Here is a 57,671-nt window from a genome sequence, read left to right as displayed (position 1 = left end):
TGACTTTGATCCGTTCCGAAATAAGAGAGCTGAAGAAAGAAGCCGCCGATAAGACCTGTCCAGACGGTGTACTGATTATCTAAATCGAGGGTAAAGTCTATCGCGTTGGTTTTTCCCGATTTCCCTGCGATATGGAGAGCCTCCGTAAAACCTATATGTTCTGGGAGGAGTTGCACCACCAATACGCCTGCTAAAAGCAATCCGCCGAAAATGATGGACATCTGCAGCAATTGCGTATAAGAAACAGCTTTCGTTCCGCCGTAAACTGTATAGATCAACAGGAGGGCCCCGATTGACAAGGTTGTCACGGTCAAATCGATGTTCAGTATGGTGGATAGGATAATGGCAGGGGCGAAGATGGTAATTCCGGTCGATATACCTCTTTGTATCAAAAAGAGGATAGCCGTTAACACCCTAGTTTTGACGTCGAACCGCTTCTCGAGAAATTCATAGGCGGTATAGACCTTAAGCTTATGGAAGATGGGGACAAAAGTGACACAGAGTACAATCATCGCCAAAGGAAGTCCGAAATAGAATTGGACGAAACTCATTCCGGAAGAGTAAGCTAATCCTGGGGCAGAAAGAAAGGTGATTGCGCTGGCTTGGGTCGCCATGACCGAGAGTCCTACGGTGTACCAGGGTAAAGAGCGGTCACCAAGGATGTAGCCGTCAATGTTTTTGACGTTCTTGCTTTTATAGAGTCCATAAAGCACTATAGAAAGCAAGGTGAGGATGAGTACTATCCAGTCGATACTACTCATCCAAAGTATCTAGTGAAAAAATACATGAGGACTATACATACGAAAAGCCAGAGTACAATTATCCAATAGAATTGTCTCCAATTTCGTACGAAAGGAGGAAGTCCCTTATCTGTCATGCTTTTTGAACGGTAATAAAACCGAAATAAAGAAAATTGCGAAGATTAAGCCAGCGACTGTACCGGTAATTACGCCTAAAAAAGTACCTGTTGCAACCCAAGCAGTTAAAGCAGCTAATACAACACCAACCAATAAAATAATTCCTTTTACGTTGATTCCGTTAGAGTTTTCGATTTGATTTTCCATTATATGTTATTATTATTTTTCTTCGTTAGCTAGCAAATTTACAAATAATCTATAAGCTCCGGGCACACCCGCCGGTAATTGTCGGAAAAACGCCAAAGAAGTATAGACAAATTTGCCTTTTCCATATTTTGTGACCAATAAAGAACCTTTATGTTGCTTTTCATTCTGATCGGCGAAGGATAATGGTGTGCGATATTGTTTATCAATGTTCTCTGCAAAATATAATCCACGCTCTTGTACCCAGCCGTCGAAGTCCTTTTGTGTTATCTTATTCGGAAAGTTGAGCACAGGATCCTTCGGCTCAACAAATGTTACCTTCGCATCTTCCTCCGTTACACGCGCTCTACTAATGTTAAACGGATAGGGTCCGAACTGATCGATGCCAGTCCGTGAGTTGACATTATACTGCACGATCGCTGTACCGCCTTGCTCCACATAGCTCATCAGCTCCGGAAACCAGCGCGCTATCGATCGACTTACATTATAAGCTCTAACCCCTAACACAACGGCATCATATGCCCGCAGATTCGAGGCACTAATTTGTGATTCCGACAATTGATCGACCTCTATCCCGATATTCGACAGGGAACTTGGAATAAGGTCACCCGCTCCTGCAATATAGGCGACGCGCTTAATTGGATTATTCAATTCTAAAGCCTTTACCTGCAATTGTACAGGCGGGAACCAAGTAATCGGGGGCACATGCGGGTATAGAAGACGTTTATAGCCATAGAGCGGCATGCCGTTCGCAAGAAGGTCAATGCTAGACGAAGCACTGTTCTTCGGATTACTTATCTCCACCGTCTTTATAATCTCTTGATTCGGCTCGAATGTGATCGCATAACTACTCGGACTCATCTCGCGCCCATCTGACTGCTTGAAAGTAAGGTCAATTTGTTGCTTTTTTGTCGAGTTGTTTTTTAGAGTGATGATCAAAACCTTCTTTTCACCTTGTTGGAGCAAGATATTGGGATGGTTGATGGAAGCTGTAATAACCGGGCTAATGCTTAGCGGTTCATAAACCTCGCCCTCGACAGGATCAACATATTTGTATTTAATCTGTCTTTCCACAGGAAATGTAAAACCGTTTATATCCAGGGTGAAAGTAGAACTCGGCAAGTTGCTATTCTCAGGATTGCCATAATCTTTGGTATCTACGGCAAACTTCCCAAGACTATGCGGTTTTTCCAACCAATAAGGCTGTGTCCATGATGAGAAGTTTTTGCTATCCTCAAATTTCTTTACTTCATTCCATGGAAGTTCTTGATCGATCGATTTGCCATTAATAGATTTCACCCGCACTTTGATTCCTGGATTGCGAAGGATAAGCTCGTTGGAAACCGGGATCTCTTCATTGACCACATAGTTGAATTTACTGGCAGTAGCTTCAATCCATAAACCTGAGCAAGCAATAATCAACTCTTCAACATCTTGTAGCTTTTGCGTTTTGTAAACAGAAGGCTTAAGCTTTGAAATAGAATTATGCAGGTTGATCAGTTTATCAATGGACGCCTCAGGGGCTTCTGCTTGAAAGGTGTTTTGAATATCGTTGATAGTCTGTTCGATGGCTGAAGTAGGCTCACCAAGGCGCTTCCAAGTGGCATCAATGCCGTCGAATAGACTCTCTTTAGCCTCTTCGCCAGCAACAGCCTCAAAGTACTCAATAGACTTGCCACGACCAGCAGCAGAACCAAATCCCTGACTCTTATGCTGTGAGCGACTCAAGGCGGCTATTTCTCCGTAAGAGTAACCCAATAAGGGATTATAAGCGCCAATATCGACTTTTAGCTGATCTTCGCGTGTATTATTCATTCCACCAAAATTGGCAGTATTCCATAGCAAACGTTTCGCCTTCCATGGTTTTAGGTCTTTTAACTGTTCTGGAAATCTCTTCGGATCTGCGGCAGCTTCGAATGCTTCCTTGGCGAGGATAGCAGACGCTTGATGATGACCATGTCCGCCACGAGCGTCAGGAGGGAAGCGATTGATGATGACATCAGGTTGTAGCTTACGGATTAGATAAACAGCCTCACGTAGTGTTTCTTCTTTCTGCCAAAACGAGAAAGTCTCTTCATGTGTTTTCGAGAAACCAAAATCGTAAGCGGAACTGAAGTATTGTTCTCCTTTATCGATCGCACGAGCTGCTAATAGCTCCTGGGTCCTGATTAAACCCAATTCAATGCCCTGTTCTGTACCTAATAAGTTCTGTCCGCCATCTCCTCGTGTTAAAGATAAATATGCCGTTCTGTAGTTCTTTTCATTGGCTAACCAGGCTATCAATCGCGTATTTTCGTCGTCCGGATGTGCAGCAAAGTACAACACTGTACCCAAGGTAGAAAGTTTATCTATTTTAGACTTGATCAGCGAGGATGAGTAGCTTTGCTGACTGTAGGATATTGTGATTGAACATAGGTATAGAATGACTAGGAATAGGGTTCTTTGCATCATATCTTAAAAATAAAGAAGTTTCAGTACAAAATAAAAGGAATCAAAAATAATTTGATTCCTTTTACCAACAATTAAAAATCTTTGACTTCAAACCCTGATTATAAACCTATCGGTTCGATTTGGCAGGATAAATTTGCTTCGGGTCTAACCTTTAACGATTATAAAAGTACTATAAAATAGATGTAATCGGGCAGACCCCTTTAAAAAAACTTTTCCACAAAAACCAAGTTATACACAAGGTTTCTGTGGAAAAGAATAATAAATATAATAGTGCAGGCGTTACGCCTACGGAGTTTATTTGTCGATAGACCCTAATACACGCTTCATGAAGCTATTCAAGGCCTCTTTTTGTGGCATTCCCTCTTGTACCAACTTGTTAACTTCAACCGCACCGTACATATTGGAAATCAATTCGCCGATAACATCAAGTTCTTCATCCTTTAAGGAAGGAACTTCTGTTAGTGCTTCCAAGGTCTCAATGGTTTCTAAGACGAAGTCCACATCGTTCTCGGCAATAAATTCTGTAAGGTGTTTAATTACTGGTAACTTCATTTAATAAATCTGTTAATCCTTCGATTTTATTTGTTTGTACTTGGTTCACCAATTTGCCGTTTTTGAAAGCAGCGAAAGTAGGTAGGTTATTGACGTTAGCAAGCTTTCTTGACTCTGGGAATTTCTCCGCATCGGCAATGATGAAAGTAACTTGCTCATTCTCACCAGATAGTTTTTTAAACTTAGGCTTCATGATACGGCAGTTTCCGCACCATGAGGCTGCATATTGAACCATCACCGTTTCATTGCTGTCGATGATAGCTTGTAAATTATCTTCTGTTAATTCTTGTAACATTTTGCTTCTATTTAAGTTTGGAAAACAAAAGAGGAGACTGAACGCCTCCTCTTGAATAAGCGTTTATTAGTTATTTGATAAGTAAGACGCTACTCCGTCGCGTGTTGCGCTCATAGCCTCTTTACCTTCTTCCCAGTTTGCTGGACAAACCTCACCGTGTTTTTGTACGTGAGTGTAAGCATCGATCAAACGGATATATTCTTTAACGTTACGACCTAATGGCATATCGTTTACTGATTCGTGGAATACTTTACCAGTCTCGTCGATTAAGTAAGTCGCGCGGTATGATACTGCAGAACCTTCTACTAATGTACCGTACTCTGGGTGCTCAACTTCTTTCATCTCTAAAATACCTAACACGCTTGATAAGTTGCGGTTAGTGTCAGCGATCAATGGATATTCAACTCCTTCGATACCACCGTTATCTTTTGCAGTGTTTAACCAAGCAAAGTGAACCTCAGCAGAGTCACATGAAGCGCCTACTAAAATGGTATTTCTTTTTGCGAATTCTGCAGCTTGCTCTTGGAAAGCGTGTAACTCCGTAGGACACACGAATGTAAAGTCTTTTGGATACCAGAATAACAAAACTTTCTTGTTCTCTTTCTGTGCTTTTTCAAATAAGTTTAAAGTGAAGTTGTCACCTAAATAATCAATCGCATCAACTGTAATGTTCGGGAAATTTTTACCTGTAAAACTCATAATATTATTCTTTTCTTTTGTGCTACAAAGGTACACAATTTTAAGCCTTCTTTTTATTGATATTTTTTATCTACTATTGGTTTTGTCTATATGGAGCAAGGGTCATTTATAAGCGTGATTTATATCATCAAATGAGACTTGTTGGTAATCAGAGCGCAAGATTTGTCACTCCTAAAAACGCTGTATTTTTAAAAAATTGCCAGTGGATGCGCTAGGGTATAGACTTTGAAAATTATTGTTTGCACAAGTTCTATAAAATAGTAGTTTTGTTTCTCGGCCCCGTAGTTCAACGGATAGAATAGATGTTTCCTAAACATTTGATAGCAGTTCGATTCTGCTCGGGGCTACTTAAGGAGACGCCACATCCAGGTTGTCTCCATTTTTTTATACTATTAAAACTCTGTGAACCCCGCTGTTATAATCGGGTTATTATAGTTGGATATATACGCGTCAGTTCTCTAATGTATTGTGTCGTGTTAGCTGAAAAACCGAATTCGTAATCTTGTTATGGCCTTTTCTCCAGCGTTCCATTTCTCATTCGGTTGTTTTATTTCCCGCTAGAAATTAAAAGACGTCTTTAAATCTTGTAATGAAGGGGGTATACAGTAGAAAATGTCGGTTGTAAGGTGAAACAAGCAAGCTTTTCGATATATTTGTTTATCAACCTTTAAAACCGCCCAACATGAAACTTAAATTCCTTTGCATAGCCTGCTTGGCTCTGTTTGCTGCAAACGTGAAATCGCAAACCCAGGATTCGGCCTTTGTCTTTTCTTATTTTAAAGGAAATGGTGAAGACGGTCTGCACCTAGCTTATAGCGAGGACGGCTTGGAATGGACGGCGCTTAAAAATGACCAGTCCTTTCTAGCTCCACAATTAAGCCCCGATAAGTTGATGCGCGACCCTTGTATTATTCGCGGCGGCGACGGAAAGTTCCACATGGTATGGACAGTGAGCTGGACGCAAAAAGGGATAGGCTATGCCCATTCGGATGATTTGATACATTGGTCTGAGCAGACTTATATACCGGTTATGGAGCATGAGGAACAGGCTCGCAACACCTGGGCACCTGAGATAACCTACGATCCGCAAAACAACCTGTACTTGATCTATTGGGCGACCACAATTGCCGGAGCCTTTCCGGAAACACAGATCAATGCCGATAACGGCTATAACCACCGAATGTATTATACCACGACCTCGAACTTCAAAACCTTTACAGAGACACATCTGCTTTACGATCCGGGATTCAATTCCATTGACGCAACAATTCTTCCCTATAAAGACAAATGGATGATGGTATTGAAGGATGAAACTCGAGAGCCCGCGGAAAAGAATCTGAAACTGGCTTTTGCAGACGAGCTCGAGGGACCTTATGGCGAAGCAAGCAAGCCTATTACTGGCGATTATTGGGCCGAAGGCCCAACAGTATCGTTTGAGAATGGCGTTTGGTCGATTTACTTTGACAAATATGTAGACAAAAAGTTCGGGATGATACAGTCTACGGATTTAAAGAACTGGAAGGATGTTTCCGATAAACTAAGCATGCCGAAGGGTATTCGGCATGGCACAGTGTTAAAAATATCGAAAAAGGAACTAGCCAAATTAAAGGCTGTAAAACCCTGATTATTGGTTTTTGAAGATTTTCAGCCGGCTGCACATGATGAACATCAAAAGGCCGAAGATCGAAAACAACGCAAATGAATAGCGTAGGCTGAACAGCTCGGCAATATAACCGATCAAAGGCGGCCCCATTAGGAAGCCCAGGAACGAAATACTGGAAACCATCGCTAAAGCTACGCCGGCAGGGATGCTCTTATGTTTGCCGGCAACAGAATACACGGTAGGAACATTACAGGCAACGCCTAATCCGACCAGCATAAACGCTAACGTACCGACCCATAGATTCGGAAATATCACGGAGGCTAACATCCCCACGAACATCAGGATGCCCGATACCTGTAAGGTACGCTGTCTGCCGAATCGTCCTACCACAAAGTCGCCGATAAAGCGGCCCGTAGCCATCATGATCATAAAGGAAGCATAACCCAGAATAACCAATTCCTCCGGTGCCTTCACCACATCATGGAAATAAACACCACTCCAGTCGAACATGGCGCCCTCGGTAGCCATAGAAAGAAAGGCGATAATCCCCAATTGTATAATGACTGCGTCGGGTTTGTATTTTGTCTTCCGCTCGCCTGTTTCTGTTTTATTTTGCTCCGCCAGCAAGTATGGACGGTTCCACAAGATATTGACAATTAATAGCGCCACGATGATCAGGAAGTGGGTCAGCGTATTAAAACCGATATTCGTCATCAGCAGCCCGATCAAGGCGCCCGTAAATCCTGCCAAGCTCCAGGCCCCATGGAAAGAGGACATAATCGACTTGCCGTACATATCTTCCGCCAATACGCCCTGCGTATTCACCGAGATATTACATACGTTGCCCGCTACCCCATACAAGAAAAGGGATGCCCCCAAATACCAGGCATTCGGCGATAAGGCAATAGGAATCAGAATCAAGGCATAAATAATTGCAACGAAAGGAAGCACCAATTTACTTCCAAAGCGATTGACCATCGCCGCCGAGAGGGGCATGGTGATCAGCTGCCCAATAGGCAACATCAAAAGGATGGTTCCCAGCTGTGCTTCCGAAAGTCCCAGCGCTGTTTTGATCGTCGGAATACGGCTTGCCCAAGACGCAAATCCCAACCCCTGACCAAAATAAAATAAAGCAACAGCAAGACGGATTCTACTTTTTTCAGAAGTGGTTATCAGTTGACTGCTAGGTGATAAGCTTGTCATTTGTATTAAAATTTCGACAAAGGTAGAATAAAAATCATTAGCAATTCCCTGCTTAGTGTAAAAAAGACACCTGGGGCAGATTTTAGATATGAGAAATTAGATTTGAAACATTAGACATTAAATTTAAGACTCTATCGTGTCTATTCTTCTATCCTTCCTTCTTGGCTAAAGGGGTGAAAAAAAATGTTTTGTCTGAATCAGGAAATGAAGAATGCATGGGTGTGTCAACTGTCTAATATTTCATGTCTAAAATCTAATTTAACATTCGCATAATCCCTTGTTAAACCTAGAAGCCTAGTTTTGCCCTATCAACAACCAAGAAATATGAAAAAACTATATTGGTCCTTGTTGGCATGTCTTTTATATGGGACAGCCGTAGGACAGGATTTTGCAAAGGGGACGGTCTATGTAGACGAAAATGGCAATGGTCGTCAGGATAGAAAAGAGGCTGGATTGCAGGGGGTCAGTGTGAGTAATGGCCGTGAGGTGGTATTGACTGACAAGAACGGGAAATACGAGCTTCCGGTACAGAACGACAACATTATTTTTGTGATTAAGCCTTCGGGTTATGCTTTGCCTTTGGATCAGAACAACTTGCCGAAGTTTTACTATATCCATAAGCCACAGGGCTCGCCTCAGTTAAAATATGCGGGGGTAGCACCGACAGGGCCCCTTCCGAAAGCGATAGATTTTGGATTGAAAAAACAGGAGGAACCTAAGTCTTTCTCAGCCTTTGTTTTTGGTGATCCACAGGCTTATAATGATGATGAATTAGGTTATTTCCTGAATGGCGTTGTTAAGGAGGCTAATCAAAAGAAAGGCCCTTTATTTGGAATCAGCTTAGGGGATTTGGTAGGCGATAATTTGACCTTGCATCCTGGATATCAGCAGGCGATCGGACAGATGGGGCTGCCATGGTTTAATGTGATGGGAAACCATGATATGAACTATGACGTGGAACAGGACTCCTTAGCGGATGAAGGATTTGAGCGTGCTTTTGGACCGGCGAATTATGCATTCAACGTTGGAAATGCGCATTTTATCGTGTTGGATAATATCATCTATCCGCATCCTAAAACTGGCAAGGGCTATCAGGGTGGTCTGCGTGCGGATCAATTGGATTTTGTGGAGAACAACTTGAAACAGGTTCCGAAGGATAAGTTGATCGTATTGGCATTTCATATTCCTTTGAATGTGGAGAACAATGCTTCTTTCCGCAATGAGGACAGACAGCGCTTGTTCGATCTGTTAGCGCCATATGCAAATACGCTTTCCCTGTCTGCTCATACCCATTATCAGCAGCAGAATTTCTATACCGAAAAACATGGTTGGAAAGGTGAGAAGCCGCATCATGAGTATAATGTAGGGACGACTTCGGGCGACTGGTATTCCGGTATCTTGAATGCAAAGGGTATTCCTACTTCGACAATGCGCGATGGTACACCAAAGGGGTATGCGATATTAGCGATCGATGATAATAAGTACACGTTCAGCTATAAAGTGGTCGATCAGGCGGATGATTATGCAATCGCCTTATTCGGTCCTTCCGTTGTTAAACAGAAGTACACTGGCCGTTATTCGGTTTTTGCAAATTTCTTCTTAGGTTCTGCAAATGATCAGATTCGCTATCGAATCGATAATAAGGAGTGGAAAACGATGCAAAGAATCGAAGCAGAAGATCCTGCTTATATGAAAGAGTTGCTGGTTTACGATGGGGCAACTGTTTTAGTTCCCGGAAGAAGACCGAGCAATGCAGTGAAATCTGCACACCTTTGGAAGTTGGATTTACCGAAACTAAAAGCCGGAAAGCATAGCATTGCAATTGAAGCGGTGGATATGTTCGGAAGAACAAATACGGCGACAAAAGAGATTGAGGTTGTTGAATAAAATAACTATTAAAAAAAAGGAGTCATAGAGGGCAGTTCATTAGTAGAAATGTCCTTAGTAAGAAAACTATGAATTGGGGTTGGTTGTTGCGCGGATGCAGCGAACGTTTCTACCTTCTGATTTCTTTTCTGAAGTGAAGGTAATCGAGCTCCAGCTAAACAGCCAAAGTGTGTTGGTAATAGGTTGATTGATACCGAAAAGTTTGTTTTGGAATAAGCTTGGGGTGATCGATACGATACACGGCCAATGCTTTTTCTATCACAAAGAAAGGGATAAGAAGCTTGGAAAGATGTTTGCTGTTTCTTATCCAGAGAAGTTATAAATTCAGGCAGCTACGGCGCTGCTGAGCAGAAATAAGGAGGATAAATCGCAGACGACTAATTTTCCTGCTTCTTTCGTGCCCGTGTTATTTGGTGGGGAGAATTATCTGTATATCGAGCTGGAGCTAGCAAATTCTTGGAAACAGGGATTGGGATATTGGCTTGGCGGTGTAGGTTGTGCTGCAATAGTGCAAAGCGCGATCAAAGGGAAAGGCATCGTTTGGGATTTTAAAGCGCAAGAGTTTAATTTTTTTAGAAACTGCAAGGACTTTAATGAGTTTATCGCAGATAAGTATCCGGAAGGAGTGCAGGATTGTGAGGGTCAGCAATCAGATATGTTGAAGGTAAGGGAAACGGTGGAGAAAGTGATGTAGGGAGGGATGTCGATTCGGCAAAAAATATGATTATTTATTTGATTTTTTTGCGAGGTCTTGTACCTTTGAAGTGTTAATTGACTTCGTAGCTCAGTTGGTAGAGCAACAGACTCTTAATCTGTGGGTCCTGAGTTCGAGCCTCAGCGGGGTCACTTCTCGGGACAAGTCTAAAAACGATAGACTTGTCCCATTTTTTTTACCCTGTAACTTGCTGTTATTCTGATAAATAAGAGCAATCGCAGAATTTCGTCTTGGAGTTTGATGTCTTGTTCCGTCAAATTCCAAAAATTCGGGGAACATCGAAACCACTATAAGCCTTTTTTCTTCAATATCGCCGTTTTCATAGCGTCTATCAATGTCTGCGACCTTTTTTAAGGTGGAAGCCACTAAGTCTTTAATCTCTGTTCCGACTACTGCCAAGTCGTTAATCTTCTTTCCAAAACTATTCGTTCAGCCCTGAAAGGCAATTCAAATGTTTTCAATTTTTAGATTAGTATGAATTACCAATTGTACGGACTTTAAAAAATATCGGATTTAAGCGACAAGTAATTTATCTACCGTTAATTCTGCTTGAAATGGATATCTGCTTGCGGAAAGGGTATCTCAATACCTGCATTGTCAAGAGCTTCTTTACAGCTGATGATAAGCTGCTCCTGCATCGTCCAGAAGTTTTCATTATTGGTAGTAACCCGAATAGAGAGATTGATAGCACTATCTCCAAGGTTCGTTACGACTACATCCGGCGCAGGGTCCGAAAATGCATGTTCGTTTTTATTTATGATGTCCAATAAGATCGTTTTCGCTTTTCGCAAATCAGCTTCATACGACACGCCGATATCAAACCAAGTTCGTCGTGTCCCGAGCTCAGTATAGTTGGTAATATTACTATTCGAGAGCTCCCCATTTGGGATGACAACCAACTGATTTTGAGGCGTCACGAGTTTGGTGTTAAAAATATCTATGACCTTAACCGTTCCATCTACACCAGTTGAAGAAGAGATATAATCACCGACTCTAAAAGGTTTGAATAGTAAGATCAATACCCCGCCAGCAAAATTAGACAATGATCCTTGTAAAGACATGCCAATTGCTAGGCCGGCCGCACCAATCACCGCAATAAATGTCGAAGTTTGCACACCCAATTGGCTAACGACCACAATAAAGAGCATTACTTTTAGTATCCAGTTAATCAAGTTACCAAGAAATGTCCGAATGCTCGGTTCAATATCTCTTTTCACGAAAATCCGATCCACTAGCTTTCGAACCATACGAATCAGCCATAATCCTAGGAACAGTACCAGTGCTGCGGACACCAATGAACTGATTAAAATGGGAGCATATGCAATAGCACTATCTATAAATTTCTCGATTTTACCTTCTACATTTTCCAATTGTTCTACTTTCATGTGTCTTAATTTTAAACTTCGTTAGTGTTGTTACTCTCCTCAAGTTCTCTTACAAAATCCTCCCCCCAGTAATGAATGTCATAGTGCTTAATTTGTTGAAGAGACCTTTTAATTCGCAAATGTGCTTCATCTTCCTGCATGGTAAGAGCCTGATGTAAGGACTCAATCATGCTTCGGCGATCATATGGATTTGTGGGGACACAATATGGTAGTTCGACGGATGCTCCCGCAAATTCCGAGAGGACCAAAACACCCGACTGGTTCAAGAGCCCATGTGTGGCGATAAACTCTTTGGAGACTAGGTTCAGACCGTCTCTTAGCGGGGTAATCCATGCCACATCGGCCAGGGCATACTGAATAAGAACCTCTTCAAATGGAAGTGCTTGGAAGAAATATTGGATTGGCGTCCAGTCCAACCTAGCATACTTACCATTGATTTCTCCCACAGCCTGATTAACTTGATCCCTGATCTTATCATAGATACGCATGCCCTTTGATGGTGGAGTACAGACGTTGATCAGTTCGACCTTTCCTTGAAATTCTGGGTATTCCTTCAGAAATTCCCCAAAGGCCAGTACCTTTTCTAACGGCCCCTTCACATAGTCCATCCTCTCAATAGACACAATACGTTTGATTTCTTTATTTGCGACCTCCAATTTGTAAGTTTCAATTCGCTTGGCGATTTCTTCTTTAGCTAACAAACCTTCTATCAGTCCATAATTCACACCAACCGGTTGTGCACCCAATCGAATCGTTCGTCCTTCCACCGAAATTATTTTGGTCATCTCCTCGACTCCAAGCGCCATGCTGTATGTAAGAAATTGTTTGGAAACATTTATCGTTTTTAATCGCTTAAACGGAGTATGGCTGCGAAGTACATCAATAAAGTTCTCGACATACCGCGGAATATGAAAACTGATAAAGTCACACATCAGCAAGCTCCCGATGATTTCCCGTCTCCATGGTATCGTGTTAAAAATATCCGCCGCAGGAAATGCCGTATGATGAAAGAAACCAATTTTGAGATCTGGACGCATCGTTTTCAAGTACGATGGAACCATCCACAGGTTATATTCGTGAATCCAAACCAACGCTTCAGGTTCAGCTTCCTGCGCTATTCGCTTAGCAAATAATCTGTTGATTTTCAAATAATGTTCCCAGTCCAGATGGTTAAATTTAGCCTTATCGACAAAGGAAAATATTGTTGGCCAAAATGCCTCCTTGGAGAATACCCTATAAAATTTATCAATATCCTTTTGGGAAAGTGAGATAGGTGAAACATCTAGGTTAGGGAATTTATCAACATCAACCTTATTCCTCACATCCTTATTTCCAACCCCCAGATCTACTTCCTCACCAATCCAAATGCCGGATCTCCCCTTTTCAAAGAGTCCTAATAAAGAAGGGATTATGCCATTGGGGCTTTGGGGAGGAACTTGCTTAACTTTTCCATCGACCATCATACGTTCATATGGAAGCCGGTGGTAAACCATGACCAGCTGTCGATCATTTGAATTTTGCCGAAGAATTGGTTCTTCAATGACATCATTTACATAGGCTGCAAATTCCTTATTTTTCTTCATGGATTCAAGAATTCCACCAGCACCAGCATGGCGTGCCTGATATACATTCAATAGATTAGCAGTCGCTTCTAGGAGTGCAATTTCCGACTCTCCTACGACAACACCTTGAAACTCTGTATGAAACAGAGATAGGTCGTTCAATGTGTCTCCAGCGACCAACACCCTATTGGCAGGAATACCCAAAAGAGTCACCAATTTTTTTAGTGTACTTCCTTTATTTACACCTTTAGGAAGAATATCCAAATATTTATCCACGGATGTAACTACATCACAACCTCGTTTCTCAGCAATTTTTTGAACTTTAGCAAGATCGGTACTTGTATCGTAATAATACGAACAACGCCGCTGTTGAGGAACTCGTTGGTATATTAAACTAGGAATTCCTCTGAAATCCTCCTGAAGTTCATACACAGAGGGCCAATTGCGTTCGATTTCATGTTGAATGGAATCAATAGAAGTGAGTGTAGTACCATCACAAATGGTGGCCCCTACGTCGGCGATTATAAAATTTGGGGTTGGGATTATCGGATCATTTAGCAAAGGGATAACCGATTCCAATCCGCGCCCTGTTACAAAAACCAATTGGATATCCTTATTTTCTTTAATAATCTGATAGAGTTTTAAGCGATCTTCGATTGATCCGCCAAGAAAAGTTCCGTCTAAGTCTGTAGCTAATAGCATCATATTAATGTTTCCTCCAATTCCTTAAATTTAGATTCGACTGATTGGTTTCGGTATAGGATTTCATATATAGATTCCAGTATAGGTAAATTCAACCCTTGCTCGTTCGCATAGCCAAAAAGTCCCTGTGCTGCCCGGTAGCCTTCAGCCACCATTCCTAATTTATTTACTGCTGCTTCAGCCGAGTGGCCTTGGGCTATTAATTCTCCAAAACGTCGGTTTCGACTGTTGTTCGAATATCCGGTAACCAACAGATCACCTGTGTAAGTAGAATTTAATATTTCCCTTTGCTTACCGAGTGTAGAATCAAGAATATTTTGCATTTCCAACAGAGCATTGCTAACGAGTACTGCCATGAAATTATCTCCATAACCTAAACCTTTGGCCATACCGCTAGCTATACCCAATACATTTTTATAAATAGATGCATAGCCGAGCCCAATTGGGTCGCTGTTACTTCGAACTTGGATGTAAGGTCTTCTGAACAACATACTTAATTTATCAACTGTATCTTGGTTTACGCACGATAAACTCAGGTAAGTTGGTTTGCTTTCTGCAATTTCTTCCGAATGGCAAGGGCCTGCAATTGAAACGATTTCATCCATTGGTATTTTCAACGTTCTGCTTAGAAAACTACTAGGAATTTCATTGCTCTTTCCAACAGTTCCTTTCATCGCAGATAAAACAATCTTATTTTTAAAAAGGGAAGGGTCAATGCCATTACATACTTGTTGCAAGGCGTCGCTTGGAACAGCAAAAATGATAATTCTTGCTCGAGATACCACTTGCTGCAGGTTATCAGATGGAAAAGTAAATAAAAGATCTAGCTTAACCTGCGGAAGATAACTTGGATTACTTCCATGCTCCATGATATGCTTAACTTGCTCCTTTCTTCGAAGGTACCAATAGGTTGGGATTTTATTTTCGGTCAATATTTTTACTAAAGCAGTAGCCCAACTTCCACCGCCAACAACACTTACTTCAATCAATATTTCGGGATTTTTTGCAGAATAGAATATAGGTCTGGATTCTGCCGTTAAATAATTAATGAGCAATAAAGTTAGGTAAAAATAAACTAATAAGCAAATATTAGAGAGTATTAATTTCATTTTAGGGAACTAAGCATGATTTTATAACTTTGAATAAACCGAAGAGATTTGAAGAGATTCTACAACCCCGCGCAACCTTTTGCCGGCAGTTTTATTTTTCTGATTATGGCGGGGACTTTTTTGTTGTCCCTTCCAATTTCCAGCTCCCATCCTATCGCTTGGGTCGACGCACTCTTTACAGCCACAAGTGCAGTATGTGTAACAGGACTGATCGTGGTCGATACGGCATCTGCATTTACTCCCTTGGGTAAGCTCATCATAATGTTCCTCATACAGCTTGGTGGACTGGGAATATTGACATTTGCCTCCTATTTTGCTTATTTCTTTAAGGGCGGGTCATCCTATGAAAACCAATTGGCCAGTAGGGACATGGCCAACTCGGAAAAATTGGGAGAGGTATTCCTGTTGTTAAAGCGTATCATCCTCATCACTTTCTCCATCGAGGCAGCTGGCGCACTCTTACTTTATATCTGTACACCAGAATTCAAAGTTTTGGGAGTTGGTCGACACCTTTTCTTTTGTATTTTCCACTCTATCTCTTCCTTTTGCAACGCCGGATTTTCGACCCTTCCGCTTGGACTGGCAGAAAAGTCCGTCCTGTTCAACTACCCTTTTCAACTGATAATCATTGGGCTGTTTGTAATTGGTGGCTTGGGTTTCCCGATTGTCATCAACCTGCTGCGTTACCTCTAGCATTTGGCCAACAGAATAATCAAACGGTATGTCGAAAATCAAAATACATACAAACCATGGGTGATCAATATCAATAGTAAGATCAACCTAGTAACAACCCTGGGCATCACTGTATTTGCCACTATTCTTCTTTGGCTGCTGGAAGGTGAAGCGGCTTTCAGCGAACACGGAACATTTGGACGTTGGGTAACTGCATTGTTTACGGCCAGTACACCACGAACGGCGGGATATAACAGCATTGACTTTGCGCAGCTGCAAGTTCCCAGCATTCTCTTTATCATCTTTTTGATGTGGATCGGAGCATCTCCTAATTCAACGGGCGGCGGTATAAAGACCAGTACATTTGCTGTTGCAGTATTGAATATCCTCAGCTTGGCACGCGGAAAAGAGCGGTTGGAAATATATAGAAGGGAAATTGCAGATATAACCCTAAAAAGAGCATTTGCCACGATGACTCTCTCCTTATTTATTATTGGTATGTGCATTTTGCACATCAGCGCATTTGAAAAAGAGTTCACGCTGATGCAGATTGCCTTTGAATGTTTCTCGGCTTATAGCACGGTAGGCCTCACACTAGGGATTACCTTTAAGCTTTCCACGGCGAGCAAAGTTATATTAGTTGCTTTAATGTTTATTGGACGGGTTACCATGCTTTCTATTATGATCGCAATCTTCAAGAAAGTAAAATTCACCAATTACCGGTACGCGAAAGAAGAACTTACCATAAATTAAAGATATGAAATTCATCATTATAGGATTGGGAAATTTTGGGGCATCACTGGCTATAAAACTCACGGCTCAGGGAAACGAAGTCATTGGTGTAGACATCAAACTTGAGCGCATTACCGCGTTGAAGGAACACATCACACATACCATAGCAATCGACGCGTCCGATCCCGTTGCTTTTACCTCCCTCCCTCTTAAGAATACCGATATTGTCGTTGTGGCCATAGGAGAAAACGAGGGAGCCAACATCATGGTCACCGCGCTTTGTAAAGAAGCACGGGTCAAACGGCTCATCAGCCGTGCGGTGAACAATCTGCATGAAAAGGTTCTGAACGCGATAGGAGTTTCAGAGATCGTACATCCCGAAGAAGAAACTGCAGAGCGTTGGTCAAAAAAATTGAGCTAAATTCGAATTATAGCATAGTGGAAGCTGTCGTTCCTGAAAAGTATGTTGGCCGTTCAATCCAAGAAATTGGGTTCCGGGAACATTATGAAATTTTGGTACTTACCATACTCAAAAAAACAGAGCGCGATTCATTGATTGGAAAAAGTAAGATCGTGACTACGGTCTTACATGGAATACCAAAACCAGACACTGTATTGCAACAAGGTGAAATCATTGTGATTTATGGCGATAACCGAAACATTAAGGAATTTCTGAAACGTTAATTACAAAATATTATTGCAGGTATTAAACTTTATAAATATAATCTATATAATAATTCTACTTAATCGGTCATCTTTTTATATTTTGCAGCCATCGTCTATGGAAATACTGCAAAAAATCGTTGATAATATCTATAAGTTGGTTTGGTCGGAATTATTGGTTTACCTCTGTCTTTTGACAGGAACCTATTTTACAATTCGTTTCCGATTGCCTCAATTGCGCTACCTCAATGAAATGATTCGTCTATTATTCTCGGGTAAAGCATCGTCAAAAGGCATTTCATCTTTCCAAGCTTTTTCCTTGGCAATATCTGGCCGGGTAGGAACAGGAAACATTGCCGGAGTAGCAACAGCCATAGGGATGGGAGGCCCAGGAGCAATATTTTGGATGTGGGTCATAGCCTTTGTTGGGAGTGCCTCAGCCATTGTCGAGGCCACATTAGGTCAGCTATATAAACAAGAAATTAATGGCGAATATCGAGGCGGTCCAGCTTATTATATTCACTATGGCTTGAAAAACAAAGCTTTTGCTATAATTTTTGCAGTTGTAACCATCGTAAGCACAGGCTTCCTATTACCTAGCGTCCAATCAAACAGCATCGCTGTAGCCATGGATACTGCATTTGGCACTTCAGGATTTGTAACCGCTGGGATATTAATTATTCTCATGGGACTCATTATAGTTGGAGGGGTAAAACGCATTGGGAAGGTTTCTGAATTAGTCGTTCCTTTTATGGCAGGTATTTATATTTTAATGGCACTCGTGATCATTGGCATCAACTATCAAGAAATTCCATCCGTATTTTCTCTGATTTTCCGATCTGCCTTCAGTTTGGACGCTACCTTTGGCGGTATCGTAGGCGCCGCCATTTCTTGGGGTGTAAAGAGAGGAATTTACAGTAACGAAGCTGGGCAAGGCACCGCACCGCACGCTGCTGCGGCGGCTGAAGTAGATCATCCCTTCAAACAGGGGCTTGTTCAAGGATTTTCGGTTTATGTCGACACACTGTTCGTATGTACGGCCACGGCCTTGATGATATTATTTACGGGACAATACAACGTTCAGGGTGCAGATGGTAATTTTATCATTGAAAATTTGAAAGGTATTGAAATGGGCCCCACATTTACCCAAATGGCCGTTTCTCTCCACTTTCCGCTATTAGGAAGTTCTTTTGTAGCGATTGCCTTAGCATTTTTTGCATTTACTACCATTATGGCGTATTATTATATCGCCGAAACAAATGTTAACTTTCTATTCCAGGAACAAAAGAACAGCCTATATATTTGGGGATTACGCTTCTTGCTATTAGTTTCAATTTTCCAAGGCTGTATAACGACAGCATCTACAGCATGGCAATTGGGCGACATCGGTGTTGGGTTGATGGCCTGGCTCAACATTCTTGCAATTCTATTACTCCATAAAAAAGTAGTTCTTTTAGAACAAGATTATGCTATGCAAAAAAGCGTAGGTCAAAATCCTCGATTTTATAACAAAACCTATAATATACCGAATGTTCCTATTTGGGAATCTAAAAAATAAATTATGCCTCAATTGATTAACCTCAACGTATTTAAAAATTTCCTCCGTTCTAGTAATGCAGGAGGTACCTTGCTATTTTTCGCTGTCATTATTTCTATGATTGTAGCCAACAGCAGTTTTGCTCAACCTTTGCAACAACTACTTGATCGACAATTGGGATTTGAAAATGAGTCGATTCACTTGAAATATTCCATCCTCTTATGGATAAACGATGGATTGATGGCCATCTTCTTCCTAATGGTAGGGCTGGAAATCAAACGAGAAATTGTCGAAGGAGAACTATCTTCACCTAAGAAAGCCTCTCTACCCATATTGTGCGCATTGGGGGGAGCTGTTGTTCCAGCATTAGTCTATTTAAGCTTGAACGCCGGATCTGAGGCCGCGTCGGGATGGGGAATTCCAATGGCGACAGATATCGCATTCGCTCTAGCCGTAATCAGTTTGCTCGGCAACAAGGTGCCAGCTAGTCTGAAAATATTTTTAGCTGCATTAGCCATTGTTGACGACCTTATCGCGATTTTAGTCATTGCGTTTTTCTATTCGTCGGGTATCGAGACAACGTACCTTGGTTATGCCGCAATAGCATTAGCCGTATTAATCGCTATGAACAGACTAAACATACAAAATCCTTACCTTTATTTAATTCCAGGGGTTTTTGTATGGTATTTTGTTCATCACTCGGGTATTCATGCAACTATAGCAGGTGTATTAGTAGCCTTGACCATCCCTACCAACGACACGGACATAGAATCACCGTTAGAACGACTGGAGCATGCATTGGTAAAACCGGTTAACCTTTTAATCATCCCTATCTTTGCCTTCGCAAATACAAATATTACCTTAGAAAGTTCTATGGTACAGGGCTTAACTTCATCTTTGGGATTGGGAATATCCCTAGGCTTATTATTAGGTAAACCTATCGGGATTTTACTCACCGCTTTTCTATGTCAAAAATTAAAGCTGTCTACATTACCCGAAAATTCAACTTGGAGACATATTCTTGGAGTTGGGTTATTAGCTGGTATAGGCTTTACCATGTCTATTTTTATCGCTTTACTATCCTTTGAATCTGTCATTCATATCGCGGAAGCAAAATTAGCAATTCTGCTCACTTCGCTGCTCGCGGGTGTGGTTGGATATTTAGTTTTGAGGTCTGGAAAAAACTGGAACGCTATCTCTAGAACCGCAATTAAATAAACGATAACTATTCAATCTAAGAAAAGAAAGTAATTCTCATTTTATTAATCATCGTTCTATAATCAATTGGGCGATGATTTTTTTATTATAAATAACAGTGAAAACACATTTTAACGCGAATAATTAAAGAAATGTTTAGGGATTTAATAAAGCGTATGTTGATTTTAGTTAAATAGATACTTTAAGCATTGCCAAATCATCACAAAAGTAGATATCGCAATAAAAATTGAAACCATCAGGGTACAAATCCGCCTATTTTCTTTCATTGTCAGATATTTTCCACTTAAAATTCAGCAAGTGCCAGATTAACTTTCCTCTTCACTGTATAAACCCATTACTACAAGACGAGGATAGTCTTGGCTTGACCCAAATCATAAAAGATCTAGTAGATCGTTTTGCGCATTTACGTAACACATCTATGTTTCACGTAAAGAAAAAGCAAACCATCTTAAGTTAATTATCAAACCATAGAATAAAAATTCACCAAAAACAAATTCAATATTTAGAAAAAAAGCAAAATATTGACCAAATTTTCCATTGAATAATTTTGCCATAATAGGTGTCCCCTCCCTTGCAATAAGGTCAACTGTACTGGTCTAAATTAGCACAACGATCAATCAGCACTTTGCATGACCAAGACGCTGTCTGATTTCAACTTCACACTAAGCCAAGACGACAAGCGATTTAATTGTTCTTTCGGGAGCTCTTTATCAGCATCATACAGTAGTACCGTCCTATTGAAGCTGCTATCGGCATTCACGAAAACAGTCTGCTTACCAATTGAAAATGGAGCAAGGTCAGGGTACAGAGCGGTAATCTCTTTAATGGTTTCTCTATCTTTAAATGTATAAGCTGCTAGCTCATTTCGGAGGTTCTGAATCGTAATGTCTTTCTCAGAAACATGCTGTGATTGCTTTTGTATTTCAGCAAGAATATCCCCTTTCAAGTCGCTGGTATCCTGCCGAATTAGTAACTCAGTTCCGTCAAGACGGTAGCTACCCAAACGGGCTTGAAGATCTTTAATTTCATCGTTGCCGAATCGCTTATCAAGAAAGGCTAGTTCAATTTTTTTGGCTCTATTGTTAAAGTGCGTCTTTTCATAAATTAGTGTATACCCTTTATTGGTAAATTCATTTTCGATAAAAGCGTTAACCTGTTGGACAAACTTACGTTCCTGCAAAAGACTATAAGCCAAGTAAAAGCTAGGAACAAGCATAATAACAATAAGTGCAGAAATCGTTCGAGTAATTCTCTTTTCACGTAAGGTATCTACAAATTTTACCTTAGGATATTTAAGCAGTTTGACAATCAGGAAAGTGGATATACAAATAAAAAAACAGTTAATTGTATAAAGGTAAATTGCTCCTCCAAAATAACTGAAATTTCCAATAGCAAGGCCGTAACCAGCAGTACAAAGAGGAGGCATTAATGCTGTTGCAATCGCGACACCTGGAATGGGATTGCCTTTCTCTTTCCGTGTAATGGCAATAACGCCGACCAAACCTCCAAAAAAGGCAATCAGCACATCATAGATATTTGGAGAGGTACGCGCTAGGAGTTCTGACTGCGCTTCCTTAAATGGACTTAATAGAAAATATAAAAAAGAAACCAGTAAACTAACTGCAGTAGCGATAGCAAGGTTTTTAGCGGATTTCTTCAACAAATCAAAGTCATATGTTCCTAATGCGAATCCTGCGCCTACAATAGGCCCCATTAAGGGCGAAATAAGCATTGCTCCGATAATAACAGCAGTTGAATTAACATTTAAACCTACAGAAGCAATGACGATGGCACAAGCCAATATCCAAAGGTTTGCTCCACGAAAAGAAATATTGGAAATAACATTTTCCAAGACCTTTTCCTTCTCGTCCTCACCATAATGAAGATTGAAAAAACGTATAAATTTAATCATATATATTAAAGATAGCTATACATAAATGCTTCAAATCTATTACAATAATTCAATATAAAAAACATAAGAGATAATACAATGTAGCTTTTTATCTAACTATAATTATTTTTAAAAAATTTATAAATAACAAACCATTTCAAAATCTTTCAAATAGTTTCAGAATTCGCCAGTAATCTCTCTATAAAATTTCCCTATTAAATTTTCAACTCATCAAGAAAAAACAAAATTGATTTTATGTTTTCACTCCTCCTCATTTTCTCTATATCAGTTTTCTTTTTCAAATTAATTTATGCTTAGAAGCCGAAAGGAATTCACAGTTTTCATTTTGGATTACATCTTTTTTCAACTTATTCAATCTCCTCAAATCTTCTAATAAATGGTTCGAGTTTTGCACCAGCGGGTTCACTACTTGGGGTAAGTTTAGAAAAATAAACTTGTCCCATTTTTATTACTCAGAATTTACTTGCCTTATGATTGATGAGCGTGATGGCTTAATCGAGTTTTGAGGCTGGATGTGGCGTGCTGTGAAATACCAAAAATTCAGGGAACATCGAGTCAATTATCATATGTTTCCCTTAACAATATTGTTTTCAGCTAGATATAAGAACTCTTGTTCGTGCGAAATTAAACAGGGATGGAATCCGCTCTTTGAACGAGGAGTAGAGCAAAGAGAGGCCGGTACGCTTCGCATTAATTATTTAGACTTTTTTATTATTTGAGAATGTCTTTCTCAAGCGTGCATTTATTTGTAAATTGCTTATGCTGTTAGAAGTCATCCGATAAACTAAAGAGGTACTCGATGAAAGAAGATAAATTGGCGGTATTGATCGACGCGGATAATGTTCCTTATTCCAACGTGAAAGAGATGCTGGAAGAAATTGCGAAAAATGGGACTCCCACCATCAAAAGAATCTATGCGGATTGGACGACCTCCAGAGTTTCCGGATGGAAAGCGGTGTTATTGGAAAATGCGATTACCCCAATTCAGCAATACAGTTACACGATAGGCAAGAATTCTACCGATAGCGCGATGATCATTGACGCGATGGATATCTTGTATTCGGAAAAGGTTACTGGTTTCTGCATTGTTTCTAGTGACAGCGATTTTACGCGATTAGCGACCCGACTACGAGAGGCAGGCATGCGTGTGATCGGCTTTGGCGAGAAAAAGACGCCAAAACCTTTTATTTCGGCCTGTGACAAGTTTATTTATTTAGAAATTTTGAAGGCGACTGCGGAAAAGGTAGAGAAACCTTCAGCAAGGGCTACAACGGCGCGACGAGCGAAGAAGGAAGAACCGATCAGCAAAGTGGACAAAGAAACCATTAGAATATTAACGGAAAGTGTGAATGATTTGGCGGATGAGACGGGATGGACATTCTTAGCGCATCTAGGAAATTATATCCTCAAGAAGAAACCTGATTTCGACCCCCGAAATTATGGCTTTCAAAAGCTATTGCCGCTGATAAAAGACACGAAGAAGTTTGCTATCGATGAGCGTGATACCAATAACGAAAGCGTCAAGCATATCTTTATCAAACCGAAATGATTTTAAAGTCGTATATGGCTTGCCTAAGCAAAGGGTTTCATTGGAAGATTGGCTGTATAATATTGGTCTAACGTATACTAGCTTTGTTAGCAGGTTATATAATTTTTTACATGACATGTTCTTATTGGCTTCGCGCGCTTAAAATTAATTGGACTTGAAGTTTACCTCTGTAGATTTCTTCATAGTCTAAGCTTTGGTTCGCATCGGTTGCTACATTAATTGGAAGAATAGCGTATGATATTCTTGCCGCGTATTGGCATTTCCGTATAAAAATTCATTCAAACATCTTCTTAGGCAAGTTATGTTGAGAATAGGGGCTGTGTAGGAAAGTTTTTGTAAGAAGGCTCGTGAATAGAGGACTAATGAAGCATTTGGAGAGTACAAAGGAATATTCATCCAGATGAATAGCGACCGCAAAGCATGGGGCGAAATTTGTATCCATTTAAAGTTTAGAAGAGTTTGACCCCGAACCCCCAATAACTTCTTCACCTCCCTGCTAACATGAAATAGAACGCCCGATTTCGTTTGGGTATAAGCGCTATCAAAGGAAAGCCACGCTATCGATTGTATTAAATGAGTATGTATCCAAATGAAGGAATTATAAGCAACGGTTCAAGTCGATTGGCTCAGTAATGAAAATGACCTTATGAAGTTTAGCCCAAGTTGGTTTTTTATCCATGCGACCGCCGCACCAACAAATAACTCATCCAAAAAGCCAAGTTACTTTCGGCACCTTGGTTCTTATTTACTCCATAAGATTCCAACCCGTCATAACAAGAGCCTTCCACCGGATTATATAAACTCCTTCCCATATCATTCTTCCCTAAATACCACAGAAAGGCCATATTCGCCTTCTCCAACCAGACTTCTCTCCCATCCAAACTATATACCTCCTGATACAGTAACATAATCGAGGGAACCTCAATAGGTTGCTGACCAAATACACTTGGTTCCTCGCCTCTTCTATACCAACCCTCATTACCAACAATCGAAAGATGGCTCTCTCGAAATAATATTTTATCCAAAAAATGGAAACTTTCTAGACCGATTTCTTCCCAATCCTTTTTTCTAAGCAACCGGGCGGCGCGAATCAAACTCAGAGGAACAACCGCATTATCATAGGAAATTATCTCTTCATACCAACGCCAGTTGTCAGTCGCACATGCCCGATACTCATTTACCAAAAAAGTCGATAGATCCTGCAATTTCTCTAAATACTGTCCGTCATTGGGCCTGTATGCTAGCGCGTCTACTAGTCCCAAAATCAGATAAGCGACCGCTCGAACGGATCGAAAGCCTGAGAAGTGGGGTATGGAACGATTAAAAAGATCGAACGCTAATGGATGATAGGCCGAAAACCGTTCATTGGCCAATAGCACACCTAAAGACCAAATACAGCGACCAACACTATCATCGGAGCCTACATCTTCGAGAAATCGAAGATCATAAGACATAAAATTACGAAACCTCCCGTCGTCCTGTTGGGAGTATGCGATAAACGAGAGGTAAGCTCGAAAAAGTGGATGTTCCAAAGTCGGATGACCATACTGATCCGCTAGTACAAACAAAAGCATTGCCCGGCAATTATCGTCCAGACAATATCCATGTCTATAGTCAGGAATATTATATAAAGCATGCTGATAGATTCCTGTCGGGCTACTTATCTTCTCGATATATCGTAAATCCAAACGAGGTACCGCCTCGAAAAAGCGCTCAACTTCCTGATTTATATCTTCTTTATTCAATATCTATAATCCCTTTCTAGTTGTTTGCTGTTCTACGTTGCGATTGATGTTTTAGCGGGAGCAACTGAGTAAATTCATTCTTAACCGTTAATGCTTTCACCACTCCGCTGGTTTCCTTAGGCATTAAGCTACGAATCAATTCAATCTGCTGCTTGCCCACATTTGGCCAAGACATTTTCTTTCCATAGGCTAATGCACGATTTCTGTAAGAATTCATTAATAATGGGTTGCTCAATAAGCGATTTAGGCACTCTGCAAGCCCTTCGGAATCATTGAAATCAAATAAGCAGCCGCGGTCATCCGCTAACAGATCTTTTGCATACCAATACGGTGTGGACAGGACTGCGGCACCAGCGCCTAAAGCAAAGGTAAGGGTGCCACTGCTCATCTGGTTTACATTCGGATAAGGCGTGACATAAATATCACATGCTTTTAAATAAATCTGCAAAAGCGCATCGCTTGCATACTTATTAACGAACATAACCTTCCCGCTCAAACCAAGGCTGGCCGCCTGTTGTATCAATTCGTTCTTATAACTTTCGCCCTCATGCAGCAATACGTTTGGATGCGTCGCCCCAAGGATGATGTACAAGAAATTATCATCTTTAATCTTCGAAACGGCTTCAATTGCCACCTCATAGCCTTTACTTCTCCCCAACAGACCAAAAGATAGCATCACGGTCTTTCCCTCCAAACCTAAATACTCCTTCGCCTCTTCTGCGGTTATTTGAAAATCCGGCACACCGTGAGGAATTAACTTGATCTTGGAACGAGGGATATGATAGACGTCCGTTAAAACACGGATAGCGCGATCGGTCATCACCGTAATCTTGCTGCTCAACTCCGCTAATCGCTTAATCACGCGCTTTTCATCGACTGATGGAGAATCCAACACGGTATGTAGATTACTGATAATAGGAATAGTAAGTTGTTCCAACAAAGGCAAAATGTGATCGCCGGCAGATCCTCCAAAAATTCCAAATTCATGCTGTAAGATACAGCAATCGTAGTCATTTTGATTGATCCAATCGCCCGCAGAAATATATTCTTCCTTTTCGTGCTGCTGTACAGAATAGACCACCTGCTTCGGAAAGTTTTGTTCCGAGCCATTGGAAATAGCCATAATCTCCGCCTCTTTCCCGTTCTCAACTAATGATTTGTACAAATCATGACTAAATGTTGCAATTCCACATTGCCTCGGAAGGTAAGTTCCTATTATTAATGTCCTTTTCATGTAAATCTTTGATTTATGCCTCTGCAGCCAGTGCATTTAATGAACAAGCCAAATGGCTAAATGTTCGCTCTCGTTGGTTAAATATTAAATCAATCTGACAATGAACACTTTTAGGGATTTAGATGTTATAACAAAACCTACTAAATAAAATAATATGGGAATTACAATAACTCGAAAAAACATATTCTTTAAACCTAAACTGGATAGAGTACTCGCGCGAAGATTCGTCTTATCGCCAGAACGCTCGAAAAAGATAATCAATCGGGTGTTGAGCATGTCAGAGGTTGATAAGGAAAGCATACTTAATCAAATTCTCCGAAATTACGCTAGTCGACATCGCAGTATCATCAACATACTGGAACGAAATTTTACCGTCGTCGAACCAATACTCAAGGAGCTGAAGATCAGCAAGCAATCGCTTTCCGATGAGGATATCTTACTGATAGGTTCGTACTTTACGATGGAGTATTCTATTGAAGCGGCGGCGTACTTCAATCCCTCTATCGTGCTGTCGCCCGATCAATCGCAAACGCATGAAGGAGAAAAAAGAATTATTATGAGCTTCAGAGCGGTGGGCGAGGGGCATCTTTCGTCAATCGTATTCCGGTCCGCCGTTATCGACAAAAACTTAGATATACATCTCGATGAAGTCGGTATATTATTGGATAAACCCAAGCATATTAAAAATCACCGTTATAAAAAAGCGGAATTCATCGAAAGGCTCGTTGATTTGCATCAGCCGGAAGAGCATGTGCAAAAGGTAATTGAAGACAAGCTGACGGACACTTTTACCTACGACGAGTTGCAACGTTTCGTCAGGGAAATAAAAGAGGAACAGGAAGATTTAAGTTACGACAGTCAGATTCTAATGCAACAAATGCTGTGGTTAGCATCCTCGCATTATGAAATATCTTATTCCCGCGATACTTCTATCTCAGAACGGGTTATTTTCCCCATATCGGATACCGAGAAAAACGGAATCGAAGATGCTCGTTTTGTACAGTTTATTTCCGACAAAGGCAAAGCAACATACTATGCTACTTATACTGCGTATGATGGATATTCAATTCTTCCAAAACTATTGTCTACTAAGGATTTTGTCAACTTCAAAATACAGCCTTTAAACGGTAAAATCGCTAACAAGGGCGCAGCTCTATTTCCGCGGAAAATTAAGGGGAAATATGCTATGCTCTGCCGTGTAGATGGAGAAAATAGCTACGTGGCATTCTCCAACTCCCTCACCAATTGGCACGAGGAGATTAAGCTTGTTGGAGAACCTGAATACCCGTGGGAATTTATTCAAGTAGGAAACTGTGGGTCACCGGTAGAGACCAAAGAAGGATGGTTGGTTATTACCCATTCCGTAGGTCCTATGCGCGAATATTCCATCGGCGCTCTTTTATTGGATCTTGAAGACCCTACTAAAGTAATCGGAAAACTGAAAAAACCGCTTTTGTTTGCCAATGAAACCGAGCGAAATGGTTATGTACCAAACGTCCTCTATTCTTGTGGACAGATTATCCATAACAATCATCTGATATTGCCATACGCATACTCCGACCAAGAGTCGACATATGCAACGGTATGTTTGGATGAACTATTGAAAAATTTAGTGGATTAATAAATAAGGGGCGGCTGATTAGCCGCCCTTTCCTGTCTCCATATGTGGGCTATCGACCGGTTTTGATTCCGGTGAGCCCTTTTGACGCAAGTAAATCGACAAAATAACGATTGATGCAACAGACAGAAATTCGCTCTGCCAATTCTGAAAGGTTTCGAACCAAAACGTAGGTTCCGTCAGGAATTCCGATAAGCCAACTAACGGCTCCTTTTTCAAAGCATGCTCTTCATTAACATTGAGAAAACTGCCGTATAAATGTCCAATCCAGGAGAACAAGAAGAGGACTATAAAGGCAATAGAAAGCGATCGCTTGTAGAGCATAAGGCGCCACCCACCTTGCTTTACAGGCCGGGGAGCGTCGCGATGTGCAACCGGCTCTCGATCCACCTCTTCCGTACCTGAAAGTTTTTTTGATTCTGCCGAACCGATTTGGCGCAAAGAAATCGTTAGAATCACATACATGGCCATCTGCAGAAACTCACTTTGAAAATTCTCGAAGGTAGCCGACAGAAAATGTCCACTGGTCAGATAAGTCGAGAATCCTAAGAATGAACCTTCTTCCTGATATAGCGATGCTTGTTCTTTCCAGCCAAAATAAACCTGCGCAATTAAGGCTAAAATAAAAAGCGCTATAAAAACAATCGATAGACTATTTCTATACCAAAAATTTCGTTGCATAAAAAACTGATATTAGATAAATTGCCGTAATGGTTTTACTTTGACTTCTACGATGGTGACCCGTCGGTCTTGATTTATGACAAAACTGATCAGACGCGATATATCTTCCGCCTTTAACATCTCTTTTTTTTCTTGCAGTTCAGCTTGTTCCTCGGGAGAAGGCGACTGCATATCGGTTCCTACCGAACCCGGCTCAATCAATGTGACTCGAATGTTGTGCGGATTTATTTCTTTACGAAGCGCCTCCGTAAATCCTTGTATGCCCGCTTTGCTTGCTACATACCCAGAACTACCTCCGTCTCGGGTATCCGAACTCATCGATCCGATATTGATAATATCGCCCTCAATTTTTTGTGCGATCATCCTCTCAGCGAAAAAACTGGATAAAAGAAGGTAGGCATCTAAGTTTGTCTTGGTCATATAAACTATGTCTTGATGTTCTGCATCAACCACGCCTGAGAAGCCTACGCTGGCATTGTTGATCAACACGTCAAAAGGACCATGAGATTCCCAAACGCTGCGCAAGAAATCTGGAAGTGCTGCTTGGTCTGTTAAGTCCTGTAGTTCGTAAGCGATGCGATCCGCTACCCCTAAGTCCTTCGCGTCGTTTAACAAATCGTCCAATTTCTGCCCGTCCCGACCGATAACAAATACATCGAAGCCTTCTTCAGCCAACTGGAGTGTCGTCGCTCTGCCGATACCTGCCGTACCGCCAGTTAAAAAGATTTTTTTTGTTCTATTCATATCATATACGATTAATTGTGATTCTCTGTCCGCCTGCAAATTCATACGTTTTATTGTAGCGGTCTAAAACTATTTTTTCCCCATTTTCTGAAGTTATGCTGTACTGATGACGACGGCGACCGACCAGTTGTAGATTGAAGGAAAACTGTTTGTCTCCAAAAACATGAACCACCGTACGCTTGTCTCCGTCGGAAACGAGGACGTAGGGATAATCAAGATGACAGAACTGATCTTCCGCCAATGGAATAAGTTGCAGATGAGCCAGCTGAAATAGGGCGCCTGCGCCGTAAACCTCTTGGCCCACCTGTCCGACAGGATCCCATCCATCACCGAGGTCTTCCAAGGGTATCCATGAATCCGCCAATAAGTAGCCCGTCTTCGGTTCTTCAGCTAGAATGTCGGCAGGGAGGAGTGCAGGAGAATAGTAAGGTACACGCGCTGAAGCGTATTTCACATACTCACAAGCCATACCTTCCAATTCAGCAGGCATCGTTGCCCCCTCCTGCTGAAGCAATCTGAGATAACGATAGATTGATGCGATACATTCTTGTTCTTCAAACACGGCAGCGTATGGGGCATCCTTTAGCGGATATAAGGAAAAAAAAGAGGGATATTCCTTGGCATTCCCATATTGTCGATTCCATAGGGACGTATTCCGCAGTAGATTCGATAAGCAGAGGTAGCTGTAGGATAAATATTTCTCTTCTTTGCTGACAGACCACAAGGAAACCAGTGCTTCAGCTGTGTATGCGGTATTGTTGGACTGATAAAGAAGCTCTAAACCATAGTCGAATAGAGTCTTGCCAGCACGTTTGGCTTCTTTCAAAAAATTTATTTTCCCAAAAAGCTGATACGCTTGTAGCATCAGTAAGGCATACAGTCCGCCGACATCCTTCTGCCCCGCATCTCCTGGTTGAGCCTCCCGCTTGACGACAGCTAAGGTATCGATATCATAAAAAATAGGCCAGCGATAATCAAAGTGATGCGCCACTTTTATACAGTAATCTAGAGAGTCTTCGACTTGCTGCTTCAGTCCTCCCGAAAAAGGATAATCTTTTAAAACGGAAATGAGATGTAATAGCGGATGGTGCAGATACCAGGAATCCATTATACGCGCTTTCTTTTGCTCCTCTGAATGATCCAAGTGGTGCGCCTTATCAGGAATCCAACGACCAATCGATTTGATCTTTTCGTCATAAAAAGCTCCAATTCCTTCCAACAGAACTTGGCAGAGTTGCTTGGCCTTCGTTTTGTTGAACTTGTTGCCGTATTGGAACAGCGCAGATAACACCGCAGCTTGCACCATGCTCTCAGCAGGGGTTTTGTAATCGTTTATGTAGGCATTGAGATATGGGTGATCAGCAATTTGTTGCCAACAGCCGACCGTATTTGCTAGATCGTCTAAAACCCTTTTGGCATAGCGATGTATCGGAGCAAGGCGTATAGGTGGTTTGTCCAGCTGCTGATAGGCAGCATAGAGATAGCGATCATATTGTTCGGAGATCGTAAGATCGTCTTTTAGGGATATAGATGAATAGTAAAGCTGAGCATCGCTTAGTACGTATGGTTTGCCAGCCTGAAGCATGCCTTCGAATTCCGCCGGAAGGTAGAAACCAAAATCAGGGAAATCAATTCTTACCGTATCGGCCAAAGTACTCCTACTATCCTCAGCAAACTCATTAAGGGAAGTCAAATTTTGGAAATAGAATAGACTACCTGGTAATGATTTGACCTGGAAGTAGCAGAGCCCGGATCGCAATTGGGTCTGCGCTAGATAGATTTCCCCTGAGCTTGCATCTTTTTGTGGTGATATCCGTACGAAATTCTCTGCCATTCTGGTGAGATTTCGCATATTTCGCTTGGGAGTAAATGTCGTTTTCCACGCTATTGCAAAATCGAAATTTGTGTCGAAATTGATTTCGATAGCATAGTTGCCTATTACAGATGCTAGGGAAATATGAACAGCAGAGTCGGAATGGTGTAGAATGTTAAGGCTTTCTATTTGGTCAATGAGTGTTATGGGGCGTGTCAAAAGGCAGACATTCGACGATAAATGAACTTGCAATAAAATCTCCCGTCTGTCCTGTATAAGGCTTGCGTCTATTCCCTTCCAATTCCAGCTACAGACCTCGTGGAAATTTCCGTTAACGATTGTTTGCTGTGTTAACTGTGTACTATTCCCTAGAACATCCATAATTTCATTGATTTTATATGGGGAACATTCTAGCTACATAAATGGTTGAACAAGAATTATGTTCGGGTATAATACACCGTTGTATGCGTATTTTCGTAGAGTTCTAGCGAAAATTACTTGTCGAAAATAAAAATCTGTGTCCAAACATTTAGCGGGCAACCTTGTTTATTATCCTATAAACTTAAAATTACGTGAACTATGAAAAGAGAGATGTTTAATATGCGCCCTATCGCATTCATTATGTTTATTCTGATGTCGGCGCAAGCATTTGCACAGGAAAAAGGTTTGGATATCAATGTAGATATCGATAAAGGGGACGGTGGAGCTTTTTACACCAAGCCTTGGGTTTGGGTGATTGGTGCCGCAGTATTCATCCTACTTTTGGTCGCAATACTTAGAGGCGGTAAAAAATAAATGAAGGTTTACAATTAAGCATTGCTGCTTGAAATCATTGATATCAAGCAGCAATGCTTTTTTTATACGGTTTGTTTTCAAAGGGAATCGAGAAATTTCATCCCCGTGGGTGTTTCCAAGGAATGATGAAAGGTTTATTTCTTTTCAATAGCGGTAATTTGCACGCCTTCAAAGCAGTCGTCTGCACAATTTTCCTCAATTTTTCCAACCTTCGAAATTAGTCCATCATGCTCAGTTTCTAAATAGTTAGTTACGCCTTTGCCTTTAACCAGCCAATTCTCTTTCGCTAAACGGTACACATCGTCCAGCGTGAGCAAATAATAATCGCCGTGGCTACCTAAATCCGATTCCTCCTCAGTCCATTCCATTTTCTCCCAAAAACGTTGCTCCTCGACTTTCTTTAGCTCTTCTTCCGAGTAGCCTTTTTTTCTCATTGGTTCTATAAATGATTCCTTGGTCCAGCCATTTTCGGGGCGTTTCGTCGGAGCAATACTAGGAACAATATAGCTTACATGCTTAATCTTCCCGTTTTCGATCTTTAAAGTTATTTCCGCAGACCAACCTGTCCAGCTGCCCGAATAGGTCGTATAGCTGTAGCTGTTGTTGCTTTCTCTCTTAAAATCTTCCCATTTACGCAGGCTATTTTCATATTTATCCTCAAACTCTAAGTCGAATTTCGAACATGAAGTCACTAGGAAAATGATAAAGAGAAGAAAATTGAACTTTGCTAATTGATTCATAATATGATTTTTATTGGATATAAGCTATACGTATCAAAACTAATTATCGCTACAGGAAAACTACAGGGAAGGAAGAGTTTTGCGGAAATACCCACAATTGAATGCTATTTATTAAATTTGGGCTTTAATTTGTAAATCACATGAAGGTTCCGCAGCTATATAATAGACAAACTAAGGAAATTGAATACGAGAATACTTATAAAGTAAACGGTTTAGCGTTCTTATATAAAAACACCTTAGGAAGGGCCTTGACGAAGTCGTTACTCAATAAAAAGATGGTGTCTAAAGCTTATGCGCGCCATGTTAACTCGCCGAAAAGCTTAGGGCAAATCCCAAAATTTATTGAGCACTACAACATCAATGTGGATGAGATTAAAGAACCTATACAGTCCTTCCGATGCTTCAACGAATTTTTTATTCGGGAGCTTAAAGAAGGTGCTCGTCCGATAGACGAAACTCCAGAACACCTGATATCGCCGGCAGACTCTAGATTAATGATCTTCGACCTAGCTCAGGTCAGCAGCATTCCTGTAAAGGGCTATTGGTATAATTTAGAAGCCTTATTGAAGGATAAGGAATTAGCCGAACAATATAAGGATGGTTGGTGCTTTGTGTACAGATTGGCACCAAACGATTATCACCGCTATGGTTATATCGATAACGGAACCCAAGATCCGGTGGTGAAAATTAAAGGCGTATTACACTCCGTGCACCCCTTGGCACTTGCCGAAACAAGGGCCTTAATCGCTAAAAATTATCGTGAACTAACAGTTCTTCATACAGAAAACTTTGGTGATGTATTACACCTGGAAGTCGGCGCTTTACTTGTCGGTAAGATTGTGCAGCGCAATTACGACGCTGGTTCTTTCCGTCGTGGTGAAGAAAAAGGATATTTCGAATATGGTGGCTCTACGGTGGTGCAGATCTTTAAAAAAGGAACCATTAAACCCGACGCTGATATTATTGAGCATTCTGAAAAACGCATCGAAACGCTAGTGAAAATTGGCGAGAAGGTCGGCGTAAAGGCTTAATCTAATAACCGTAGTACAAATACAAAGCTCCATAGCTCCAGTTGGGGCCTTTCAGCCCTGGATAGTTGAAGCGATCCATCATCAATGCGATATACTTCATCGGGTATCCTGCTGGTAATTGCAGTACGTTTGGCCAAGTTCGCGTTCCTGATTCTTTGTCCCAAGGAGGAAGATCCATTCTTAATGTTCCTACTTTTTCAAGATTCGGGTAATTGTAGATAAAAATCTCGCGCTCCGAGCTCCCGGAAAAACAATATAGTTTACCATCAATCTTCTGCATCGAAGTGCCGGTGGAGTTATGCTTTACGGGACCTGCGATACGCCTATATTCCTTATTCCAAAAATCGGATTCTAACATGATGGCTTGGTAGCCGTCGATATTTTCGCAGGTCAATATGCGCCATTTTCCCATATTCTCATCATATAGGATATGCGGATCTTCAATATCGCCCACGACACCAAAAGGAACCGCGCTCATCACGGAATAACCAAAGCGGGGATCCTTTTTGCTCTCTACGGCTAAAAGTTGTTTCTTCTCCTTTTTCGGGTTTGCATATGCGCTAAAGCCGGTCGTAATTCCTCGCCAGACCTGCTCCCTTCGATCGTAAAAAATGTGGGAGGCAACCTCATTACGTAAAATACCATCCGAACGATCGAAGACAATGATGCCCTCGAACTTGAGGTCAAATGTATTCGGATTCATACTGAACACACCTTGCAAATGATGCGGTAAAGCTCTGCCCCGAACGGTCATTGTGTACCAAAGGCGATCCTGATCCAACATTGGATCTCCATTTTCGTAGGTTATCGCCCGGATATCTGCCAAGCCTATTCCCGAGCTCAGAAAAACTTCCGCTCGTTGTATTTCCGCTGTACCAGAAGAAAGACTGGAATATAAGGAAGTCTGGAGGCCTTGTATCAGAGCCTTCTCTCGCAGATCGAGATATTGGCTAAAGTCTAGCTGTGCGATAACTACGGGGCGCACCTCCTGCTGTAGATATAGCACTAAACCACTCCCCAACATTTGCAAAATCAATTGACTGTTCGCTAGGTTTAATGGTTCGTTATACTGCAGGATATTGCTGTCCAGTACTGTCTTCCCTGCGCGAGCAATATCTGCATGCACCTGAATGAGCTGTTGCCCCTTTGCGGATATACTGATCTGAAAGCGATTTTCACGTTTTGGGTCGGAAAACTCAAAACCCAATTCGCCCTTTGCATCGAAGCTCGCGAAAGAAATGCGATAACAGGCAAATGGATTGAATCCGGAAAGCCAAATCCGAGAAGCCTTACTCGAACTTCCTGTAATTCGCAAATGTCCCTTTTCTATGGTAAATCCTTTCTGTCCGTCTTCATCGGATAGTTCTGGATGCATGGAATTCAAACCGATGATGTTCTTCGGTTCCAAAGATGCCAGCGGGATTTTTTGTTGCTCATCGAATATAAAGCGCTTCACAGCCTGCCTTGTAAACTGTATATCCTGTGGATTTTGCTGTGCATGCGACAGCGAAACGCTATTTGCTAGAATGAATAGAGAAAGAAGAGCGATAAAACGCAGCATAGGATCTTGGGTTTAGGTTTTAGGTTTCTGCGAGCAGCCAACGATTAAACTTCATTGAGTCACTCGCTAATCAAGGTTTAATTAAACCCAACATATAGTCGCTTCGGAAGAGCTTTCATATGGCTTTACATTGGGTTTGAAAGGGCTTCGAAAGGGACTAAGCTATTTCAATTATACCGCGGAATCCACGTGCGGCATAATAGGATTCTGCTCCGTTATGATAGGTAAATACACGATCGTAGCGATAATCCCCAAAAATGGCGCCTCCGAGTTTCCGCACTGCATCCGGAGTCTTGAGCCAAGAGGAAGTTTTATTATCAAATTTTCCTAAGGCTTGCAGGGCGGCGTATTGCTGCTCATCCATAATTTCTATGCCCATTTCTTTAGCCATCCCCATTGCGCTCTGTTTGGGTTTATGTTCTTTGCGGGAGTCTAAAGCGGCTTGATCATAGCAGATGCTGCGTCGGCCTTTTGGGCTCTCCGCGCTACAGTCGCCAAAAGTGATGGTTCCCTTAGTCTTGTCGTAGGCTATAACATCGGGCTCGCCTTCCGTTTCCTCCATGAGATGAAGCGCGGAAAGCGCCGCTGGGGATTTCATCAGTTTGTTTTCGACCTCTGTCCAGTCTAAGCCAAGGTGCCGATCCATATGTTTTTCAAAGCGTTTCTTTAAGATGCCGAGTAATTCCTTAGTACGTTCTGCTAATAGGTTTTCCATAGTTTATTGTGGTTGATGTGCGTGTACACAGACTACGAATTTACAAAAAAGCTCTTTCAATTGATAAAGTTCGCAGGAGAAATGCTCACTATGCAATCCTCAGTAACACAACTTAATTCGATTAGCTAACGAGGAATTCGTGTAGAGTATCATTTACAAATCTATTTTTAACATGGGTATATGCGACGCTTATTTACAGGAAGTATTGGTTTATCGTATATTAGGTGGTAAAATCACACAAAATTACATTTGCGAGGCCTTCTCGCCAATCAACTTATGGCTGGATATTATACAGTAAGATTTCTCATGTTATCTTTATTGTTGACGTTTTTATTGGTGCTCCAAGCACGCGAAAAAAAGGACAACAACAATGCCTCGTTGACTTATTTTATTCAGAAAGAGAGGAGTTTTGGAGCCGATACTATTGCACTTAAAGAGTTTTAACACCCTTGCGTCAGCGTGCTTTAAAAGGAGATGTGGTAAAGCAAAAGGTGGTCTATTATGCATTGATGGGGCGGGGTACTAGCCGCAAGATAGAACAGATTAACACGATAAGTACGGCGTATTATAAGAAAGCACGTGATTTGGCGACCCAGTCTGAGGATGAAGCGCTTGGCCTATGGGTTCAAATAGAGTTAGCAAATTATTATTATCGATTTAACTTATTGGAGAAATGCCTGCCTTATTTAATGAACGCCTCGTTTAAGATCGATGATATCCGGTATGACGATCAGATCATTCCAGAGGAATCCTACCGTTCCTTAGGCTTCTTTTTCTGCACGATAGGCGAATATAAAGACGCTATACATTACCTAAAAGAAGCAGCATTTTTGGCACGGGACCCATCAGAATTGAAGACGTCCATCTTGGACAATTTGGCTTTGTGCCACTTGCATGAAAAGGATACAACGGTAGCCTTGGCCTACTTAAACGATGCGAAGACGATGGCATTGCAAATAGATGCAAAGGCTAGGCTAGCTCGCGTGAATGGCATGCTAGCAATGGTTAACTTAGGCAAAGGGGAGCTTGACTCGGCATTACATTACGTTGACCAAGATGTGATGTTGAGCGAAGAAAGTGGCGATAAAACCAATCAACAGTATGCAGAGATCATCAATGCGAAGGTTTTAATGGCCAAGGGCGACATGCATGCTGCGGAATTCCTGCTGGACAAGTTGGGAGAAGAACTTAAAAGTAACCCGTCAAGAACCGATTTCCTGATCGAAGTGGAGCAATTAAGGCTTAAGATCGCGGAGCATAAAAGAGATTCGGAAATGGAGCTCGCTATTCGCCGGAACCTTGGGATGCTGAAGGATAGTACGATCTATGGGGAGGACGCCCAAGTAATTCAAAGGGCGAGAGTTTTGGCCGCCAAAGAGCGCTATTTGAATGAGGCGAGTATCACGAACCTCAAGGTGCAGCAAGGGCGCTTCGCTCGTAATATGTATATCGTGGTGCTAGTATTGGGCATAGGTATCCTGATTATTGCCTATATCGACTTCCGTCGCAAAATGTTCGCCCGGTATCATCGATACGAAAAGAAAGTGTTAGCCTATCGCTTGGAAAAAACCTTGCTCGATCAGAAGCTCGAACAGGCGCATAAAACACTAGCCGATTACCTTCGATTCTTGACGGATAAAAATCGACAGATTGAAAGCTTGCAACGAGAAATAGTTCGTATCAATAAATCGACATTAGCCGAGATAGAAGAGAAAAATGGGAAGCTGAAGCAGGTGTTGCAGTCGCATATCTTAACCGAAGATGGGTGGCAGAATTTCAATATGACTTTCGACGAGGCTTATCCAAACTATTATAATCAATTGAAAAAATGGATTCCGGAACTCACGGAAAACAATATCCGATTTATTATGTTGCAGAAACTAGGGCTTACTGCTGCCGAAACAGCCAATGTCCTGGGTATATCTCTGGAAGCGATCAAGTAGAATAAGCAAAGGCTTAAACAGAAGCTGGGAGATAAGTATGTGCAGGTGATGGAGATTATATAGCTTATCTGTTTTTGAGCTAAAAATTCTATCTTGCATTAAAGTCAACATGTGTATGAAAAGAGCGTTTTACCTTCTAGTTTTAGTGCTATTTACAAGCGTGCAGCTGCATGCCCAAGAGAAGAGGGCTACGGGATGGATCTTTGGTCCATCGGTCGGATATCAGTATCAGAGCGGTAGTTTTCTGAAGGCTTCGGCATGGGGGATGTTTGCGATCAATCAGTCACAGTACCTCAAACTAGATGGAGGAGCCAATTTTACATGGATGATGGATAAGACGACGGTCATCCCGCAATTTGGAGCGACCTATTATTTGAACAATGTTGCGGTTTGGCCTTTTCTGAAAGGGGAAATAACTCCTTACACCGCGACTGCCAAGGCCGGGATTGGAGTATTCAATCTGCTGGAATTTGCAGCCGGCTACGGTTTTGATATCAATACCAAAAAAGACTTTAAACCGATCGATGGGTTTACTTTTTCGGTTGGGGTCAATATCCCGTTAAAATTCCATCTTTACTAAGAAGATATTATTCAATCCATTCTTTGAAATCGTTTACTCGCTCGCGACTAACGATTACCTCGGCATTTGCATAATGATGAAAATACAATTTCAGATTCCTGATCTGAGGTTGAGGGTGCTGGTATTCGCATGGCTTGTGTTTTTGTTAAAAGTATTGCCAATGCTTGCCTTAGCGAATTTATTGTCGCCGAACTGTTGTTTTCTATGGATGAACTGTTGATTTCTGTATGGTTTGATTTTGTACATTTGTAGTTCAGATAACCAGCATGAAAACTTTTCGTAATCTTTCGCAGCCGACCGGACGTACTATTCACTTGGACGATCAATCATATCAGTTTTTTGGAGGAACAGCTTACTTAGGCCTGCTCGATAATAAGGACTATATCGAGCTGTTTAAGGAAGGAATTGACAGGTATGGGCTGAATAACGGGACGTCCAGAACCAATAATTTACAGCTTGGGGTTTATGCGGAAGCGGAAAAATTTATGGCAGGTAGATTTGGATTCGAGGATGCGGTATTGCTTTCTTCGGGATACCTGGCGGCTCAGGTCGCTGTAAAATCTGTAGTCGAAAACCGTTCTGTTCTTTATGCGCCTGGCGCGCATCCTTCTTTATGGATAGCGGAAGATCCAAAGGTCGGGTTATCCTTTTCGGCATGGAAAACGGAGGTAATCGATAAGATAAATAATAGCTCGGAATCTGATTTCGTGATCATATCCAACGCGATCGATAATCTTACGCCTGAATTGTTTGATTTCTCTGATTTTCAGAATATTGCCGAGGATAAGAATGTGTTACTAATACTGGATGATTCTCACGGAATAGGAGTGCTGAACAAGAATGCATTGTCGACGGATTTGAGGGCGTTGGGGGCTGCGAAAAACATAGAAATTGTTGTTTTGGCTTCTTTGGCAAAAGGACTAGGAACCGATGCGGGGGTCGTACTGGGAAATGCTGCTACCCTGGAGAAAATCAGGAAGCATCCTATCTACATGGGCGCTTCGCCAAGCTCGCCTGCTGCTTTATATGCATTAGTTCACGGCAATCGGATTTATGAGTCTGCGTTCGATAAATTGCATCAAAACATTGACATCGCTAAGGCGCTTTTCTCGAATCTAGAGGGATATCATAATATCCCCAATTTCCCGGTTTTTACTTCGCATGATCCCAATTTATATCGTTACTTAGTGCAGCATCAGGTGCTAATTTCCAGTTTTCCATATCCTTTGCCGACGAGCCCGCTACTAAACCGAATTGTAATATCCGCACTGCATGAGGAAAGTGATATATCGCAATTAGCAGAAGTTTTGATGTCGCAACATCGATTAAAACTTTGATTGTCAATAAAATAATTGTAACTTTGCGAGCCTTTTGAAATGTAAAATTGGGGGAAATAAGACTAAATACTTGAATAGTAGATATTTGGTCTGCAAAAAAACATGAAAATATTTCCATTACTCATTTTAAAAGAATACTTTTGCATCCCCAAAAGGGCAAAGATGCCAAGGGTTTAGATTAATTAGAGTAAATATAGATATGACTAAAGCAGAAATTATTGCAGAAATCTCTAACAAAACTGGTTTAGAGAAGGTTGATGTACAGGAAACCGTAGAAGCATTCTTCAAAGTGGTAAAAAACGCAATGGTTGGCGGTGAGAATGTGTATGTGAGAGGTTTTGGTAGTTTTGTAGTGAAAAAGAGAGCAGAAAAAACAGCTCGTAACATTTCCAAAAACACAGCTATTATTATCCCTGAGCACTTTGTGCCAAGTTTCAAACCTGCAAAAGTTTTTGTAGAAAAAGTTAAAAACGGGAACAAAAAATAAGTATTGATTCATGAAAAATACCAAGCAAATCCAGATCATCGTCGTAGCAGTAGTTGTCCTAATCATGGGATTCCTTGTTCTACGACCTGTGAAAGGCTTGGTTGATCAAGAGAAAAATACTGCAGGAGCTGCTACCACAGAGGCTCCTGCAAATCAAATTACCCTGAGCGCAGCATCCGAAGCTGCCAAGCGTGGCCTTAATCCTGCTATCTTAAATGAAATCACTGATTTGGAAGCGAAAGCGGATAAAGCGGATGGAGATGAGAAAGTAGCGATCTACCAACAATTAGCTGATAAATGGAACGACCTTGAAAAATTTGCCCCTCAAGCATTATTGTATGAGGAAATGGCAAAAATTTCACCTAAATTCGACCTTTGGTTGAAAGCTGGAAATGCCTACCGTAAAGCTTACACGAATCTTCAAGACACAACAACCGCGAAAGCATTGAATCAACAAGCGATTGCGGCATACGAGAAAGCTGTCGAGTTGAATGGTGCTAGCTTGGACGCTAAAACAGGGCTAGGTGCCGCAATGGTAACCGGAACAAACAACCCGATGGCTGGTATTGCACTACTGCAAGAGGTAGTGAAAGCCGAGCCGAAAAATCTAGAAGCTAATAAAACATTAGGTTTATTCTCCTTACAGTCTAGACAGTTCGATAAAGCTATCGAACGTTTCAAAACCGTAATTGAGCAGAGGCCTGATGCTGAATCGTACTTCTATTTAGCCACTGGCTATGAAAATATAGGGATGAAGAACGAAGCTATCGCTGCTTTTCAAAAAAGTAAAGGGTTAGCCGCCGATCCAAGTCTCTCCCAGTTCATCGACAGACGTATTGATGAGCTAAGTAAGTAATTAACAATTAGTAATAATCATTTAAAAACATTAAAGCTATGCCAAGCGGAAAAAAAAGAAAAAGACACAAAATGGCTACTCACAAGCGCAAAAAACGTTTAAGAAAAAATAGACACAAGAAAAAATAACGTTTAACGTTTATTTTTAAAAAATATGTGGTTACAATCTATGATGGTATAAGCATCATAGATTGTTTTTTTCATTAAACGGTTTTTTGTTTAACCGGACAATTTATGTTGTGGAGCGAGTCCACAATAGTCCTTAATTTCAGTAGCTGTTGGTAAAGGAATTAATTATCGATTCAGTCCCCGATAAGGGGGTGACTATTGCTTTACTACAGGATAAGCAACTGGTTGAGTTAAACCGAGAGCAAGCAGACAATAACTACGCGGTAGGAGATATTTACCTAGGAAGAGTAAAGAAAATCATGCCCGGTCTGAATGCAGCATTCGTAGATGTAGGCTACGAAAAGGATGCGTTCTTGCATTACCTTGACCTCGGACCTCAAGTACAGTCATTGCTTAAACTTACCAGAGTGGTAAAGAACGGCAGTTATCAAGAGAAACTGCTCAATAGTTTAAAACTTGAAAAGGACATTGACAAAGCTGGAAAAATATCGGATATTCTTAGCCGTAACACGCTGTTGCCAGTGCAAATCGCAAAAGAACCGATATCCACTAAGGGCCCAAGGCTAAGTTCCGACTTATCCATCGCTGGTCGTTTTGTGGTGTTGGTCCCTTTCTCAAGTTCGGTTTCCATTTCCAAGAAAATAAAAGGTAGTGCCGAAAGAAACAGACTGAAGAAAATAGTCGAGAGTATTAAACCCGCTAATTTTGGGGTAATCATTCGAACAGTCTCTGAAGGCAAAGGGGTAGAAGAAATGCAAAAAGATCTACTCGACCTGATTTCTAAATGGGAACTATTTACCAAACGTCTTAAAACAGCTGAACCTCCTCAAAAAGTATTAGGTGAAATGGATCGCGCTTCGACAATATTGCGCGATATTCTTACCGATGAATTCTCTCATATCTATGTTAATGATGCAGATATCTTTGAAGAGGTAAAATCATATATACAGGAGATTTCTCCCGATTTAGAAAAAATAGTTAAACACTATAAAGGTAAAGAACCTATTTTCGACCATTTCGGTGTAGAAAGGCAAATTAAGGCGTCTTTTGGCAAGACGGTCAATTTGCAGGGTGGTGCATATCTCGTAATTGAGCATACTGAAGCACTGCACGTAATTGATGTCAATAGCGGAAACCGCATTGCCAATAAGGAAAATCAAGAAGATAACGCGCTTCTAGTAAATAAGGAAGCTGCGAAAGAAATTGCCCGACAGCTTAGGCTGAGGGATATGGGCGGCATTGTGGTAATCGATTTTATCGATATGCACAAAGCAACCAATAGAAAAGAATTGTATGGATTCTTAAAAGAATGTATGGCGAGCGATCGTGCGAGACATACGATTCTTCCTCCTAGTAAATTTGGATTAGTACAGATTACTAGACAACGGGTAAGACCAGAAATGAGCATTGTGACCAATGAGAAATGTCCTGCTTGTGATGGTACCGGCGAAATTAGATCCAGCATCGTCTTACTGGACGACATTGAGAATAATTTAAGCTTCATACTACAAGAGCAAAACGAGAAGGGAGTAACCTTATGTGTTCACCCTTATATTGCGGCCTACATTACCAAAGGTTTTGTCTCGAGAAGGTTAAAATGGTTTTTCAAATACGGAAAATGGATTAAAGTGAAGGAGATGTCCTCATATTACCTGACGGAATTCCACTTCTTTAATGCCAAAGACGAAGAAATTAAACTTTAAAAGAGGCGACCTAGGTCGCCTCTTTTCGTTTTTTAAAATTCCAATGACTGTGTTTGGTTAGTCTAAAAATAATCAATAAGCCGCTGAATGAGTAGGTTTTACCGATAATTAACAAGCCAGTGGATTGCTAGCCCGTCTTTCTCCATTTTGCGAAAATAAGTCATCTGTCGCTTTGCAAAGCGATGGATTTCTGTCCGAAGCTTATCATGGAATTCCTCCAACGTTAGCTTGCCTAATAGGTAATAGGAAGCATACTTGTATTCCAATCCAAACCATTGCAATTGATCATGGCTAAGACCGCTTTCCAATAAACCCTGAACCTCCGGAATTAAACCCTCTTCCATCCTTGCCGACAAGCGCTTATCGATTCGGCCTCGTCGAGTTTCCAATGAAGGATTTAATGCCATGATAAGGTATGGGTATTGTTTATTTGCTGAGTCTATTGGTAGCTCGTTTGTCTCTAGGTAGCGGATGATTTCTAAGGCTCTTATTAATCGGTTGTGGCTATCCCAATCAATCTGAAAGTCGGATGGGATTTCCTCAGCTTTGATTTTATCGATGAGCTCCGCTTTCGTGAATGCAGCATGTTCCACATGGAATGTATCGTCTTTCGGAATCGAGCTATAGGGCTGAGGCTGTAATAGCGTTTGAACATAAGACCCCGTTCCGCCGCAGAGTATCGGAAGCTTCCCTCTACGGATGATATCCTGATAAGCGATATCAAAATCTTTTACGAATTCCTTAACCGAATATTGCGTTGTCGGAGGTGCGATATCAATAAGATGATAGGGGATGCCGTCATATTCTTTCAAATCTTTGCCCGTTCCGATATCTAATCCTTGGTACACCTGCCTCGAGTCGGCAGAGATAATTTCCCCATCGAGTGCCTTTGCCAGTTCGACGGCTAACTTCGTTTTGCCGGAAGCTGTAGGTCCGATGAGAATCAAAAGCAAATCAGGCGAAAGTGTTTCTTTCGCCCGATTAATGTATTTTACAATGTCTTGTGTCGTCTTTAGATCACAAATTTTGTCCATTTCTCGTTGCTATCGTTGCTTTTTACCACCGTATCGATGAAGGCCATTCCGCGCACACCGTCGTAAACATTCGGAAAGTCCTGCGCTTCAGCAGATGGCGTTACACCTTCTTTCTTACCCGATACAGTTAATGCAAAGTTACGGTAAATGTTTGCAAAAGACTCCAATAATCCTTCCGGATGCCCTGCAGGAATACGCGTATTATGTGTCGCAAAGCTGCTTAATGTAAATGGAGCAGCATACGCATTACCCGTGCGGTATAACTGTCTAGGCTGATCCAGCATCTTAACGATTAAGTTATTAGGATCTTCATTCGCCCATTCCAATCCACCTTTTTCGCCATATACACGAATGCGAACAGCATTTTCTTCACCCGCAGAAATCTGCGATGCCATCAAAACACCCTTTGCTCCATCCTCAAAACGCAATAATACCGAACCATCATCGTCCAATAATCTGCCTTCAACGAATGTTGTCAGATCTGCACAAACCTCTTGAATCTTCAATCCCGTAACATATTCTGCTAAATGCGCGGCATGTGTACCGATATCGCCCATTACTAAAGACTTGCCCGAACGCTTCGGATCTGCGCGCCATGCAGCCCCAGCATTGCCCTCACGCTCGCTCAAGCGGCTTAACCAACCCTGCGGATACTCGACAACAATCTTGCGGATCTTGCCGAAGTGCCCTTCTTTCACCATCGCCTTCGCCTGTTTTACCATCGGATACCCTGAGTAAGTATGGGTCAAACATAAGGTGCGACCTGTGCGCTCAACAACAGCCTGAAGCTCCTGTGCCTCTTCTAAAGATACAGTCATCGGCTTCTCGACAACAACGTCAAAGCCATTTTCTAAAGCCAGTTTTGCAGGAGCAAAGTGTAAGAAGTTAGGCGTAACGATCGTTACGAAGTCCATACGCTCGCCTTCCGGCAACTGCGCTTCCTTCTCGATCATCTCTTCGTATGTTGCATAAACACGGTCTTCAGCGACAAATAAATCTCTTGCAGACTGCAAAGAAATCTCGGGATTAACGCTGAAAGAACCACATACTAATTCTATTTTTCCATCCATAAAGGCTGCAATGCGGTGAACGGCGCCTATAAACGCGTCATTTCCACCACCGACCATGCCCATGCGAAGTTTTCGTTTCATAAATGAGTGTATTTCGATTGATTAAAGATTAAATATAGTAAAATCCTAAAGGAATTACAGCGATAGAATCAATTTTGTGCTCCCGCTGCTATAGTGCAAATAGCCCTCTGGATACTTTTCCTTTAATGCAGATAGCTCCTCATCCGCCAATATGGGGATTTGCTGGTTGGGAGTAATCCAGAATCGTTGTCCGGGAAGGGTCTTATCTACTTGAAAACCTATCTTCTGCAAACTGGAATCCTGTGTCCAATCCGCATCGACGTAAGTCATGATATCGCTCGGTTTAAAATCTTTGATGAATGCCTGAATCAGTTTAGAAAGACCGCCAATCACGACGATATCGCTTTTATGGCAAAATCGAATCAATTCAAACGATCGGTAATCTTCTGTTTTATTGTGCATTCGTCGGCCGCCACTAAACACAGCAAGGGAAACCAGTTCTCCCTGATGATATAGGCCGTAGCGATATTTGCCCGGCAGTGCTACCTGCAAATGATGGTCTTTTAGAAAACCCAGAGCAATGCGCTTATCAATCCTAACCGCTACAGTCGAACGGGCATAGACCTTTTCCGCTCGCCCCGCTTGCACCTTCAGGCGGTTGTATATCTTTTTCGCATCGCGACGTAGCTGATCTTCGGAAATATGGATTGTCTTTTCGCCCGAACCGGCGATCGTTCCTTGTGAAACATCTGTATAATAATGTATCGCAAAGCCCATTCCCTCCGCTGTAATGAGCGTATAGTTAGCATATTCCGTCATCGCCGGGCTGAGCTTTAGCCCATAACCAATGAAGTTCAACAGTCCGATCATACCAGCGTTTGCCATGCGCCAAAATTACTCTATTTAACAACAATATGTGGCAATCCTAAATTATTAATAACTTTGTACCGTAAAATTATTCAGATGAAGTTACCTATAGTTGCATATGGAGATCCGGTTTTGAGGAAGAAAACCGAAGAGATTGATGAGGATTATCCAAATTTGAAAGAGACAATCGCCAACATGTTCGAAACCATGTACGCGGCAAATGGCGTAGGAATCGCAGCACCACAAGTGGGCCTTCCTATCCGTTTATTCGTAATCGATGCGTCTCCGTTTGGTGAGGATGACGAAGATGGACCAGGGGACCCTACTGCAAAAGACTTTAAACGGGTATTCATCAACCCTATTTTGGTGGAAGAGTCAGGCAATAAATGGGCGTTTAGTGAAGGTTGCTTAAGTATTCCGCATATCAATGAGGAAGTGATGCGCCAAGAGAATGTCATTATCAATTACTTGGACGAGAACTTCGAAGAGCAAGAAGAAGAGTTAACCGGGCTTGCTGCTCGTGTTGTTCAGCATGAGTACGACCATATCGAAGGAAAGCTATTTATCGACAAGCTTAGTCCATTAAAAAAGGCGATGTTGAAGGGTAAACTAGACTCCATCTCTAAGGGGCAAGTTCGCGTTTCTTACAAAATGTCTTTCCCATTAATGAAGAAGGGTAGATAAAATCGTTACAGCAGATCGCTGAAACACAACTTATATAGAATCACAAAAGAGCCGCAACAATTTTGCGGCTCTTTCTACTTAAAGCCACTTAAAGATTAATAATCGCTATTGCAATTATATAATTCCGCTCGACCTACCGTCCAACCATCCTTCCTTTACCGTTTTATTTTACTTCATTTGAGTCGTTAAAGATTATCGAACTCAAAACCAGATACCCTGAAAAGATATCACTTATTATTTGGATTGCTTTGCTCATGTCTACTGTCGGCTTGTAAAAAAGATAAAGATGAACCTGATTATGAATGGGGAGTAGGCGTGAACCAGTTGCGGGTTTATGCGATAGACGATGTAACCTATGTCATAAAACCAGATAATTCGCATTGGGCGCGCGGGGGCATTTTTACTGCAGAAGTAGGGACGAAGGACAAAGGCTATAAATTGATTGAACAAAATGTGAAGAAAGTTGAAGGCAACTTGTATGGGGATCTGATAGATACTATGTCGAAGATTTAGCGGATGTGAAAGATAATAAACCACTTGAGAAAATTGCGATTGGTGCCATAGACATTTCGGCAGAGAATTACTTTGTTGCTATTTTAAAGACTGATGGTACAGTTTGGGGCTTTGGTCAAAACGGGCACGGAGAATTTGGGATAGGTTCCAGAACGTATGACAAACTTCCATTGACCAAGATCGCTTCTAATGTGTCACAGATTGCTACAGGCTTCTCTAATATCTAGCTTTTGAAAACGGATTCGACCTTATGGTCTGCGGGTGATGATTTATACGGTAAGTTAGGTTATAAGACCGACGGAAACCAACTTACGTTCAAGAAAGTAGCCAATCAGATTAAATTAGTGCGTGCTAGAGGGAATAATGTGATGATGATTAATAATAAAGATGAGGCGTGGAGTTTTGGAGGAAATGCGAACGGTGTGCAAGGAATTGGCTTGAAAAGTCAAGACCCGACTTACCCACACAAGGTCGGCGAGCAAGTGGCGAATGTTTACCCAAACAATTTCTACTCATATTTCCTAAAAACGAATGGCACACTTTGGGCTTCAGGCTCCAACCACCAAGGGCAGATGGGAATTGCGGGGCCAAAGGAGTCTTTCCGATTTACCCAAGTCGCTGAAGACGTGAAAGGCTTGACCGCTGAAGTATCTGCAGGCCATACAATTGTGCTGAAAGCTGGGCGATATGTTGGAACTGGAAGTAACTGGTATAAGCAATTGAGCAATGATGATTCCCAAAAAATCGCAACATGGACAGACTTTATCTTGCCATAAAGGAACTGAGAACCTTAAACCTTATTCTTCCTTCTCGACCATAGGAACCGAAGGAAGGGATAGATTATAGCGAACCGATAGAAAGCGAATAATAAAAACCATGCTCGCACTCACAAAAGCATTGATATTTTCCGAAATAGGTGTCATTTGCAATAGCACATAGCAAACGGCACCTGCTAAGCATGCGGAAGCATAAATCTCTTTTCTCAGAATCAGTGGCGTCTCATTCATTAAGGTATCCCGGATTACACCGCCCATACTCGCTGAGAACATACCCAACATTACAGCAGCAATAGCGCTGCTTTCATAACTTAAGGACTTCTGAACCCCTACCACCGTAAAGAAACCAATACCGATCGCATCAAATAAGAAAAGGGTGCGGGCGAAACTGTCTAAACGTTTATTGAAAAGGATGGATATGGTTACCCCGGCGAAGATCGCAATCAAATAATTACCATCTTCAACCCAAACGGGACGAATATTTAAAAATACATCGCGAAGCGAACCGCCACCAATGGCAGTCACGAAGCCCATAAAGGTGGCTCCAAATACATCTATACCTTTTCGGTTTGCCGCCATAGCACCCGAAATCGCAAAGACCATCGTTCCTAAGAGGTCAATAAAGTAGATAAAATCCATGCAATGCCAGCTTTTACGCCTACAATGATACAAAAATTATTAAACCCCTAACTAAGGAATTGTCTTTGCTTTATAGAGATATCCCTAAACAAATAAAGGAGCCTTGAGAGGGCTCCTTACTAAACAAACTAAACAACGATAGTTGATTGGGTATCCTCGGATGAGGATGGGCTAATTCTTTCCCGGATTTTTTTCCTTACGCAAGGCATCCAGGTCTTCTTTATATTTCTTCTCGATTTCTTTGTATTCTGAACTGTTGCGCAATTCCTCTTCGGCCTTTACTTTCGCTTTCCACTCCGGCGAGTCAAAGTATTTCTCAATTTCCTTACCATGGTCTTCGATCTTTTTCATTTTCTCCTTCCATGCCGGCGAGTTGAAATACTGATCCACCTTGGAAGCATCCTTCTCTAATTTGGCAATCTTTTCATGCCATTCCGGCGAATCAAAATACTGCTCTATTTCTTTGCTCTGTTCCTCGATAGACTTCATTATCCCTTTCCATTCTTTCGATTCGTAGTATTTAGACATATCGGCCCCCGATTCTGCCATCTTCTTCACCTTTGCTTTCCATTCCGGAGAATCAAACTGCCGTTTTACATTCGCATTCAAATCGGCAACCTTCTGCTTCCACTCTGGCGAATTGAAATATTCATTGATCGACTTGGATTGGGATTGGATGGATTCCATCTGTTTTTTCCATTCCGGTGATTTGAAGTACTCGCTCACAGAGGCCGATTCTGCGTTTAATGCATCCAGATGTGCCTGAACTTCCGCCGGTAGTTTAATCGAATCGTGCGTGCCGTGTGATGTGATAACGGTGCGGTTGTTTTTTTTCTTTTTTGTCGTATCCTGCTGTGGTTCTAGTGCAGGCAGAGCAGCCAATGCTTTTGGAATTTCCAACAATTGCACTTCTTCGGCCTCTTCTGCTTTAGCTTCGTTGTTTGGAACTAACCAGGCAACGGTGATTAGCGCGACAGAACTAATTAACAACGCTATAAGCTGCTGTTTTACACTGATGTAATTTGTTTCCATTTTGGTGATTCTTTTAATTCTTTTGAATAAACTATTTCTTCCTGTGGCTGCCATGCTCAATGGATGGCTATTTCCTTGGCGCAGGGTTTCTAATTCAACCAAAGCATGTGCATAAGTTATCGGCTTTTCTACATGCTCAAGTACCATATCGTCGCAGGCATGCTCGCGTTCGCGCTCCATAATTTTGGATAATGCCCAAACAAAAGGATTAAAAAATAAGATGGTTTCGATAGTCACCTTGATCAGATTCAATAAGTAATCCTTACGCTTGATATGTGCGAGCTCGTGCAGTAGAATAGATTCTACCTGCTCAAGCGCCATCATATTTGCAAAGGCGAACGGAAATAAGACGACCGGTTTGAAAAAGCCTATGGTTATAGGAACGGAAATACGCTCCGACAAGAATAAAGGAACATATCCTTTAATATTCAAGAGGGCCTTCGCACGTTCAAATTTTGCCTGCCATGCTAGTGGGCTACCGTGCAGACTCTTGTATTTAAGACGGCGCAGTTTGAGAAAGCTGTTAAATAGGAGGGCGGTCTGCAAGAGGATCCCTATAATATAGATAGAAAAGAGATAGGGGAAAAGGCTTTCCAGCTGAAAATGATTCTCCGAAATATAGCCGATATGACTCGCCATGTTTTCTACGTTTATCGGTAGGCTGTCCGTTTGCTCAAACGGAATTTGATAATAATACATGAAGCTACATGCAAAACCCACCGTCAATAAAATCTGAAAGAGGAAGGCGAGGTTATGTTTCCCGCGCGCATGCATTTTCGGAAAGACCATCATGGTCAAGCATATCATTATATAAAGGATTGCTCCCAGCCATAGCGAGTGGAGCATGCTCCAACTGATCGCTGTTGTAATTTGATAGATTAAGGCTTCCATGGTTAATTGTTTTCAAGATTTTTTAAAAATGCTTTTATCTCATCGATCTCCTTTTTGCTGGTGCGCTCATTTCCCAAAGCCTGCATCACTAAACGCGCCGTCGACCCATTGTACACTGTATCGATCATTTTATCAAGGAATTGATTTTGCGTATCTTCTTTATTGATCTTCGCTGTATATAAATGGGTTTTTGAGGAAGTATCTCTATCCACCATGCCCTTATCATGCATAATTTGCATTAGTTTTAAGATGGTGGTATAGCCAACGTCTTTCTTATCTAAACTTTCAAATACTTCACGAACACTAGATTGTCCCTTGTTCCAAAGCACTTGTAAGATTTCCATTTCGCTATCTGTCGGTTTCATATCTCTTTTGGTTACATCTACGAATCATTTCGTAATCAAATGTACGAAGGTTTTCGTAAATCCAAAATATTTTAACATTTTTTTTGAAAATAGGCGGGGGAGTGTTTAGTAGTGTGTTGAAATGCAAAAGGGAGGGGTGTTTGTTTTCAAGTAGGAAAGGGCTTTGTCTTTGAACCAGGAAAGGAAGGATTTAAGGATTGTCAGGATTGGGCGTACGTTTCCTAAAAGATATATAATCGATCCCCTTATCCACCGCCCTGCCTGATCCTGTTCATCCTTCCTTTTCTGGTTCAGACGAAACACCTCATAAAGGCATTAGCGCATCCCCTTTCTAAAACAAAGTTTCAAAGACAGCTCCCCAATCCCCGCCGCACAGTTCCGACGGCTCAGACCCCTTGCTCTCCCAATACAGACCCCATACAGAACCCAATCAAGCCCGCTCGGCAAGGGCTCTGATAGGGGAGAGCTGGGTTCCTGCAAAAGCTTTTATCCATCGCATGCCCCTTCCGGTCCCCTTCAAAGCCTCAATTTCCCTCCACAAACCCCCAGAACCGCCCCTTCCGACCTATTTCTCGATAAATTATTGCTCACATTGCTAGCGAGTTACGCTATTCCGCTAAAAATATTCGCTCAGGGGTCTTGGAAGTATGGTCAATTTGTCCCTATCTTTGCACCACTCCGCAAGGGAGGGACGGCCGAAACGGCCATGACATCGGGAAGGAAAGAGTAGGATCTGCAGGGCTGAAAAGCACACATAATCCACCTCAAAAAAAAGCCTCAAAAAATATTTTAAAATAAATTTTGGGAATTAAAAAAAAACCTTCTACCTTTGCAGTCCCAACTACGGGGAACGGCTGAGAGCGCAAGGCTCGAAGCTGATAAAACTGAAAGTTTGAGCGCCACGGAAACAAGGCGCACAACATAAGAAAAGCGGAAGCGAGATGCGGAAGCGAAAAGTTCTTTAAGAAATAATGATCATGTAGCGCAGCGAGTAGACGCAAGTCGAAAGTTGAACAAGAAGATTTTTAGAAATCAATTCAACCAGATCGGAACCAGGGAAACAGATATTTAAATAAAGACAATTCTATTTATTATAAATAGTCTTGATCTTACACTTCATTTTACAATGGAGAGTTTGATCCTGGCTCAGGATGAACGCTAGCGGCAGGCCTAATACATGCAAGTCGAACGGGATCCATTTGTTAGCTTGCTAACAGATGGTGAGAGTGGCGCACGGGTGCGTAACGCGTGAGCAACCTACCCATATCAGGGGGATAGCCCGAAGAAATTCGGATTAACACCGCATAAGACTACGAGATGGCATCATCAAGTAGTTAAATATTTATAGGATATGGATGGGCTCGCGTGACATTAGCTAGTTGGTGAGGTAACGGCTCACCAAGGCGACGATGTCTAGGGGCTCTGAGAGGAGAATCCCCCACACTGGTACTGAGACACGGACCAGACTCCTACGGGAGGCAGCAGTAAGGAATATTGGTCAATGGACGGAAGTCTGAACCAGCCATGCCGCGTGCAGGATGACTGCCCTATGGGTTGTAAACTGCTTTTGTCGAGGAATAAACCTATCTACGTGTAGATAGCTGAATGTACTCGAAGAATAAGGATCGGCTAACTCCGTGCCAGCAGCCGCGGTAATACGGAGGATCCGAGCGTTATCCGGATTTATTGGGTTTAAAGGGTGCGTAGGCGGCACTTTAAGTCAGGGGTGAAAGACGGCAGCTTAACTGTCGCAGTGCCTTTGATACTGAAGTGCTTGAATGCGGTTGAAGACGGCGGAATGAGACAAGTAGCGGTGAAATGCATAGATATGTCTCAGAACACCGATTGCGAAGGCAGCTGTCTAAGCCGTTATTGACGCTGATGCACGAAAGCGTGGGGATCGAACAGGATTAGATACCCTGGTAGTCCACGCCCTAAACGATGATAACTCGATGTTTGCGATATACAGTAAGCGTCCAAGCGAAAGCGTTAAGTTATCCACCTGGGGAGTACGCCCGCAAGGGTGAAACTCAAAGGAATTGACGGGGGCCCGCACAAGCGGAGGAGCATGTGGTTTAATTCGATGATACGCGAGGAACCTTACCCGGGCTTGAAAGTTACTGAAGGATGCAGAGACGCATCCGTCCTTCGGGACAGGAAACTAGGTGCTGCATGGCTGTCGTCAGCTCGTGCCGTGAGGTGTTGGGTTAAGTCCCGCAACGAGCGCAACCCCTATGTTTAGTTGCCAGCATTTAAGGTGGGGACTCTAAACAGACTGCCTGCGCAAGCAGAGAGGAAGGCGGGGACGACGTCAAGTCATCATGGCCCTTACGTCCGGGGCTACACACGTGCTACAATGGATGGTACAGCGGGCAGCTACATAGCAATATGATGCCAATCTCGAAAAGCCATTCACAGTTCGGATCGGGGTCTGCAACTCGACCCCGTGAAGTTGGATTCGCTAGTAATCGCGTATCAGCAATGACGCGGTGAATACGTTCCCGGGCCTTGTACACACCGCCCGTCAAGCCATGAAAGCTGGGGGTACCTAAAGCATGTAACCGCAAGGAGCGTGTTAGGGTAAAACCGGTAATTGGGGCTAAGTCGTAACAAGGTAGCCGTACCGGAAGGTGCGGCTGGAATACCTCCTTTCTAGAGCCTGATTCCGGCTCGTCTGCGCAACATTTGATCGTTAAAACAAGAAACACATTAGAAGAAAGTACCTGCCCAGCGTAAGTTGGCATGGTATCTTGAGAAGATGAGGAATTTAAGCTAGTCCCGTAGCTCAGTTGGTTAGAGCACTACACTGATAATGTAGGGGTCAGCAGTTCAAATCTGCTCGGGACTACCATAAGACACACGATGGGGAATTAGCTCAGCTGGCTAGAGCACCTGCCTTGCACGCAGGGGGTCAACGGTTCGAATCCGTTATTCTCCACAAGTCATCGAAGATGACAGATGTGAGACATCAGACAACAGACAATAGAGCCCTTTACGGCGCCCTAGGTCTACGATCTAATATCTGACATCTATTATCTAGCGAAGACAAAGAGTTCTTTGACATATTGGAAGAAAAGAGACACAAGAGAAGACAACAGAAGCTTTTTCTACTTGTAGAACAAGCGAAAGCAACCTATCACTTAGCAAAAGGGGTGATAGTGTGAAGAAAGTAAATAAGGGCACACGGGGGATGCCTAGGCTCTCAGAGGCGATGAAGGACGTGATAAGCTGCGATAAGCTGCGGGGATTGGCAAATGCGATTCGATCCGCAGATTTCCGAATGGGGCAACCTAATATACTGAAGGTATATTGTATAATACGCGAACGCGCCGAACTGAAACATCTAAGTAAGCGTAGGAGGAGAAAATAATAATGATTTCCCAAGTAGTGGCGAGCGAACGGGAAAGAGCCCAAACCTATATTGTTACGGCAATATGGGGGTTGTAGGACCACGACATTGTACTGTGCTATGAACTGGAAGCAGGTGGGAAACTGCGCGATATGGGTGATAGCCCCGTACAGGTAAAGAATACAGGCATAGTGGTATCCTGAGTACCGCGGGACCGGAGAAATCCTGTGGGAATCTGCCAGCACCATCTGGTAAGGCTAAATACTCCTGAGAGACCGATAGTGAACCAGTACCGTGAGGGAAAGGTGAAAAGAACCTCGAACAGAGGAGTGAAAAGAACCTGAAACCGTGTGCTTACAAGCGGTCGGAGCGGAGCGATTCCGTGACGGCGTGCCTTTTGCATAATGAGCCTACGAGTTACTCTTGTCCGGCAAGGTTAATTGATTAAGTCAAGGAGCCGAAGCGAAAGCGAGTCTGAATAGGGCGCATAGTCGGATGAGGTAGACGCGAAACCTTGTGATCTACCCTTGGGCAGGTTGAAGGTGCGGTAACACGTACTGGAGGACCGAACCGATAAACGTTGAAAAGTTTCCGGATGACCTGAGGGTAGGGGTGAAAGGCCAATCAAACTGGGAAATAGCTCGTACTCCCCGAAATGTTTTTAGGAACAGCGTCGGCATTGAGTCTAGCAGAGGTAGAGCTACCGATTGGGTGCGGGGGAGTCAAATCCTACCAAATCCAGACGAACTCCGAATGCTGTTAGATATGGCCGGCAGTGAGGCTTTGGGTGCTAAGGTCCAAGGCCGAGAGGGAAAGAACCCAGACCATCAGCTAAGGTCCCTAAATGTAGTCTAAGTTGAACTAACGAGGTCCGGTTGCCCAGACAGCTAGGATGTTGGCTTGGAAGCAGCCATTCATTTAAAGAGTGCGTAACAGCTCACTAGTCGAGCGACCGGGCGTGGATAATAAACGGGCATCAAGATTACTACCGAAGCTATGGATTGCAATTTATTGCACTGGTAGGGGAGCATTCTATAGGGGGCGAATCCGCAAGGTGACTTGTGGTGGACTTTATAGAAAAGCAAATGTAGGCATAAGTAACGATAAGGCGGGTGAGAAACCCGCCCACCGAAAGACCCAGGTTTCCTGATCAACGCTAATCGGATCAGGGTTAGTCGGGGCCTAAGGCTCATCCGAAAGGAGAACGCCGATGGACAACGGGTTAATATTCCCGTACTGTTGATGACTGCGATGTGGTGACGGAGTAGTGACACTGCCGCGAACTGACGGAATAGTTCGTTGAAGGACGTAGGTATTGGACCGGTAGGCAAATCCGCCGGTCTAGCTGAAATCTGATAGTACAGCAAACCCTCGGGGGCGCTGATAGTGCAGGTAAGCAGACTTCCAAGAAAACCCGCTAAGCTTCAGGTCATCAACACCCGTACCGCAAACCGACACAGGTGGTCGAGGAGAGAATCCTAAGGTGCTCGAGTGAATCATGGCTAAGGAACTCGGCAAAATGGCCCTGTAACTTCGGGAGAAGGGGCGCTTCCTCCAGTGATGGAGAAGCCGCAGTGAAAAGGCCCAGGCGACTGTTTAGCAAAAACATATGGCTTTGCGAAATCGAAAGATGAAGTATAAGGCCTGACACCTGCCCGGTGCTGGAAGGTTAAGAGGGGATGTCATCCGCAAGGAGAAGCATTGAATCGAAGCCCCAGTAAACGGCGGCCGTAACTATAACGGTCCTAAGGTAGCGAAATTCCTTGTCGGGTAAGTTCCGACCTGCACGAATGGTGTAACGATCTGGGCGCTGTCTCAGCCATGAGCTCGGTGAAATTGTGGTATCGGTGAAGACGCCGGTTACCCGCAACGGGACGGAAAGACCCCATGAACCTTCACTATAGCTTAACATTGAAATTGGGTACAGGATGTGTAGGATAGGCGGGAGTATGTGAAGCGGTTTCGCCAGGAATCGTGGATACAACCTTGAAATACCGCCCTTTCTGTATTCGGTTTCTAACTCGGCTGTGCCGAGGACATTGTTTGGTGGGTAGTTTGACTGGGGTGGTCGCCTCCAAAAAGGTAACGGAGGCTTTCAAAGGTAAGCTCAGTACGCTTGGTAACCGTACGAGGAGTGCAATGGCATAAGCTTGCTTGACTGTGAGACCTACAAGTCGACCAGGGTCGAAAGACGGACATAGTGATCCGGTGGTTCTGTATGGAAGGGCCATCGCTCAAAGGATAAAAGGTACTCTGGGGATAACAGGCTGATCTCCCCCAAGAGCTCATATCGACGGGGAGGTTTGGCACCTCGATGTCGGCTCGTCACATCCTGGGGCTGGAGAAGGTCCCAAGGGTTGGGCTGTTCGCCCATTAAAGTGGCACGCGAGCTGGGTTCAGAACGTCGCGAGACAGTTCGGTCCCTATCTGTTGTGGGCGTTGGAAGTTTGAGTGGATCTGACCTTAGTACGAGAGGACCGGGTTGGACGGACCGCTGGTGAACCTGTTATGCCGCCAGGTGTACGGCAGGGTAGCTACGTCCGGGATAGATAAGCGCTGAAAGCATCTAAGTGCGAAACTAGCCACGAGATGAGACTTCCTTATAGGGTCGTTGTAGATGACGACGTTGATAGGTCATAGGTGTAAAGGTTGAGAGACCAAAGCCAAGTGATACTAATAGCCCGAAGCTTTCCAATGCAGATAGTCTGTTGTCCTCTCTCTTTTTGAATCTTTTCTTCCAATAACATGTCAATGTTGGTACTTGCCAAGTGCAGGGTCAACAAAAAGATATTCAGGTGCCTATATCGGCGGTGTCCACCTCTTCCCATTCCGAACAGAGAAGTTAAGCCCGCCAGAGCCGATGGTATTGCCGTAACAGGTGGGAGAGTAGGTCGGCGCCTATTTTTATACGAAAAGCTCGTTATCGAAAGATGACGGGCTTTTTTGTTGGTCTAGATTTTAAGCAATAGACATTAGAGCTATCTGAACCAAGAAAGGAAGGATTTAAGGATTGGTGGGACCATGTTCATCTTTTAATCCTTCCTTTCCTAGTTCAAGACATCTAAACATCATCTTTGCCTTATTGATCCTTCCCTTCCAAGTAAAAACAGGGCGCAAAAAAGGGCGCCTTATCGGCGCCCAGCTCTAATATCTAATGTCTAATATCTAACAGTCTAATATCTAATTTGACTCTTCCTCATCTTCGTAGAACT

The 57,671-nt window shown here is 42.4% G+C and carries 47 protein-coding genes, 4 tRNA genes, 3 rRNA genes and 1 pseudogene (2 of these 55 running past the window's edge); 29 read left to right on the top strand and 26 right to left on the bottom strand.

What is annotated here, in order from left to right; all coding sequences use genetic code 11:
- From DSM08_RS18740 to DSM08_RS18715, 6 genes are all read right to left on the bottom strand, one after another.
- Positions 1-761, bottom strand: the start of a protein-coding gene (locus tag DSM08_RS18740; RefSeq protein WP_149527561.1) for a sodium:solute symporter. It extends 937 nt beyond the left edge of the window; the window shows 761 of its 1,698 coding nt (coding positions 1-761); it begins with the start codon at positions 759-761; the stop codon falls past the left edge of the window.
- 105 nt (positions 762-866) lie between these two features.
- Positions 867-1,064 carry a hypothetical protein gene (locus tag DSM08_RS18735; protein ID WP_149527560.1) on the bottom strand — a complete coding sequence of 66 codons (198 nt, stop codon included), beginning with the start codon at positions 1,062-1,064 and terminating at the stop codon, positions 867-869.
- A gap of 12 nt (positions 1,065-1,076) precedes the next feature.
- Positions 1,077-3,512, bottom strand: a complete 2,436-nt coding sequence (locus DSM08_RS18730; protein WP_149527559.1) for a PIG-L family deacetylase — start codon at positions 3,510-3,512, stop codon at positions 1,077-1,079.
- A gap of 294 nt (positions 3,513-3,806) precedes the next feature.
- Positions 3,807-4,064 (bottom strand): DUF6952 family protein, encoded by a 258-nt coding sequence (locus tag DSM08_RS18725; RefSeq protein WP_149527558.1) that lies wholly within the window; start codon positions 4,062-4,064, stop codon positions 3,807-3,809.
- A complete protein-coding gene (locus tag DSM08_RS18720; RefSeq protein WP_149527557.1) occupies positions 4,045-4,359 on the bottom strand; it encodes a thioredoxin family protein in 315 nt (104 codons plus the stop codon). Before DSM08_RS18720 ends, DSM08_RS18725 begins: the two co-directional genes overlap by 20 nt.
- Before the next feature lie 66 nt (positions 4,360-4,425).
- A complete protein-coding gene (locus DSM08_RS18715) occupies positions 4,426-5,058 on the bottom strand; it encodes a peroxiredoxin (protein WP_149527556.1) in 633 nt (210 codons plus the stop codon).
- A gap of 275 nt (positions 5,059-5,333) precedes the next feature.
- On the opposite strand from DSM08_RS18715, the gene DSM08_RS18710 reads away from it, so the two are divergent.
- Together DSM08_RS18710 and DSM08_RS18705 are read left to right on the top strand one after the other, a co-directional pair.
- A tRNA-Arg gene (locus tag DSM08_RS18710) sits at positions 5,334-5,405 on the top strand.
- A 335-nt stretch (positions 5,406-5,740) separates the two neighbouring features.
- Positions 5,741-6,682: a glycoside hydrolase family 43 protein gene (locus DSM08_RS18705; RefSeq protein ID WP_149527555.1), complete on the top strand. Its 942-nt coding sequence runs from the start codon at positions 5,741-5,743 to the stop codon at positions 6,680-6,682.
- Here the strand turns inward: DSM08_RS18705 and DSM08_RS18700 are convergent, their stop codons facing one another.
- The gene (locus DSM08_RS18700) at positions 6,683-7,864 is read right to left on the bottom strand and encodes an MFS transporter (RefSeq protein ID WP_149527554.1); all 1,182 of its coding nucleotides are present in this window, start codon (positions 7,862-7,864) and stop codon (positions 6,683-6,685) included.
- A gap of 324 nt (positions 7,865-8,188) precedes the next feature.
- On the opposite strand from DSM08_RS18700, the gene DSM08_RS18695 reads away from it, so the two are divergent.
- The 3 genes from DSM08_RS18695 (at position 8,189) to DSM08_RS18685 (ending at position 10,597) form a co-directional block, all read left to right on the top strand.
- A complete protein-coding gene (locus tag DSM08_RS18695; protein ID WP_149527553.1) occupies positions 8,189-9,751 on the top strand; it encodes a calcineurin-like phosphoesterase C-terminal domain-containing protein in 1,563 nt (520 codons plus the stop codon).
- A 397-nt stretch (positions 9,752-10,148) separates the two neighbouring features.
- Positions 10,149-10,445, top strand: a complete 297-nt coding sequence (locus DSM08_RS18690; protein WP_149527552.1) for a hypothetical protein — start codon at positions 10,149-10,151, stop codon at positions 10,443-10,445.
- Between the two features lie 79 nt (positions 10,446-10,524).
- Positions 10,525-10,597, top strand: a tRNA-Lys gene (locus DSM08_RS18685).
- A 408-nt stretch (positions 10,598-11,005) separates the two neighbouring features.
- On the opposite strand, the gene DSM08_RS18675 is transcribed toward DSM08_RS18685, so the two are convergent.
- The 3 genes from DSM08_RS18675 to DSM08_RS18665 are packed head-to-tail and all read right to left on the bottom strand — an operon-like array spanning position 11,006 to position 15,224.
- Positions 11,006-11,851 (bottom strand): mechanosensitive ion channel family protein, encoded by an 846-nt coding sequence (locus tag DSM08_RS18675; protein ID WP_149527551.1) that lies wholly within the window; start codon positions 11,849-11,851, stop codon positions 11,006-11,008.
- An 11-nt stretch (positions 11,852-11,862) separates the two neighbouring features.
- Complete coding sequence (ggpS, locus tag DSM08_RS18670; RefSeq protein WP_246172364.1) at positions 11,863-14,118, bottom strand: glucosylglycerol-phosphate synthase; 2,256 nt, start codon at positions 14,116-14,118, stop codon at positions 11,863-11,865.
- Positions 14,115-15,224 carry an NAD(P)H-dependent glycerol-3-phosphate dehydrogenase gene (locus DSM08_RS18665; RefSeq protein WP_149527550.1) on the bottom strand — a complete coding sequence of 370 codons (1,110 nt, stop codon included), beginning with the start codon at positions 15,222-15,224 and terminating at the stop codon, positions 14,115-14,117. Before DSM08_RS18665 ends, ggpS begins: the two co-directional genes overlap by 4 nt.
- Before the next feature lie 48 nt (positions 15,225-15,272).
- Between DSM08_RS18665 and DSM08_RS19315 the strand changes: the two are divergent.
- The 5 genes and pseudogenes from DSM08_RS19315 (at position 15,273) to nhaA (ending at position 20,046) form a co-directional block, all read left to right on the top strand.
- Positions 15,273-16,649: pseudogene (locus DSM08_RS19315) on the top strand (TrkH family potassium uptake protein).
- A 4-nt stretch (positions 16,650-16,653) separates the two neighbouring features.
- Positions 16,654-17,049 carry a potassium channel family protein gene (locus tag DSM08_RS19220; protein ID WP_223110841.1) on the top strand — a complete coding sequence of 132 codons (396 nt, stop codon included), beginning with the start codon at positions 16,654-16,656 and terminating at the stop codon, positions 17,047-17,049.
- 17 nt (positions 17,050-17,066) lie between these two features.
- Positions 17,067-17,312 carry a TrkA C-terminal domain-containing protein gene (locus DSM08_RS19490; RefSeq protein ID WP_223110840.1) on the top strand — a complete coding sequence of 82 codons (246 nt, stop codon included), beginning with the start codon at positions 17,067-17,069 and terminating at the stop codon, positions 17,310-17,312.
- A gap of 13 nt (positions 17,313-17,325) precedes the next feature.
- Positions 17,326-18,849, top strand: coding sequence for an alanine/glycine:cation symporter family protein (locus tag DSM08_RS18650; protein WP_246172362.1), 1,524 nt, complete (start codon positions 17,326-17,328; stop codon positions 18,847-18,849).
- A 3-nt stretch (positions 18,850-18,852) separates the two neighbouring features.
- Positions 18,853-20,046, top strand: a complete 1,194-nt coding sequence (nhaA, locus tag DSM08_RS18645) for a Na+/H+ antiporter NhaA (protein WP_149527549.1) — start codon at positions 18,853-18,855, stop codon at positions 20,044-20,046.
- Between the two features lie 613 nt (positions 20,047-20,659).
- Here nhaA and DSM08_RS18640 read toward each other — a convergent pair.
- Positions 20,660-21,898 carry a DUF389 domain-containing protein gene (locus tag DSM08_RS18640; protein WP_246172360.1) on the bottom strand — a complete coding sequence of 413 codons (1,239 nt, stop codon included), beginning with the start codon at positions 21,896-21,898 and terminating at the stop codon, positions 20,660-20,662.
- A gap of 859 nt (positions 21,899-22,757) precedes the next feature.
- Here DSM08_RS18640 and DSM08_RS18635 point away from each other — a divergent pair.
- Positions 22,758-23,507 carry an NYN domain-containing protein gene (locus DSM08_RS18635; RefSeq protein ID WP_149527547.1) on the top strand — a complete coding sequence of 250 codons (750 nt, stop codon included), beginning with the start codon at positions 22,758-22,760 and terminating at the stop codon, positions 23,505-23,507.
- Positions 23,508-24,178: 671 nt separating this feature from the next.
- Here the strand turns inward: DSM08_RS18635 and DSM08_RS18630 are convergent.
- Positions 24,179-25,252: a hypothetical protein gene (locus DSM08_RS18630; protein ID WP_149527546.1), complete on the bottom strand. Its 1,074-nt coding sequence runs from the start codon at positions 25,250-25,252 to the stop codon at positions 24,179-24,181.
- A 16-nt stretch (positions 25,253-25,268) separates the two neighbouring features.
- A complete protein-coding gene (locus DSM08_RS18625; protein WP_187773917.1) occupies positions 25,269-26,486 on the bottom strand; it encodes a glycosyltransferase family 4 protein in 1,218 nt (405 codons plus the stop codon).
- A 154-nt stretch (positions 26,487-26,640) separates the two neighbouring features.
- Between DSM08_RS18625 and DSM08_RS18620 the strand changes: the two genes are divergently transcribed.
- Positions 26,641-28,107, top strand: a complete 1,467-nt coding sequence (locus tag DSM08_RS18620; RefSeq protein WP_149527544.1) for a glycoside hydrolase family 130 protein — start codon at positions 26,641-26,643, stop codon at positions 28,105-28,107.
- An 18-nt stretch (positions 28,108-28,125) separates the two neighbouring features.
- Here DSM08_RS18620 and DSM08_RS18615 read toward each other — a convergent pair whose 3' ends face one another.
- From DSM08_RS18615 to DSM08_RS18605, 3 genes are read right to left on the bottom strand one after another with little or no spacing between them, the layout of a single operon-like run.
- A complete protein-coding gene (locus DSM08_RS18615; RefSeq protein ID WP_149527543.1) occupies positions 28,126-28,785 on the bottom strand; it encodes a DUF6766 family protein in 660 nt (219 codons plus the stop codon).
- 12 nt (positions 28,786-28,797) lie between these two features.
- Positions 28,798-29,529: an SDR family oxidoreductase gene (locus DSM08_RS18610; protein WP_187773916.1), complete on the bottom strand. Its 732-nt coding sequence runs from the start codon at positions 29,527-29,529 to the stop codon at positions 28,798-28,800.
- A 1-nt stretch (position 29,530) separates the two neighbouring features.
- The gene (locus tag DSM08_RS18605; protein WP_149527541.1) at positions 29,531-31,723 is read right to left on the bottom strand and encodes a hypothetical protein; all 2,193 of its coding nucleotides are present in this window, start codon (positions 31,721-31,723) and stop codon (positions 29,531-29,533) included.
- Positions 31,724-31,921: 198 nt separating this feature from the next.
- Here DSM08_RS18605 and DSM08_RS18600 point away from each other — a divergent pair, with 198 nt between their 5' ends.
- Complete coding sequence (locus tag DSM08_RS18600) at positions 31,922-32,137, top strand: hypothetical protein (RefSeq protein WP_149527540.1); 216 nt, start codon at positions 31,922-31,924, stop codon at positions 32,135-32,137.
- 134 nt (positions 32,138-32,271) lie between these two features.
- On the opposite strand, the gene DSM08_RS18595 is transcribed toward DSM08_RS18600, so the two are convergent.
- Positions 32,272-32,877 carry a hypothetical protein gene (locus tag DSM08_RS18595; protein WP_149527539.1) on the bottom strand — a complete coding sequence of 202 codons (606 nt, stop codon included), beginning with the start codon at positions 32,875-32,877 and terminating at the stop codon, positions 32,272-32,274.
- A 140-nt stretch (positions 32,878-33,017) separates the two neighbouring features.
- Between DSM08_RS18595 and DSM08_RS18590 the strand changes: the two genes are divergently transcribed.
- A complete protein-coding gene (locus tag DSM08_RS18590) occupies positions 33,018-33,908 on the top strand; it encodes a phosphatidylserine decarboxylase (RefSeq protein WP_149527538.1) in 891 nt (296 codons plus the stop codon).
- Between the two features lies 1 nt (position 33,909).
- Here the strand turns inward: DSM08_RS18590 and DSM08_RS18585 are convergent, their stop codons facing one another.
- Both DSM08_RS18585 and DSM08_RS18580 read right to left on the bottom strand, forming a co-directional pair.
- Positions 33,910-35,469: a hypothetical protein gene (locus tag DSM08_RS18585; protein WP_149527537.1), complete on the bottom strand. Its 1,560-nt coding sequence runs from the start codon at positions 35,467-35,469 to the stop codon at positions 33,910-33,912.
- Between the two features lie 157 nt (positions 35,470-35,626).
- Positions 35,627-36,184 carry a DUF4256 domain-containing protein gene (locus DSM08_RS18580; RefSeq protein ID WP_149527536.1) on the bottom strand — a complete coding sequence of 186 codons (558 nt, stop codon included), beginning with the start codon at positions 36,182-36,184 and terminating at the stop codon, positions 35,627-35,629.
- Positions 36,185-36,633: 449 nt separating this feature from the next.
- Here DSM08_RS18580 and DSM08_RS18575 point away from each other — a divergent pair, with 449 nt between their 5' ends.
- The 6 genes from DSM08_RS18575 to DSM08_RS18550 all read left to right on the top strand — a co-directional run bounded on the left by DSM08_RS18575 (position 36,634) and on the right by DSM08_RS18550 (position 43,218).
- Complete coding sequence (locus DSM08_RS18575) at positions 36,634-38,127, top strand: hypothetical protein (protein ID WP_149527535.1); 1,494 nt, start codon at positions 36,634-36,636, stop codon at positions 38,125-38,127.
- Between the two features lie 115 nt (positions 38,128-38,242).
- Complete coding sequence (locus DSM08_RS18570) at positions 38,243-38,707, top strand: hypothetical protein (RefSeq protein ID WP_149527534.1); 465 nt, start codon at positions 38,243-38,245, stop codon at positions 38,705-38,707.
- Positions 38,708-38,973: 266 nt separating this feature from the next.
- On the top strand, positions 38,974-40,044 hold the full coding sequence (locus DSM08_RS18565; RefSeq protein ID WP_149527533.1) for an aminotransferase class I/II-fold pyridoxal phosphate-dependent enzyme: 1,071 nt from the start codon (positions 38,974-38,976) through the stop codon (positions 40,042-40,044).
- Positions 40,045-40,243: 199 nt separating this feature from the next.
- On the top strand, positions 40,244-40,531 hold the full coding sequence (locus DSM08_RS18560) for an HU family DNA-binding protein (RefSeq protein ID WP_149527532.1): 288 nt from the start codon (positions 40,244-40,246) through the stop codon (positions 40,529-40,531).
- A gap of 10 nt (positions 40,532-40,541) precedes the next feature.
- Entirely contained in the window at positions 40,542-41,387 is an 846-nt protein-coding gene (locus tag DSM08_RS18555) for a tetratricopeptide repeat protein (RefSeq protein WP_149527531.1), read from the top strand.
- A 277-nt stretch (positions 41,388-41,664) separates the two neighbouring features.
- Positions 41,665-43,218: an Rne/Rng family ribonuclease gene (locus tag DSM08_RS18550; protein WP_149527530.1), complete on the top strand. Its 1,554-nt coding sequence runs from the start codon at positions 41,665-41,667 to the stop codon at positions 43,216-43,218.
- Positions 43,219-43,316: 98 nt separating this feature from the next.
- Here DSM08_RS18550 and miaA read toward each other — a convergent pair whose 3' ends face one another.
- Genes miaA through DSM08_RS18535 form a run of 3 tightly spaced genes read right to left on the bottom strand, consistent with a single transcriptional unit; the run spans position 43,317 to position 46,228 of the window.
- Positions 43,317-44,252 carry a tRNA (adenosine(37)-N6)-dimethylallyltransferase MiaA gene (gene miaA, locus DSM08_RS18545; protein WP_149527529.1) on the bottom strand — a complete coding sequence of 312 codons (936 nt, stop codon included), beginning with the start codon at positions 44,250-44,252 and terminating at the stop codon, positions 43,317-43,319.
- On the bottom strand, positions 44,231-45,403 hold the full coding sequence (locus tag DSM08_RS18540; protein ID WP_149527528.1) for a Gfo/Idh/MocA family protein: 1,173 nt from the start codon (positions 45,401-45,403) through the stop codon (positions 44,231-44,233). Before DSM08_RS18540 ends, miaA begins: the two co-directional genes overlap by 22 nt.
- 54 nt (positions 45,404-45,457) lie before the next feature.
- Positions 45,458-46,228 carry a hypothetical protein gene (locus DSM08_RS18535; RefSeq protein WP_149527527.1) on the bottom strand — a complete coding sequence of 257 codons (771 nt, stop codon included), beginning with the start codon at positions 46,226-46,228 and terminating at the stop codon, positions 45,458-45,460.
- Between the two features lie 78 nt (positions 46,229-46,306).
- Between DSM08_RS18535 and def the strand changes: the two genes are divergently transcribed.
- From def to DSM08_RS18515, 4 genes are all read left to right on the top strand, one after another.
- Positions 46,307-46,894, top strand: a complete 588-nt coding sequence (gene def, locus DSM08_RS18530; RefSeq protein ID WP_149527526.1) for a peptide deformylase — start codon at positions 46,307-46,309, stop codon at positions 46,892-46,894.
- 243 nt (positions 46,895-47,137) lie between these two features.
- Positions 47,138-47,407, top strand: coding sequence for a hypothetical protein (locus tag DSM08_RS18525; protein ID WP_149527525.1), 270 nt, complete (start codon positions 47,138-47,140; stop codon positions 47,405-47,407).
- 5 nt (positions 47,408-47,412) lie between these two features.
- Positions 47,413-47,634 (top strand): RCC1 domain-containing protein, encoded by a 222-nt coding sequence (locus DSM08_RS18520; protein WP_149527524.1) that lies wholly within the window; start codon positions 47,413-47,415, stop codon positions 47,632-47,634.
- A 3-nt stretch (positions 47,635-47,637) separates the two neighbouring features.
- Positions 47,638-48,183 carry an RCC1 domain-containing protein gene (locus DSM08_RS18515; RefSeq protein WP_149527523.1) on the top strand — a complete coding sequence of 182 codons (546 nt, stop codon included), beginning with the start codon at positions 47,638-47,640 and terminating at the stop codon, positions 48,181-48,183.
- A gap of 21 nt (positions 48,184-48,204) precedes the next feature.
- Here DSM08_RS18515 and DSM08_RS18510 read toward each other — a convergent pair whose 3' ends face one another.
- From DSM08_RS18510 to DSM08_RS18500, 3 genes are all read right to left on the bottom strand, one after another.
- On the bottom strand, positions 48,205-48,822 hold the full coding sequence (locus DSM08_RS18510) for a trimeric intracellular cation channel family protein (RefSeq protein ID WP_149527522.1): 618 nt from the start codon (positions 48,820-48,822) through the stop codon (positions 48,205-48,207).
- Between the two features lie 171 nt (positions 48,823-48,993).
- Positions 48,994-50,745, bottom strand: coding sequence for a M56 family metallopeptidase (locus tag DSM08_RS18505; RefSeq protein WP_149527521.1), 1,752 nt, complete (start codon positions 50,743-50,745; stop codon positions 48,994-48,996).
- Between the two features lie 2 nt (positions 50,746-50,747).
- Positions 50,748-51,110: a BlaI/MecI/CopY family transcriptional regulator gene (locus tag DSM08_RS18500; protein WP_149527520.1), complete on the bottom strand. Its 363-nt coding sequence runs from the start codon at positions 51,108-51,110 to the stop codon at positions 50,748-50,750.
- 1,123 nt (positions 51,111-52,233) lie between these two features.
- Here DSM08_RS18500 and DSM08_RS18495 point away from each other — a divergent pair.
- From DSM08_RS18495 to rrf, 5 genes are all read left to right on the top strand, one after another.
- Positions 52,234-53,762 (top strand): 16S ribosomal RNA (locus DSM08_RS18495).
- A gap of 122 nt (positions 53,763-53,884) precedes the next feature.
- Positions 53,885-53,961 (top strand) — tRNA-Ile (locus DSM08_RS18490).
- A gap of 13 nt (positions 53,962-53,974) precedes the next feature.
- A tRNA-Ala gene (locus DSM08_RS18485) sits at positions 53,975-54,048 on the top strand.
- 225 nt (positions 54,049-54,273) lie between these two features.
- A 23S ribosomal RNA gene (locus DSM08_RS18480) occupies positions 54,274-57,155 on the top strand.
- A gap of 95 nt (positions 57,156-57,250) precedes the next feature.
- Positions 57,251-57,362 (top strand): 5S ribosomal RNA (gene rrf / locus DSM08_RS18475).
- The 16S, 23S and 5S rRNA genes sit together here with 2 tRNA genes alongside, the layout of an rRNA operon.
- Before the next feature lie 277 nt (positions 57,363-57,639).
- Here the strand turns inward: rrf and DSM08_RS18470 are convergent.
- Positions 57,640-57,671: the 3' end of an SRPBCC domain-containing protein gene (locus DSM08_RS18470; protein WP_149527519.1), read on the bottom strand. 364 nt of this gene lie beyond the right edge of the window; only the last 32 of its 396 coding nucleotides appear in the window; its start codon lies off the right edge, out of view; its stop codon occupies positions 57,640-57,642.

It is taken from the genome of Sphingobacterium hotanense (assembly GCF_008274825.1).
Classification (GTDB): domain Bacteria; phylum Bacteroidota; class Bacteroidia; order Sphingobacteriales; family Sphingobacteriaceae; genus Sphingobacterium; species Sphingobacterium hotanense.
This window is presented reverse-complemented; position numbering and strand designations above follow the sequence as displayed.

Bases quoted from the DNA above. Each gene is read 5' to 3' on its own strand.
- DSM08_RS18735 (WP_149527560.1), bottom strand. From the start codon at position 1,064: ATGGAAAATCAAATCGAAAACTCTAACGGAATCAACGTAAAAGGAATT.
- def (WP_149527526.1), top strand. From the start codon at position 46,307: ATGAAGTTACCTATAGTTGCATATGGAGATCCGGTTTTGAGGAAGAAA.
- DSM08_RS18700 (WP_149527554.1), bottom strand. From the start codon at position 7,864: ATGACAAGCTTATCACCTAGCAGTCAACTGATAACCACTTCTGAAAAA.
- DSM08_RS18555 (WP_149527531.1), top strand. From the start codon at position 40,542: ATGAAAAATACCAAGCAAATCCAGATCATCGTCGTAGCAGTAGTTGTC.
- DSM08_RS18570 (WP_149527534.1), top strand. From the start codon at position 38,243: ATGAAAAGAGCGTTTTACCTTCTAGTTTTAGTGCTATTTACAAGCGTG.
- DSM08_RS18565 (WP_149527533.1), top strand. From the start codon at position 38,974: ATGAAAACTTTTCGTAATCTTTCGCAGCCGACCGGACGTACTATTCAC.
- DSM08_RS18510 (WP_149527522.1), bottom strand. From the start codon at position 48,822: ATGGATTTTATCTACTTTATTGACCTCTTAGGAACGATGGTCTTTGCG.
- DSM08_RS18615 (WP_149527543.1), bottom strand. From the start codon at position 28,785: ATGCAACGAAATTTTTGGTATAGAAATAGTCTATCGATTGTTTTTATA.
- DSM08_RS18535 (WP_149527527.1), bottom strand. From the start codon at position 46,228: ATGGCAAACGCTGGTATGATCGGACTGTTGAACTTCATTGGTTATGGG.
- DSM08_RS18695 (WP_149527553.1), top strand. From the start codon at position 8,189: ATGAAAAAACTATATTGGTCCTTGTTGGCATGTCTTTTATATGGGACA.
- DSM08_RS18725 (WP_149527558.1), bottom strand. From the start codon at position 4,064: ATGAAGTTACCAGTAATTAAACACCTTACAGAATTTATTGCCGAGAAC.
- DSM08_RS18595 (WP_149527539.1), bottom strand. From the start codon at position 32,877: ATGAATCAATTAGCAAAGTTCAATTTTCTTCTCTTTATCATTTTCCTA.
- DSM08_RS18610 (WP_187773916.1), bottom strand. From the start codon at position 29,529: ATGAATAGAACAAAAAAAATCTTTTTAACTGGCGGTACGGCAGGTATC.
- DSM08_RS18540 (WP_149527528.1), bottom strand. From the start codon at position 45,403: ATGAAACGAAAACTTCGCATGGGCATGGTCGGTGGTGGAAATGACGCG.
- DSM08_RS19220 (WP_223110841.1), top strand. From the start codon at position 16,654: ATGAAATTCATCATTATAGGATTGGGAAATTTTGGGGCATCACTGGCT.
- DSM08_RS18500 (WP_149527520.1), bottom strand. From the start codon at position 51,110: ATGAAACCGACAGATAGCGAAATGGAAATCTTACAAGTGCTTTGGAAC.
- DSM08_RS18605 (WP_149527541.1), bottom strand. From the start codon at position 31,723: ATGGATGTTCTAGGGAATAGTACACAGTTAACACAGCAAACAATCGTT.
- DSM08_RS18625 (WP_187773917.1), bottom strand. From the start codon at position 26,486: ATGAAAAGGACATTAATAATAGGAACTTACCTTCCGAGGCAATGTGGA.
- DSM08_RS18620 (WP_149527544.1), top strand. From the start codon at position 26,641: ATGGGAATTACAATAACTCGAAAAAACATATTCTTTAAACCTAAACTG.
- DSM08_RS18590 (WP_149527538.1), top strand. From the start codon at position 33,018: ATGAAGGTTCCGCAGCTATATAATAGACAAACTAAGGAAATTGAATAC.
- DSM08_RS18585 (WP_149527537.1), bottom strand. From the start codon at position 35,469: ATGCTGCGTTTTATCGCTCTTCTTTCTCTATTCATTCTAGCAAATAGC.
- miaA (WP_149527529.1), bottom strand. From the start codon at position 44,252: ATGGACAAAATTTGTGATCTAAAGACGACACAAGACATTGTAAAATAC.
- DSM08_RS18665 (WP_149527550.1), bottom strand. From the start codon at position 15,224: ATGAAATTAATACTCTCTAATATTTGCTTATTAGTTTATTTTTACCTA.
- DSM08_RS18560 (WP_149527532.1), top strand. From the start codon at position 40,244: ATGACTAAAGCAGAAATTATTGCAGAAATCTCTAACAAAACTGGTTTA.
- nhaA (WP_149527549.1), top strand. From the start codon at position 18,853: ATGCCTCAATTGATTAACCTCAACGTATTTAAAAATTTCCTCCGTTCT.
- DSM08_RS18600 (WP_149527540.1), top strand. From the start codon at position 31,922: ATGAAAAGAGAGATGTTTAATATGCGCCCTATCGCATTCATTATGTTT.
- DSM08_RS18730 (WP_149527559.1), bottom strand. From the start codon at position 3,512: ATGATGCAAAGAACCCTATTCCTAGTCATTCTATACCTATGTTCAATC.
- DSM08_RS18635 (WP_149527547.1), top strand. From the start codon at position 22,758: ATGAAAGAAGATAAATTGGCGGTATTGATCGACGCGGATAATGTTCCT.
- ggpS (WP_246172364.1), bottom strand. From the start codon at position 14,118: ATGATGCTATTAGCTACAGACTTAGACGGAACTTTTCTTGGCGGATCA.
- DSM08_RS18715 (WP_149527556.1), bottom strand. From the start codon at position 5,058: ATGAGTTTTACAGGTAAAAATTTCCCGAACATTACAGTTGATGCGATT.
- DSM08_RS18705 (WP_149527555.1), top strand. From the start codon at position 5,741: ATGAAACTTAAATTCCTTTGCATAGCCTGCTTGGCTCTGTTTGCTGCA.
- DSM08_RS18675 (WP_149527551.1), bottom strand. From the start codon at position 11,851: ATGAAAGTAGAACAATTGGAAAATGTAGAAGGTAAAATCGAGAAATTT.
- DSM08_RS18720 (WP_149527557.1), bottom strand. From the start codon at position 4,359: ATGTTACAAGAATTAACAGAAGATAATTTACAAGCTATCATCGACAGC.
- DSM08_RS18505 (WP_149527521.1), bottom strand. From the start codon at position 50,745: ATGGAAGCCTTAATCTATCAAATTACAACAGCGATCAGTTGGAGCATG.
- DSM08_RS18580 (WP_149527536.1), bottom strand. From the start codon at position 36,184: ATGGAAAACCTATTAGCAGAACGTACTAAGGAATTACTCGGCATCTTA.